Source organism: Variovorax flavidus (assembly GCF_030317145.1).
Lineage (GTDB): Bacteria > Pseudomonadota > Gammaproteobacteria > Burkholderiales > Burkholderiaceae_C > Variovorax > Variovorax flavidus.
In genome coordinates this window covers 1560495-1617081 of record NZ_JASZYE010000001.1, presented here as the reverse complement: position 1 = coordinate 1617081, position 56587 = coordinate 1560495, and the positions used below count along the sequence as shown (strand labels likewise).

Here is a 56587-nt window from a genome sequence, read left to right as displayed (position 1 = left end):
CCCGGGCTGGGGCTGTAGCGGCCGCCGAGGCGCTCCTCGATGGCCTTGATGAGTTCGTAGCCGTGACTGGGCTTGTCGGCGATCAGCTGCAGCAGCACGAAGCGCAGGCCGCCATGGCCGAACACGCGGCCGCCGCCGCGCCCGCCGCGTGGGCCTTCGTGGTGCTCGCGACCGCCGCCGCCCAGGCCATCGCCGTGTTCACCGCGCCGGGTGCCGTGTAAAAAGCGTTTGAAATCTCGCATGGATGTCTTTCTGTGATGCTATCTGATTTGATAAAGATATATCTAAATAGTGTCGAAGTCAAGCCTGGCCTTGGGCATCGGTGCGCGCGGAGCAGTGCGTGAGCAGTCCACGGCATGCCTACATCGCGCGCATCAACCGCGTGATCGACCACATCGATGGTCATCTGGCCGAGCCGCTGGATCTCGCGAGGCTGGCGGAGGTGGCGAACTTTTCGGCGTGGCATTTCCATCGCGTGTTCCAGGCCATGACCGGCGAAACGCTGGCTGATCGCGTCCGGCGGCGCCGGCTGGAAGTGGCTGCGGCTCGCTTGCTGTTCCTGCCGCCCGAGCCCGTCCTGGCCATCGCGCTCGATGTCGGCTTCGGATCGGCGGCAGTGTTCACGCGCTCGTTCAGCGCGCATTTCGGCGTCACGCCCACGGCTTGGCGGCGCGGTGCGTTCCGTGCGTGGGCGGAGAGCCGTCGCATCCAGCTTGGCAAGATTCATCAAGCGGACCGCAAACGGCATCAAGCCGTCGCGGAAGCCTTCCTGCACGATGAGGGCTCCTGGCCCAAGGGCCCTGTTCCTCACAGCGCAGATTCAGGAAATGGACAGATGAAGGTCGAACTCAAGACGGTCGCGCCGGCCCGCGTGGCCTACATGCGGCAGGTCGGGCCCTATGGCAGTCCCGAGATCACCCGAACCTGGCAGCGCTTCGCGGCGTGGTGCGACCAGAAGGGCCTGATGCAGCCCCGCCGCATGATGTACGGCATCAGCCATGACAACGCGGATGTCACGCCGCCCGAAAAATGCCGCTACGACGCGTGCATCGAGGTCGACGACGCTTTTCGCCCAGAAGGCGAAATCGGTGTCCAGACCCTGCGCGGCGGGCGTTTTGCCTGTGTCGCCTTTGCAGGCACGGCCTCGGAAATCCACGCGGCGTGGGTGCAACTCTGCGACTGGCTGCCCGACAGCGGCTATCAGGCCGACGAGGCGCCGCCCGTCGAGGTCTACGGCAAGGACTTTGCCGTCGACGAAAAGACGGGCGCCTTCACTTGTGAGCTGTGCATGCCTGTGCGGGCGCTGTAGCGGCAGCGTCCGCCGTGATGGATTGCTCGATTCGCCGCGGCCGCGTTGCGGGGCCGGCTTGAATTATTCAGGGTAAACCCTTACAATAGTACCTATGACCTCATCCAACTGGTACTTCCCTCGCAACCCCAAGTTCACGGACTCGTTCGAGCGTGAGCTGGCCAGCAATGACGCTCGCCACATCGGCCGAGACGAACCATCGATTGCCCGGCCCGCGCTGAAGGCCCTCGCCAACGGCTTCGACGCCGTGGTTCGCGCCGTGCATTTCCTGCGCGCATCGGCTCAGCAGCCGGCATTGGCGCTCAAGGCCAGCTGACCCCGGCCCGCCCCCAAGAAAAAAGCCCCTCGCGAGGGGCTTTTTGCTGGGCGGCTCATCTCTGCGGCATGTCCTTGACGGAGTAGCCCAGGCTCACGGTCGCGTCCTCGGGAATGGGCGGCATCGTCGTGTTCCATGCCAGCCAGGCATCGCGCATCGCGGCCAGGCGCTCCGGCTCCTTGTGCGCCTGGTTGGCGCGCTCGCGCTCATCGGCCGGGATGTTGAAAAGATATTCGTTGCCGTCGACCTGGAGGTATTTCCAGTCGCCGTCGCGCATCGCGCGCTGGCCCCGGTGGTTCATGCGCCAGTGCAGGGGGCGGGCAAAGGTCTGCGAGGCGTCGCGCAGGACCGGAAGAAGCGAAACCCCGTCGAGCGGGTACTGCGGATCCGCGGCCACGCCGGCCGCTTCGAGCATCGTTGCCGACCAGTCCATCGTCATGCAGTGCTGGGTGCTCTCGCCGCCCGCGCCGATGACCTTCGGCCAGTGCGCGATCCACGGCACGCGGATGCCGCCTTCGGTCAGGTCCATCTTGCCGCCGACCAGCGGCCAGTTGTCGGAGAAGCGTTCGCCGCCGTTGTCGCTGGTGAAGACGACGAGGGTGTTGTCGGCCATGCCATGCTTCTCGAGCGCGGCCATGATCCAGCCGATGCCTTCGTCCATGTGATGGATCATGCGGCGGTAGGTGTGGATGTTGCCGCCCGCGAGATCGAACAGGTTGTTCTTCACCGCCGGCGCCTTGGCTTCGTCCTCGCGCGTTTCCCACGGCCAGTGCGGGGCGGTGTAGTGCAGGCTCAGGAAGAAGGGGGCGTCCTGCTGCGCCATGCGCTCCACGTAGTCGACCGCGCGCCGCGAGAGCAGATCGGTGAGGTAGCCCTCCTGCTGGCAGTCTTCCTCGCCGAGCCACAGGTCATGCCTGCCGCTGGAATCGCAGTGCGTGAAGTAGTCGACGCCGCCCGACATGGGGCCGAAGAACTCCTCATAGCCCGAACGCAGCGGGCCGAAGGCTGGCGGATAGCCCAGATGCCACTTGCCGACCAGGGCGGTGCGGTAGCCGGCGCCGCGCAGCAGCGAAGGCAGGATGGGGTGCTCCGGCGGCAGTCCCAGCGACGTGCTGCCGCGGCTCTTGCTGTTGATGGGCTCCTCGGCCGCGCCCCGCAGGCGGTATTGGTAGCGCGCGGTGATCATCGCGAAGCGGGTGGGCGAGCACACGGGCGAGTTCGCGTAGCCCTGCGTGAACTTGATGCCTCTGGCAGCCAGTCCGTCGAGCACCGGCGACACAGGGCCGAAGGCGGCATCGCGGCCGCCGTAGCAGCCGAGGTCGGCATAGCCGAGGTCGTCCGCCACGATGAAGATGATGTTGGGTTTCTGCATGGATTTCAGGGTTGGTAGCCGGATTTCTGCACCACGGGCGCCCACTGGGCGCGGTAGGCCTTGAGCATCGCGGCCGTCTGGTCCTGCGTGCTCACGACCGGCGTCATCAGCGCGTCCTTGAACCGGCGCTGGGTGTCGGGATCCTGCATGACCTCGTGGATGGCCTTGGACAGCCGGACCGCCTTGTCGCGCGGCATCGTCGCCGGCGCGAAGAATGTGTTCCACCCGGTCGCCACCAGGTCGAGCCCGGATTCCTTGAAGGTCGGAATGTCCGGTGCAAAAGACGAACGTTTGGCACCGGAGACCGCGAGCACGCGGATCTTGCCGGCCTGGTGCTGCGGCAGGTCGACGTCGAAGGTGTCGAACGCGATCGGCACCTGGCCGCCCATGAGATCGGTCAGCAGCGGGCCGGAACCGCGATAGCCGATCACCTGCGCCGGCACCTTGGCCTTCTCGCCCATCATGAGTCCGAAGAAGTGCGGCAGGCTGCCGGTCGCGGGAACGCCGAAGTTGGCCTTCTCGGGATTGGCGCGCATCCACGCGAGCAGATGCGACAACTCGCGCACCGGCACGGCCGTCGACACGGCCAGCGCGAATTCGTAGTCGTTGACGTGCGACACGGGCACGAAGTCCCGCTCGGCGTCGTAGCCGTTGTCCTTGAACACGAGCGGCGCGACGACCATCACCGCCGGATTGGCGAGCATCAGCACGTTCTGTCCGGCCGGCGTGGCCTTGACCTGTTGTGCGGCGAGACGGCCTCCCGCGCCAGGCTTGTTGTCCACGATGACGGGCACGCCCAGCTTGGGCTGCAGCTTGTCGCCCACGATGCGCGCCACGCGATCGGTCGCACCGCCGGCCGCGTAGCCGACCACGATGTGCAGCGGGCCGCCTTCGAGCGCCTGCGCGTGCGCGCCGAGCGCCACGGCAGCAAGGGTCAAGGTCGCGGCGATGCGCGGGATGAGATGACTGGACATGGATTCTCCGGTTGAGGGGCTCGCTCAGTCGCTGGCCTGGAAATTGACGGCCTTCATGATGCCGCCCCATCGGGCGGTGTCCTCGCGCATTGTCTTCAGCAAGGCGTCGGCACCATCGCCGACCGGATACATGCCGTTCTGCAGCAACTGCTGCCGCACTTCGCGCGAATTGACTGCGCGGGTGAATTCGGCACGCAGCTTGTCGACGATGGGCTGCGGCGTCTTGAGTGGCGCGTAGTAGGCGAACCACGCGGTCGCGACGACATCCTTGAGACCCGCCTCGACAAAGGTCGGCAGGCTCGGCATCAGCGGCGATCGCTTGTCGCCGCTGGTCGCGAGCACCTTCACGCGGCCCGTGGGCAGCATCTGCATGGCGCCGCCGACGGTGTCGAAGTAGACGGGCACCGTGCCGCCCATGACGTCCTGTCGCGCAGGGGTCGAACCGCGGTACGGCACGTGGACCATCTTCAGGCCGGCCGAGCGATTGAGCATCTCGCCGAGAAAGTGCGAAGGCGTGCCGGCGCCGTAGGACGCGAAGCTGAGCTTGTCGCCCTGCGACTTCGCCCAGGCCAGGAACTCGGGCAGCGTGCTGGCCGGTACATCCTTGCCGACGACCAGCGCCAGCTCGAAGCGGGCCGCGTTGATGATGGGCACGAAGTCCTTGATCGGGTCGTACGAGAGATGGCGGTACGCGCTGGGGAACATGGTCATCATGCTGGCCGTGCCCAGCAACAAGGTGTGGCCGTCCGGCGCGGCGGTCTTCACCGCCTCGACCGCGATGCGGCCCGCGGCGCCGGAACGGTTGTCGATGATCAAAGGGCCGAGCGAGTCACGGACTTCCTGCGCGATGGCGCGCGTCAGCACGTCCTGCGTGCCGCCGGCCGGAACGCCGATGAGCACCTTGATCGGCTGGCCCGGCGTGAAGGCCTGGGCCTGCGCGAGCGGGGCCAGGGCGATGCCGCCCAGGGCGGCGAGAACGCGTCGGCGGTCGAATGTGTGGCGGGCCATGGGCGAATGTCTCCAGGAATATTCGATCTCGGGCGGGCGGCAATGCGCTCGCGCTTCGATGGACTTTAGAGTCCCGGCATTCAATTGATCTAATCAACCATTCCCCGGACTAACCCCGAGATGACCGCACCGCGCCGACCGTTGGACGACCTGTTGCTGTACCGGCTTTCGCGGCTGCTCGCCGTCGCGGGCAGCATGGTCATCAAGCTCTGCGAGGGCCGGTTCGGCATCACGCGGCGCGAATGGCGCCTGCTCGCCACGCTTGCCAGCCGCGGCGAACTGAGTTCATCGCAATTGGCCGACCATGCGCAACTCGATCGCGCCCGCACCTCGAAGGCCGTGGGATCGATGGTCGCCAAGGGATTGGTGTCGCGGGAGCATCCGGCGGGCGACCGAAGGCAGGTTCTGCTGCGTCTCACCGAGCGCGGCCACGGGCTGTACGACGAACTCTTCCCCCTGGTGACGCAGATCAACGCCGAACTGCTGGGCGCGTTGGACGCCGCTGCCGTCGAACGACTGGACGACTCCCTTCGCCTGCTTCAGTTGCGTGCCGAGCGCATGGCCGACGAGGCGGTTCTGCCCAAGGCCGATCGCGGGCGGCGAAGCACGGGCCCCGCCTGATCGACCGCGGGGTCGCGTCAGTCCGCGTGCATCCTGGCGGACTGCGGCGGCGTCTCGTTGTCGAAGCGCACCTTGGGGAGGAATTGCGGATATTCCCGCTGCATGAAATCGATCAGCCCTTCGCGCACCGTGCAGCGCAGGTCGAATGCCAGCGCCGAGGAGGCTGCCGTGCAGAGCACCCGGATCTGCATGGTCCGCTCCGTCGCGTCGGTCACCCGGAGGTTGAAGAAGCGGCCGTCCCACTCGGGCGCCGCCTTCACGATGCGCTCCACCTCGGCCCGCAGCGGCGCAAGCGGCATGCCGTAGTCGGCGAATACGAAGACCGAGCCGAGCAGTTGCGAGTCGTGGCGGGTCCAGTTCTGGAACGGGTGCTCGATGAAGTAGGTGAGCGGCAGGATGAGCCGGCGGTCGTCCCAGATCCGCAGCACGACGAAAGTGCCGGTGATTTCCTCCACGCGCCCCCATTCGCCTTCGACCACCAGCACGTCGTCCAGGCGGATCGGCTGCGCCAGCGCGATCTGCAGGCCCGCGATGAGATTGCTGAACACCGGCTTGGCGGCCAGGCCGGCGACGATACCGATCACCCCCGCCGACGCCAGCAGGCTGGCGCCGACCTGGCGCGCGCCCGGGAAGGTCATGAGCATCAGCGCACCGCCCGCGACCAGCAGCACGGAGTTCGCCGTGCGGGCCAGGACGCGCGCCTGCGTCAGCACGCGGCGGGCTTCCAGGTTGTCCCTGACGTCGGAAGGATGCTGCTTGACCATGCCTTCGGCGAACCCGCTCACCGCGCCGATCGCGAGCCACGTCGCGGCCGCGATCAGCAACAGCCCGTTCAGGTGCCGCACGTTGCCGATGAAACGCAAGTCTTCGGGCGCGGCCTGCCATATGAGCTGGAGAGCGACCAGCGGCAGCACGACCTTGGCGGGCAGCTTGATGCTGAGGAGCATCGTGTGCAGCGCCGGCACGGAGCGGGTGACGCGCTCGAGCACCATCCCGCCGAGGCGGTGAATCAGCAGTGCCAGCGGCACGGCGATCAGCGCCGCGACCAAGGGGCCGAACCACGGGTTGGCGAGCAGTTCTTTGAACATCAGGCTGTCTCGGGGGCATTCTCGGCGAGCGATTGCAGGATGCGTGCCGCATCGTCGCGCAACTGCGCCGCAATCACCGTCGCCAGGTCGAGCCGCCGCAGCATCCACGGCGTGATGTCGTTGTCGAAGGGGTCGGGCAACGTGATCGGGCCGGCAAGCGTAGTGGCGGGCGTGCTTTCGGGCATGGCGGGCCCACCCGTGGGCGGGGTTCCGATCATGGCCTCGATGCGTTGCGCCGTGCGGGCCAGTGGCCCTTCGATGTCGGCCGGGGTCAGGCGGTCGCGCCGCAGCACGAGCATCGACTTGACCGCGCTCAACTGCGCCAGCAACTGGTAGCTGTGGGCCTGCAGGTGCTCGAGTGGTTCGAGCGGCGGGCGAACGGCGCGCGGCTCCGACAGCGAGCGCTGCGTGGCCTGCACCAGTGCCGAGAGGCTGTCGTACGCCTCGCGGCGCGCGAGCCGCCATTCGAGTTCGGGGCTCGCGTCGACCGAGCGCAACTGGCCCAGCCCCAGGGCGAGCCTTGCGTGACGGGCCTGCGCGGTGAGCACGCGCGTGACGAGCGCCGGAATCTGGCCGCGCTCCCACGAGGGCAGCACATAGCAGAAGGCCCACGCCACCGCGACGCCGATGAGCGTGTCGGCCACCCGCTCGAAGAGCGCGAAGGTGGTGCTCATGCCGGTGTTCAGCATATGCGCCTGCACCAGGCCGAGCACGGTTGCCGCGACGGAGGTGATCAGGTAGCGCCGCACGGCGAAGCCATGTGCGATCGCCTGCGCCACGGTCATGCTGATCAGCAAGGCCAGCGGCGCAGGGTGCGCAGAAAGCAACGCGACCGCGAACACGCAGCCCAGCAGCGTGCCGGCGACGCGGCTGTTGCGCCGTTCCAGCGTCTGCGACAGGCTGCCGCGCAGCACGACCACGATGGTCAGCAGGATCCAGTAGTCGTGCGAACCCCAGGGCATCGCCAGCGCGATGCCGTAGCCGGCCGCGATCGCGAGCGCAGCGCGGATGGCATGGCGCAGCGGCGGCGCGTCCCAGCTCCAGAGGGTGAGGAACGGGCGCCACGACCACTCGGTGGGGCTCACGAACATCTGCCAGCTGGCGCGCACGACGGCCAGGTCCGGCTCGATGTCGCCGCGGGCCAGGGCCGACAGGCGCAGCACTTCGTCGTTGATGTGGCCGATGCGGCTCGCCAGCCCGCGGGCGAGCACGGCGGGCGTAGGGCCGGTGTAGCCGCCCTTGGGCACTGTGTCTTCGACAAGGCGGATCGCCGCGAGCTGGGGGCGGCGATTGATCATCTCGGGCGGCTGGCGGCCGAGCAGCAGCGCATCGGCCAGCGCCATCGTGTCGTCGGCCAGCTCTTCGAGGATGCGCCGCATCTCGACCAGCGCCGCGGCGTGGCCGGGATGCGCCTTGAGCGCGTCGAGATCGAGCTCGCTCGCCAGCAGCAGGTCGCGCAACTCGAGCACCGTCATCAGCATGCCGGCAAGCTGCTGCCGGCGCGGGGTGCGCGGGGATTCGAGCACGATGTCGCGCGCCGCCTGCAACTGGTCGGCCAGCGCAGCCTGTTCGCGAAGCAGCCGGCCGAGCAGCGAGGCGGGCACTTCGCGCACATCGCCGGATTCGTCCATGGGCCTGAACTGGCAGGCCTCGGTGCGCATCAGCGCGGCCAGCGACAGCAGCAGGTCTGCCATCGTCTGCACGCGGTAGCGGGCATTGAGTGCGAGGTTCGCGAGCGTCGCGTAGATCACGTAGAGCCCGGCGCCGAGCCCGAAATACAGCGTGCGCTCCACGGCTTCCGCCATCCCGGTGGGCGTGGGCGTCGCCATCGAGAAAACCATCGAGAACATGACCGCGATCGCGATCGGTATGCCCCGCTTGCCCCAGGCCATGGCCAGGAACGCCATGAAGGTGGCGGGCACCAGCAGCAGGCCGAGGCGCAAGGGCGCGGCGTGCAGCAGCTGGACGCAGAAGAACAGCGGCAGCCCGATCAGCGGCGCCGGCAGCATCTGGAGGAACTTGCCGCGGCGCGGGGCGGCGAGGTCGGGCGGTGCGGTGACGATCACGCCCACCGAGGCGGCGGACGCGGCGAGCGTGCCCAGCAGCAGGTGCACGCCGCCCGAGATCAGCAGCAGCCCCAGCGCGACCGACACGCCGTTCGCGATGTACTGGCTCAACGCCACGCGCATCGCGGCGCGGCTTCGGTCTGCGGCCGCGCGATGCGCGTGCATCACTTGGCGGGAGCGTCGCCCTCGGCGGGCGTGGCGGGGGCCTCGCGGCGGATGCGCGTCAGCTTGCGTTGCACCGGTGCCTTGTCGGCAGGGGCTTCGGCCGCCTCTTCCGTGTCGGAGGCCATGTCGACGGTGCTGCGTGCGTAGGTGTCGGCTGCCGAAGCCGCCGGGTCGACGGAGCGCACGCGATCGCTGGCGCGCAGCTTGTCGTCGAGGCTGGCGAACTTCGAGTACTTAGCCAGAAGCGGCACCAGCTGTCCGTAGATGCGCGGGGCGCCGGCCAGGCACTCGCGCTGCTCGAGGAAGTCGGGCTCGCCGGTGAAGTTGCCGATCAGGCCGCCCGCTTCGGTCACGATCAGCGAGCCCGCCGCCACGTCCCAGATGTTGAGGCCGGTCTCGAAGAAGGCGTCGGTGAAGCCGGCCGCCACGTAGGCCAGGTCGAGCGCCGCCGCGCCGGGGCGGCGCAGGCCGGCCGCACGGGGCATCAGGTCGGCCATGATGGCGAGGTACTGCTTGAAGTTGTCGCCCGTGCGGAATGGAAATCCCGTCGAGATCAGGCATTCGTGCAGGCGCGTGCGCTTGCTGACGCGCAGCCGGCGGTCGTTCATGTAGGCGCCGCGACCCTTGGTGGCCGTGAAGAGGTCGTTGCGGGTCGGGTCGTAGATGACGGCCTGTTCGATCTTGCCGCGGACGGAGAGCGCGATCGAGACGCAATAGACCGGGAAGCCGTGGATGAAGTTGGTGGTGCCGTCCAGCGGATCGATGATCCACACGTAGTCCGAGTCCTTGGCCCCGTGCTGGGTGCCCGATTCCTCGGCCAGGATGCCGTGCCCCGGATAGGCGGTGAGCAGCGTCTCGATGATCGCGTGCTCGCTCGCATGATCGACTTCGGTCACGAAGTCATTGACCTGCTTCTGCGAAATGCGCACGGCCTCGACGTCAAGGGCGGCGCGATTGATGATGGCGCCGGCGGCGCGTGCGGCCTTGACGGCCACGTTGAGCATGGGGTGCAGGTTGGGGGACGACATGAATTGTGTGAAGAACGATGAAGGGCGGTATGTGAATGCGGCCCCCTGAAAAGCGGCCCGGCGATGCGGGCAGCGAGAATCAGGGGATTTTACCGGCTCCGCGCCGCCGGCTGCTCCGGCCTCTTTTTTCGAGCTTTCATGCGTACCCGATTCATCCTGATCCAGACCAGTCACGCCGGCAACGTCGGCGCCGCCGCCCGCGCCATGAAGACGATGGGCTTCGGCGACCTGGTGCTGGTCGCGCCCCGCTGGGCCAACGTGCTTCGGCGCGAGGAAACCATCCAGCGTGCGAGCGGTGCGCTGGACGTCCTGGCCAACGCCCGCATCGTCGAGACGCTGGACGAGGCGCTGGACGGCGTCACCCACCTGTGCGCCACCGCGATGGTGCCGCGCGACTTCGGCCCGCCGACGCGCACGCCGCGCGAGCACCTGGAGCCGCTTGCCAGCGGGGAGGAGCAGCACGTGGCCTTCCTGTTCGGTTCGGAGCGCTTCGGCATGCGCAACGAGGACGTGTACCGCTGCAACGTGGCGCTCAGCATTCCGACCGACCCCAAGTTCGGCTCGTTGAATCTCGGCGCCGCGATCCAGGTCGTCGCCTACGAATGGCGGCTGGCGCTCGGCGGCTACGAGGTGCGCGACGCCACGGCGCCGGTGCGCGCGGCCGACGCGCAGGCGGTCGCGGGCATGCTCGACCACTGGGAGCGCTCGCTCGTGGACATCGGCTTCCTGGACCCGGAGGCGCCGAAGAAGCTGATGCCGCGGCTGCAGCAACTCTTCAATCGGGCCCAGCCGACGCAGGAGGAGATCCACATCCTGCGCGGCATCGCCAAGGCGATGGCCGATGCGGCGCGAGGCGGCCCGAAAACCCCATCTCCTGTACGCGAAGACCCGGGGCTATAGACTGCCCGCCCCATATTCATATAACAACAAGCAAGCATGTTTTCGCGGCTGCGTTCCGATATCCAGTGCATCCTCGACCGTGATCCGGCGGCCCGCACGCGCTGGGAAGTCCTGACCCTCTATCCGGGCCTGCATGCCGTCGTGCTGCATCGGCTGGCGCATTGGTGCTGGACCCACGGCCTCAAGTGGTTCGGCCGCCTGATCTCGCAGATTTCGCGCTGGTTGACCGGCATCGAGATCCATCCCGGTGCAATCGTCGGCGAGCGTGTGTTCTTCGATCACGCCATGGGCGTCGTGGTGGGGGAAACGGCGGAAATCGGCGACGGATGCACCATCTACCAGGGTGTGACGCTGGGCGGCACCTCGCTCTACAAGGGGGCGAAGCGCCATCCGACGCTGGGCCGCAACGTGGTGGTCAGTGCCGGTGCCAAGGTGCTGGGCGGCTTCCTGGTCGGCGACGGCGCCAAGATCGGCAGCAATGCGGTGGTCATCAAGCCGGTGCCTGCCGGCGCGACGGCCGTGGGCATACCGGCCCGGATCATTCCTTCCAAGACCGGCGAAAGCGCCGACGTGGCCCAGCCGGCGGCCAAGTTTTCAGCCTACGGCGTCACGCTGGAGGACGACCCCGTCAGCCAGGCGATGAAGGGGTTGATCAACATCGCCTCGGGGCAGGATCACCAGATCGCGCTGCTCTGGCAGGCGATCGAGAGCTTGTCGGCGCAGCCCGGCAAGAAGGACTGCGTGCCGTGCGATGCCGCGAAGGACGAATCCTTCGAGGCCGATCGTCTGACCCAGTTGATCGGCAAGTAAGCCGGCCGGATCACATCCCCACGTAGTTGGGACCGCCGCCGCCTTCGGGCGTGACCCACACGATGTTCTGCGTCGGGTCCTTGATGTCGCAGGTCTTGCAGTGCACGCAGTTCTGCGCGTTGATCTGCAGGCGCTCCTTGCCCGTGTTGGTGTCGGCCACGAACTCGTAGACGCCGGCGGGGCAGTAGCGGCTCTCGGGGCCGGCGTACTCGGGCAGGTTGATCTCGGTCGGCACGGCGGCGTTCTTCAACGTCAGGTGCGCCGGCTGGTTCTCTTCATGGTTGGTGTTGCTGATGAACACGGAAGAGAGCCGGTCGAAGGTCAGCTTGCCATCGGGCTTCGGGTAGTTGATCTTCTTGGATGCCGACGCGCGCTTGAGCCGCTCGTTGTCGGCCTGGTGCCGATGGTGGGTCCATGGAATGTGCCCGCGCAGTACGAACTGCTCGATGCCGGTCATGATCGTGCCGACCGTCAGGCCCTTCTTGAACCACTGCTTGAAGTTGCGCGCCTTCTTGAGTTCGGTGTGCAGCCAGCTGCGCTCGAAGGCGGCAGGGTAGGCGTTGAGTTCATCGTGCTGACGACCCATCGTCACGGCGTCGTAAGCGGCCTCGGCCGCGAGCATGCCGGTCTTGATCGCGGCATGGCTGCCCTTGATGCGGCTCGCGTTCAGGTAGCCGGCCTCGCAGCCCACGAGCATGCCGCCCGGGAACACGGTCTTGGGCAGCGACAGCAGGCCGCCCGCGGTGATCGCGCGCGCGCCGTAGCTCAGGCGCTTGGGGGCCTTCAGGCCCTTGTCCTGGCCTTCGAAGTACCAGCGGATGTTCGGGTGCGTCTTGAAGCGCTGGAATTCCTCGAAGGGGCTCAGATAGGGGTTCTGATAGTCCAGGCCGACCACGTAGCCGATGATGAGCTGGTTGTTCTCTGCGTGGTAGAGGAACGAGCCGCCATAGGTATCCGAAGGCAGGGGCCATCCCGCGGTGTGCACGGCCAGGCCGGGCTCGTGGCGTGCGGGGTCGATCTCCCACAGTTCCTTGATGCCGATGCCGTAGCTTTGCGGATCCTTGCCCTCGTCGAGCTTGTACTTGGCGATCAGCTGCCGGCCCAGATGGCCGCGCGCGCCTTCGGCGAAGACGGTGTACTTGCCGAGCAGTTCCATGCCGAGCTGGAAGTTCTCGGTGGGTTCGCCGTCCTTGCCGATGCCGAGGTTGCCGGTGGCAACGCCGCGCACCTTGCCGTCTTCGGTGTAGAGCACTTCCGCTGCGGGGAACCCCGGGAAGATCTCGACGCCGAGGTTCTCCGCCTGCGTTGCCAGCCAGCGCACCACGTTGCCAAGGCTCACGATGTAGTTGCCTTCGTTGTGGAAGTTCGGGGGCAACATGAAGTTCGGCACGCGCGTGGCGCCGGTCTCCGTCATCAGCAGGAAGGTGTCCTGCGTGACGGGCTGGTTGAGCGGCGCGCCGAGTTCTTCCCAGTCGGGCAGCAGTTCGTACAGCGCACGCGGGTCCATGATCGCGCCCGAGAGGATGTGCGCGCCGGGCTCGGAGCCTTTCTCGAGCACGACGACCGAGATGTCCTTGCCATGCGATGCAGCCAGCTGCTTCAGCCGGATCGCGGTCGAGAGGCCGGCCGGTCCGGCACCGACCACGACCACGTCGTATTCCATGGCTTCGCGGGGTCCGAACTGGGCGAGTATTTCGTCGTGCGTCATGTGGGTCTCGTCGATAATGATTTGAGGGTGCGAAGCACCGCGGTGGGCCGGGTCATTTTATGCGTCGGTTGCATGCGTTCCGGGTCGTCGCATAGGCGACTCCAACAGGACTTCTCCATGGCTTACAGCATCGATCTTTCAGGCCGGGTGGCGTTCGTCACCGGCGCATCGAGCGGCCTCGGCGCCCAGTTCGCCAAGACCCTGGCCCGTGCCGGCGCCGCGGTGGTGCTGGCCAGCCGCAGCACCGACAAGCTCAAGGAACTGCGCGCACGCATCGAGGGCGAGGGCGGCGATGCCCACGTGGTGGAACTCGATGTGACCGACATCGACAGCATCAACGCCGCAGTGGCGCGCGCCGAGACCGAGGTCGGTCCGATCGACATCCTGGTCAACAACTCGGGCGTGAGCACCACGCAGCGCCTGCAGGAGGTGTCCGGCGAGGACTACGACTTCATCTTCGACACCAACGTCAAGGGCACCTTCTTCGTCGCGCAGGCGGTGGGCAAGCGCATGCTGGCGCGTGCCAAGGGTGCGGCGCCGGGCACCTACATCGGCGGTCGCATCATCAACATCGCATCGGTGGCGGCGCTCAAGGTGCTGCCGCAGATCGGCGTCTATTGCATGAGCAAGGCGGCGGTGGTGCAGATGACCAAGGCGATGGCACTGGAGTGGGGACGCTTCGGCATCAACGTCAACGCCCTGTGCCCGGGCTACATCGCGACCGAACTCAACGAGGAACACTGGGTCACCGACGGCGGCCAGAAGCTGGTGGGCATGCTGCCGCGCAAGCGGGTCGGCAAGCCCGAAGACCTCGATGGGCTGATCGTGCTGCTCGCGAGCGGGCAGAGCCATTTCGTCAACGGCGCGGTCATCGCCGCCGACGACGGCTTCGCACTTTGAAAACCTGTCTCTTCGTGCGTCGGCTCAGCGCGGACGCGCGACAGGCGCTGTGCTGTCGACAGCCGGCCGGCCGTCGAGCGCCAGCGTGGCATTGAGCGCGGCCAGGGCGTCGGCCGTCAGCGTGCCGTTCGCCTGGCGCAGGCGCAAGTCGCCCAGCAGCACGTTGTAGCGCGCCAGCGCCAGGTCGCGCTTGGTCTGGAACAACTGGCTCTGCGAATTGAGGACGTCGATGTTGATGCGCACGCCGACCTGGTAGCCCAGGCGGTTGGCGTCCAGCGCCACCTGGCTCGACGCTTCCGCGGCTTCGAGCGCCTTCACCTGGCTGGCGCCCGACACGAGCCCGAGGTAGGCGGCGCGAGTCGAGACCGAGACGCTGCGGCGCGTGTTCTCGAGCGAGGAGCGCGACTGGTCTTCGAGCGCCAGCGTTTCCCTCACGCGGTTCTCGGTCGCGAAACCGGCGAACAACGGCAGGTTGAAGACCACGCCGATGCTGGCGGCGGCCACCCGCACCTTGCCGGTGGAGATGCTGGTGGTGGTGCCCTGCGGGTTGTTCGTGACGTTGTAGCCCAGCTGCGCATCGAGCGTGGGCTTGTGCCCGGCCTCGGCCTTGCGCACCTCGAGCGCCGCGACCTCCACCCCGAGGGCGGCCTGCACGATGGCAGGATGAGCGGCCTCCGCCTGCGCGAGCCAGGTATCCATGTCGCGCGGCGCCAGCACCGGCAGCACGACCGGGGCCGCGAGCGGCGTCGGCACGCTGCCGGCCTGTCCGACGAGTTGGTCGAGGATGATCTTCTTGACCTGCAGGTCGTTCTCGGCGGCGATCTCCTGCGCCACCACGAGGTCGAAGCGCGCCTGCGCCTCGCGCGTGTCGGTGATGGTCGAGGTGCCGACTTCGAAGTTGCGCTTGGCAGAAGCGAGCTGCTCGGCGACGCCGATCTTCTGCGCCCGCACCAGCGCCAGGCTGTCCTGGCTCGCGAGCACATCGAAGTAGGCCTGGCTCACGCGCACGACGAGGTCCTGCTCGGCCAGCGTCAGCTGCGCGCGGGCGATCTCTTCCTGTCGCATGCCCTGCTGGTAGGCGGCCCAGTTGGCGGGCCGATACAAGGGCTGGGTCGCATTGATGCCGGCGTTCTGCGCATTGAAGCCGCGCGTGAGGCTGTTGTTGTCGGTCGACAGGTCCTGCTCCGTGAAGGAGGCGCCTGCCGTCAGACCGACGGCCGGCAGCACACCCGCGCGCGCCTGCGCCGCCCTCGCCACGCTGGCCGCGTACTGGGCGCGTGCACCTTGGTAGACGGCGTCATGGGCCTGCGCCGACTGGTAGAGCTCGACCAGGCTCTGTCCCTCGGCCGGCGCCGCGGCGAACGCCAGCAGCAGCGCCAACGGCGCAGTTGTCGATGCGGGGTGGCAGCGAGACAGGGACTGGCGCATGACGACGTTCTCCGTGGAATTGTGAAAACGCTGCGAGCCGTTTGTCTGGATGTAACACCTATGGCTTAAGGAGATCTTAAGAGTGCGAGCTAAGACTCCCTGTGGCGGAAGTAACGCTTTCGAACCATCGGAAACAACCACTGAGGAGACGCGCCATGCCAGTTACCGTCAATCAAGCGGACCTAGAGTTCATCCTCGCGCAGATCAAGATCTCGGAGGCCCATGCTGCGGGGCAGCCGTTGTTCGGGGCCGGGGGCCTCGTGCCCGCGTACAACGTCAGCTGGGGCCTGCGGACTGTGGATGGCACGTACAACAACCTGCTTCACGAGACGTGGGGCGCGGCCGATCAACAGTTCCCGTCGCTGATGGATCCGGTGTACCGGCCCGCCGAGGGCACGCCCCTGGACTTCGACGGACCCGGCCCGGCGCCAGCCATGCCGACGGCGCCGAACTACAACCCGACCAACAACCCGGGCTCGTTCGTCGTCGACCCGAGCGTTCGCACCATCTCCAACCTGCTCGTCGACCAGACCCTGGGCAACCCGGCCGCGATCCTGACCGCGCTGGATCGTGCGGGCTCGGCCAACGCCATGGCCGATCTCGCGGCCGTCACCGCGATCTACCAGGCTTTCAAGCCGGCTTCCGATACCGAGTACCAGGCTCGCGTCGTCGCGCAGAACGCCCGCGCCGCGGCCGAGGAACTCGGTGACGGCGATCCCAATACGCCTCCGAGCGTGGAAGAGCAGGCCGCACTCGATGCCGCGACCGCGGCGGATGCAGCCCACGCGTTGACGGTCACTGCCTTGGAAGAGGCCCGCGCGATTCGCGACACCGCCGTGGAACCCTTCGGCATCGTGATGGAAGGAGACAACGTCAGCCTGCCCAACGTGTCGCCGGACGTCGGCCTCTCGGCATCGTTCAACTCGTGGTTCACGCTGTTCGGCCAGTTCTTCGACCATGGGCTCGATCTCGTCAACAAGGGCGGCAGCGGCACGGTCTTCATTCCGCTGCAGCCGGACGACCCGCTCTACGTTCCCGGCAGCGCGACCAACTTCATGGTGCTGACGCGCGCCACCGTTTCCGCCGGAGCGGACGGTGTCATGGGCACGGCCGACGACGTCGGTCCGGTGAACACCACCACCTCCTTCGTCGACCAGAACCAGACCTATACCTCGCATTCCTCGCATCAGGTGTTCCTGCGCCAGTACACGCTCAATGCGGACGGCCAGCCGGTCGCCACCGGCAAGCTGATCGAAGGCGGCAACGGCGGCATGGCGACCTGGGGCGAGGTCAAGACGCAAGCGCTGCTCCTGGGCGTCCAGCTGACCGACTTCGACGTGGGCAGCGTGCCCTTGCTCCGGACGGACCAGTACGGCAACTTCATTCCCGACCCCGTGACCGGGTTCGCGCAGGTCATCACGGGCATCGGCGCCGACGGCATTCCGAACACGGCGGACGACACCGTCGTCTCCGGCACGCCCCTCAACCCCGTCAATCCGACGACGGCGCTCGCGCTGCGCACCGGCCATGCCTTCCTGGCGGACATCGCGCACGAAGCCGTCCCGATCGGCAAGATCGCCGACGGCGACATCACCATCGGCCTGGGCAACCCGGGCAACGGCGACACCGAGTACGACAACGAACTGCTCGACGCCCACTTCATCGCCGGCGACGGCCGCGTGAACGAGAACATCGGCCTGACCGCCGTCCACCATGTCTTCCATGCCGAGCACAACCGCATGGTGGATCACAACAAGGAAGTCATCCTCTCCACCGCGGCCGGCGGGGATCTGGCTTTCCTCAACGAATGGCTGCTCGAAGACGTTGGGGCACTGCCGGCGGACCTCGGCTCACTGGTCTGGGATGGCGAGCGCCTGTTCCAGTCCGCCAAGTTCACCACCGAGATGCAGTACCAGCATCTGGTGTTCGAGGAGTTCGCGCGCAAGATCCAGCCGCAGATCAATCCCTTCGTCGTTCCGGACGGTTTCGACGTCACGATCGATCCGTCGATCGTCGCGGAGTTTGCGCATGTGGTGTACCGCTTCGGCCACTCGATGCTGACCGAGTCGATCGATCGCTTCGATCCGAACTTCAACCCGCAGGACATCGGGCTGATCCAGGGCTTCCTCAACCCGGTCGCGTTCGATGCCGAGCACGCGATCACTGACGACGTCGCCGCTGGCGCGATCATCCGCGGCATGACGCGGCAGGTCGGCAACGAGATCGACGAGTTCGTGACCAGCGCGCTGCGCAACAACCTGCTCGGACTGCCGCTGGACCTGGCGACCATCAACCTGGCACGGGGCCGCGACACGGGGGTGCCATCGCTCAACGCCGCCCGGCGCGAGTTCTACGACGCGACCAACAACGCCGCCGAACTGAGGCCCTACGACAGCTGGGTCGACTTTGCCGGCAACCTCAAGCACGAGGCGTCGATCATCAACTTCATCGCGGCCTACGGCACGCATCAACTGATCACCGGACAGACCACGATCGAGGGCAAGCGCGACGCGGCGCTGACGATCATCACCGGCGCCTCGGTCGGCGGACTGCTGGTGCCGGAGGATGCCGTCGACTTCCTCAACGGAACCGGCACCTGGACCAGCAGCCCCAACGGCGTGACCACCACCGGCCTCGACAACGTGGACCTGTGGATCGGCGGCCTCGCCGAGAAGATCCTTCCGTTCGGCGGCATGCTCGGCTCGACCTTCAATTTCGTGTTCGAGCAGCAGATGGAGAACCTGCAGAACGGTGACCGCTTCTACTACCTGCAGCGCCTGGACGGCCTGCACCTGTTCGGCGAAATGGAGAACAACTCGTTCGCCGAGATGATCATGACCAACACGAACGCGACGCACCTGCCGTCGGACGTGTTCTCCACCCCTGGGCTGGCGCTCGAGGTCAATCCGCTGCTGCAATACAACGACCTCGACGGCGACGGCGATCTGGAGCAAGCTGACCCGACCGGCGGCGGCATCCTGACGCCGCTGGTGGTCCGCAACAATCCGCTGACGGTCGGAGCGGACACCAACTACCTGCGCTACACGGGCGACCAGCACGTCGTGCTCGGCGGCACCGAGGGCAACGACATCATCATCGCGAGCGAAGGCGATGACGCGATCCACGGCGACGGCGGCAACGACACGCTCGAAGGCGGAGCCGGCAACGACATCATCAATGCCGGAGCGGGCGACGACATCGTCCGGGACCTCGGCGGCGACGACAACATCAAGGCGGGCGACGGCAACGACGTCGTTCATGGTGGCCCGGGGCTGGACCTGATCATGGGCGGCAAGGGGCAGGACTTCATCGTCCTGGGCACCGACGCGGGCTCGGAAGTCTTCGCCGGCGAAGGCAATGACTTCATCCTCGGCAGCAAGAATGCCGAGCGCATTCTCGGCAACGAGGGCGACGACTGGATCGAGACCGGCACCTTCGACGGCGCGCCCGGCGACAGCTTCGACGAGATCTTTGCGCGCGACGGCATCGTGGGTCACGACGTGTTCCTCGGCGACGGCGGGTTCGACGAGTTCATCGCCGAGGGCGGCGACGACATCATGGTCGGCAGCCCCGGTCGCGGCAAGCTGGCCGGCATGTCCGGCTGGGACTGGGTGACCTACAAGGACAACACCTTTGGCGTCGATGCCGACCTGACCCGCGCCATCGTGTTCGACGAGAACCCGAATCCGCCGCAGAACGGCACGCTCGACGGCTATGAATCGGTCGAAGGCCTGTCCGGCACGCGATTCAACGACGTCCTGACCGGGGCCGACACGATCGCCGAAGAGCGCCTTCCGTTTGCCCAGGGCGGCACGGAGGGCTACGCGGGCAGCGCACTGGACGCGGCCGGCATCGCCCGCATCGCCGGCCTGCAGGCCGTGCTGGGCGCCGGCGTCACCAGCTACATCGCCGGCGACATCATCCTCGGCGGCGACGGCAGCGACCTGATCATGGGCCGCGGGGGCGACGACATCATCGACGGCGACAAGTGGCTCGACGTGCAGATCGGCGTCTTCGCCGCCAACGACCCCGGACACACCGGCACCCCGATCGCGCTCCACAACAGCATGAAGACGCTGGTCAACAGCATGTTCGCGGGGCAGATCAATCCCGGGCAGCTGGCGATCGTCCGAACGATCAGGACGGATGACACGGCGGGCGACATCGACACGGTCGCCTACCTGGGCCCGCTGGCCAACTATGCGTTCGGCACCGACAGCAACGGGCGGCTCACGGTGACGGACATCGGCGTGGACCCGATCGAGGGAACCGACACGCTGAGCAACGTCGAGCGGCTGCAATTCGCCGACGCCACGCTCGGCATCGTCACCGGCACCAACGGCAACGACACGCTCACCGGCACGGGCGGCAACGACCTGCTGCTGGGGCTGGGCGGCAACGACATCCTGAACGGCCTCGCCGGCGATGATGTGCTGGTCGGCGGCACCGGCAACGACACGCTCAACGGCGGCCTCGGCAACGACACCTATGTGTTCGGCCTGGCGGATGGCAACGACACGATCAACGAACCGGTCAACGCGACGAGCGGCGGCACCGCCGACCGGATCGTGATCCAGGCGGCCGGCACGGCGTTCACGAGCCTCAATGCGCAGGACAACAACACCGGCACCGCCAACGGCAGCCTGATCGTGAGCTTCAACGGGCAGTCGGTCACCGTCAACGGCCACTACACCGGTGCGAACGCGCAGACCGGCGTGGAGCGCATCAACTTCAACGACGGCAGCTATGCAGGCTATCTGCTCGGCGTGGACGACTATCTGGTCAGCAGGGTGGACGCGGCAGGCGGCAGGGATCTGTCCGCGTCGACGGTCAACAACTTCATCGCCGGCGAGCAGGGCGTGAACGACGTGATCACCGGCGGGATCGGCAATGACCTGATCTTCGGCGGCACCGGCGACAACAACCTCAACGGCGGGGCCGGCGACGACCTGCTGGTGGGCGGGTCCGGCGCCGGAGACAGCGACGTGCTCGACGGCGGCCTCGATGCCGACACGATGGTCGGCCTGGGAGGCAACGACACCTACATCGTCGACGATGTGGCCGACGTCGTCGTCGAGGCGGCAGCTGCCGGCACGGACGAGGTCCAGACCGAGCTGGCTGCCTATTCGCTCGAACTCGTCGCCAACGTGGAGAACCTGACGTACACCGGCATCGACGCCGACCAGTTCGTCGGCACCGGCAACACGCTCAACAACGTCATCAGTGGCGGCGACCTCGCCGACACGCTGAGCGGGTTGGGCGGCAACGACACGCTCAATGGCGGCCTGGGTGCGGATGCGCTGGATGGTGGTGACGGCAACGACCAGCTCAACGGCGGCGACGACAACGACACGCTCGTCGGCGGCATCGGCAACGATGCGCTGAACGGGGGCGACGGAAACGACACGCTGGACGGCGGCCTCGGCAACGATGCGATGAACGGCGGCGCGGGCGACGACACCTTCCTCGTGGACAGCGCGACCGACACCGTCGCGGAGGGCGCGGGCGGCGGCATCGACACCGTGCAATCGACCATCACGTACACGATCACCGATGCGGACGTCGAGAACCTGACCCTGCTGGGCACCGGCAACATCAACGGCACCGGCAACGCGGCGGCCAACGTCATCGCCGGCAATGCCGGGAACAACGTACTCACGGGCGGCGGTGGAAGCGACACGGCGAGCTATGCCACGGCGACGGCGGGTGTCACGGTGTCCCTGGCCATTGCCGGAGCGCAGGCGACCGTCGGGGCCGGTAGCGATACGCTCGCGAGCATCGAGAACCTCCTGGGCAGCGCCTTCGGCGACACGCTCACGGCCAGCGGAACCGCCGCCGCCGGCATCGTCAACCTCCTGAGTGGCGGGGCGGGCAGCGACACATTGAACGCAACGGTCGACAACGTGCGCGACACGCTCGACGGCGGCGGCGATGCGGACACCGCCAACTACTCGGCCTACACGGCAGCGCTCACGGTGAACCTGGGGGGCGCGGCGCCGATCATCGTCGGCGGCTCGGGCAACAACGGGGCCAATTCCGACGTTCTGGTCGCCATCGAGAACTTCACCGGCGGTGCCGGCGGTGACACGATCACCGGCAGCGCCGCGGCGAATGTCCTGAACGGTGGCGGCGGTACGGACACCTTCAACTACGCGATCGGGGGCGGTGCCGACACCATCATCGGTGGCGCCGGAAACGACACGCTGAACATCACGGGCACGGCGAACAACGATGTCCTGGATGTCGTCTACAACGGCGCCATCACGTCCTTCGAAGGCGGCACTGTCACTGGCGTCGAGTCCATCACCGCCAACCTCGGCGGCAATGCCGACACGCTCTCGTACGGCGTCTCCGCGACGGCAGTCAATGTCAACCTGCTGGCAGGCACCGCATCGGGCTTCACATCGATCGCCAACATCCTGAACGTGACCGGCGGCGCGGGCGCCGACACGCTGACGGGCAACGCCGGCGCCAACACGCTCATCGGCGGGGACGGCAACGACACCATCAACGGCGGGGCCGGAGGCGACCTCATCATCGGCGGGGTCGGCGCCGACAACCTCAACTCGGGAGCAGCGAACGACAACGTCCAGGACATCTTCAGGTTCAGCGCGGCCAACGAGTTCGGCGACGTCGTCACCAACTTCGATGCCAACGGGCCGACCGCGGCGGGCGACGACCGGATCGAGTTCGCGGGCGCACTCAACACGGCATGGGACGACGGCAACAGCAACGACAACTTCCTGTTCGCGACCGGGAACGGTGCCGCCGGCACGGTGACGATCACGGTCGGGCAGGGCAACGGCGACGCCGAGGCCTTGCTCCTCACCGGTGCCAACAACGAAGGCGTCACCACGGCGAACCTCGGCAACGCGGCGCTGGTGTCGGCGGCATTCAACGCCGAGTTCGGAATCACCGCCGCCAACGGCGAAGACGCATTGCTGGTGGTCAACGACACCAACGGCAACAGCTTCTCGCTCTGGCAGTGGGTCCAGGCGGGAGGCGGGGAGACCGCGGCGGGAGAGCTGACGCTGATCGGCGTCTTCACTGCGAACGCGTCGGTGGTGGCGGCCAACTTCGACTTCGCCTGATCGGCAAGGCAAGGGACGGGGCAGGGCGTGCGAGCGCCTTGCCCCGCGCACTGGAGGAGACAAAAAATGAAGCCGATCTGGGCCCAGCTGAAGCCATTGTTGTTCCACCTGGCGCTGTTCTCGTTCGTCATCAACCTGCTGTATCTGGTGCCTGCGCTGTTCATGCTGCAGGTGTTCGATCGCGTGCTTCCCACCAACAGCCGGGAGACGCTGTGGGTATTGCTGGCAGGCGTCGGGGCTGCGCTGGCCATCCTGTTCGTGCTCGACTACGTGCGGCTGCGTCTGCAGCACCTCGTCGGCAACGTCGTCGATGAGCGGCTGTCGCCGCCGGTGGTGCACGCGGTCGTCACCGCTGCCGCCCGGTCGCCGTTGAACGCGCGGCCCGATGCAATGCGCGACATCGCCACGCTGCGCAGCCTGTTTTCTGCCAACGGCTTGACGGCGCTGATGGATGCGCCTTGGATCGTCGTCTATGTGGCCGTCATCGCCATCTTCCACCCCGCGCTGGGCTGGGGCGCCGCCGGAGCCGCCGCCCTGATGATCGGACTGGCCTGGCTCAACGACCGCATGAACCGCAAGGCACTGGATGCGGTGCAGAAGGAAGCGCGTCAGGCGTCGCGCTACGTGGAAGGATCGTTGCGCAATGCCGAGGTGCTGCAGGCCATGGGCATGACCGAGCGCTTGCTGGGTCGCTGGCGCAAGCAGCAGGACGAGGCGCTGGCCCTTCAGGGCAGCACCAGCCACGCGAGCGTCAGCTTCAGCGCGGCATCCCGCTTCCTGCGCCAGGCCGTGCAGGTCATGATGATGTCGATCGGCGCCTACCTGGTGCTCACGCAAGCGGCTTCGGCGGGCGTGATGATCGCCACCACCGTGCTGCTCGGCCGCGCCTTGCAGCCGGTGGAGCAGATCGTCGGCAGCTGGCGCGTCCTGAACGACGCGCGCTCGGCCTACCGCCGGCTGCGCGACCTGTGTGCGCATTTCGGCAAGGACGAGCCGCGCATGTCGCTGCCTCGGCCGGTGGGCAAGTTGCGGGTCGATGGCGTGTCGTTCCGTCCGCCAGGCACGGAAAAGCTGGCACTGTCAGGCGTGTCGCTGAGCCTCGCGGCCGGCGAAGCGCTGGCCATCATCGGGCCGAGCGCTGCCGGCAAATCCACCTTGGCGCGCCTCCTGACGGGCATCTGGCAGCCGACCATCGGAACGATCCGGCTGGACGGGACCGACCTGTCGACCTGGTCGCGGCGCGAACTCGGGCCCTGGATCGGTTACGTGCCGCAGGACGTCGAGCTGTTCGACGGCACGGTGGCCGACAACATCGGCCGACTCTCGGAACCGGATTCCGAAGCGGTCATTGCCGCGGCGAAGCGGGCCAATGCCCACGACATGATCGTGCAGTTGCCGATGGGCTACGACACGCCCATCGGTGACGGCGGAGCGCGCCTGTCGCCCGGGCAGCGCCAACGCATCGCGCTGGCCCGCGCGATGTACGGCGATGTGCGCCTGCTGGTGCTCGACGAGCCGAACGCGAGTCTCGACGCCGAGGGCGAGATCGCGCTGGCGCACGCGCTCAGCAGCCTTCGCGCCGAAGGCGTGACGTCGATCGTGGTGACTCACCGGCCGTCGCTTGTCGCGCACGTGGACAAGATCCTCATCCTCGAGGCGGGACACGTGAAGCAGTTCGGACCGGCCGGCGAGGTGATGAAGTCCATGCAGAAGCAATCGCAGGCAGCGCTCAACGAGCGCGCTGCATGAAGGCTGGAGGCAAAAGCAGATGACGCACGCACAGGCCCTACCACTTCGCGATGCGACGCCGCGGCGTCGCACCAGCGAGCAGCAGATCCAGCGCCTCGTGCGCTGGGGTCTGTGCACGGTGCTCGGCATCGTCATTCCACTGGCCGCGTGGGTCGGGCTTGCACCGCTTGCCATGGCGGTGGTGGCTCCGGCGCATGTCAAGGTGGATCTGAACCGGCGGCCCGTGCAGCATCTGGAAGGCGGCATCGTGCGCCAGGTGCTTGTTCGCGACGGGCAACTGGTCAAGGAAGGCGAGCCATTGGTCATCATGGGCGACGTGGGTGTCGACGCCGATCGCAACCGGCTGACCTATCGCCTGGCGGTGGAGCGCACCACACTGGAGCGGCTCGACGCGGAGCAGCGTCGCGCGGCCCGACTCGTGTTCTCCGATGGCTTGCAAGCCGAGGCCCGCCGCGACCCGCGACTGCAGGACGCCATGGCCAAGGAGGCCGCCCTGTTCTCCGCGCGTCAGCATTCATTGCAAAGCGAGCTGGCGCTGATGAAGCTGCTGCGCCAGAAGGTCCAGCAGGAGATCGGGGCGCTGGAGGCGCAAGGCGTCAAGGCGCAGGAATCCCTTGCGCTCCAGCATCGGGACCTCGAGGCCAATCGCGACTTGGTTCGCGAGGGCTTCGTCTCGACGGCGCGCATCAACCAGATGGAAGCTTCGGTGGCCGACTACACGGCAAAGCTGGAGGAGCGACGCTCCGAGCTCGCACGCGGGCACGGGCGATTGATCGACGCCGACATCAAGAGCAACTCGATCGTCAATGAATACCTCCGCTCGGCGAGCGATCAGCTCAAGACGACCGTGGCCCGGGTCAGCGAGATCGAACAGGAGCTGCGCAAGTCCGACGATGCGACGACGCGTCAGGTCGTCCTGGCGCCGGCGGCTGGCGAGATCATCGACCTGAAGTTCACCTCGCCGGGTGCCGTCGTGCGGCCCGGCGAAGCCATCGCGGAGATCGTGCCGAGCAACACCGCGCTGATGATCGAGGCGCAGATCCGCCCGGAAGAAGTCAACAATGTCCTGGTAGGGCAGGGCGCGCGCATCAAGTTCACGGCCTTCAAGTACCGGAATGCCACCATGGTGACGGGCAGGGTGACCTATGTATCGGGTGACCGGTTCACCGACAAGGCGACGCAGATGCCCTACTACAGCGTCTCCATCCTCGCCGACCCCGAGTCGGTGAAGGCAGTGGGCGACCTGAAGATGCAGGCCGGCATGCCCGCCGAGGTCTATATCGACGGTGGTTTCCAGACAGCGCTTCAGTATCTGCTGGACCCGGTCACTTCCACGTTGCGCAGGGCAGCCCGGCAGATGTGAAGCCCCGCCGGAAACCGGACCTCGGCCCGCAGGCCGCCCAGCGGCGATTCGAGCAGCCGTACCACCGCGTGGTGTGCCTGCGCCACGGCCTGCACGATCGACAGCCCGAGCCCGACGCCATGTGTATCGACGCGGCCCAGGCGGTTGAAGCGCTGGAATGCTTCGGCATGCCGGTGGGCGGGGATGCCCGGCCCGGAGTCATCGACGGTGAGAAGGATGGCCTGGGTATTCAGTTCACTGCAGACCTCGATGCGGCCGCCGGTGGGCGTGAAACGGATGGCATTGACGAGCAGGTTGTGCATCAGCATGTGCAGGCCGAGCTCGACGGCCATCAGCTCATCCACCTCGAAGCGCGCTTTCAGCGTGACCTCGCGTTCGGCCGCCGCGGGGCCGAGTTCGGACATCACGTTCCGGTAGACCTTCTCCAGCTTCACTGTGCGCAGCGCGTGTCCCCCGGCCACTGCAAGGCTGTCGATGCGGGCGAGATCGAGCAACCGGTCCAGGAGATAGCTGGCCTGGTCGATGCCCGACATCAAGCCGCGCAGGGACGCTGACAGCTCCTGCGGCGATCCGGCCAGCGTGGCGGCCAACTGGGCCTGCGCGCGCAGGCCGGCCAGCGGCGTGCGCATCTCGTGCGCGGCGATGGCGGTGAATTCCCGTTCGACAGACAAGGCCTGCCTGAAGCGGCCGAACAGGGCGTTGATCGAATCCACCATCGGCTTGAGTTCAGCAGGCGGGTTCGTGGCATTCAGCTCCGTGAGATCGAGCGCATGGCGCGTCCGAAGCTCGGAAGCGTAGCCGTCGACGGAGTGAAGGGCGCGGTTGAGAAACCACCAGGTGCTCACGAAGATCAGCAAAAGCGGAATGGCAAGGAAGGCAAGGAAGTAGCCGGTGGTGATGCCGACTGCAGCCTCCCGATCACGCATGCGTTCGGCGATCTGGATGACCATGCCGGCCTTCCTGGCTTCCTCCGCGTAGGTTCGAACGTCCTCGCCGTCCACCTTGGCTTCGCCGAAGCCGCGCTCGGCAATGGGCCGCATCGGACCGCTCGGGGGCGCCTTGTGGCTTTGATGCAGCAGCCGTCCGTCGAGTGACCAGATCTGGTAGTGATAGCGCGTACCGAGCGAGCTTTCGGTCTCCCTGACAGCGTCGCCGAGTCCCTCGGTGAAGCCTTCCTCCTCGATCTCGTGCTCTGCGAATGCGAGCACCGTGTGCGCCAGCGTGACGAGCCGCGCATCCAGCACATTCCTGTCGGAAATCTGGTCGGCCCGGTGCATGGCGGCGCCGCCCGCCAGCAGGGTTGCCGTGCACACGAAGAGCGCGATCGCCACCACGCGACGGCGCAAGGACCACGACGAAACAACGGGCCTACGCCTGTTCATTCCGGACTCGGGGCTCGGGCCCGAGTTGATAGCCGACGCCTCGCACCGTCTGGATCAGGTCCGGCGAGAACTTGCGCCGCAGGTAATGGATGTGGACCTCGACTGCGTTGCTCTCGACCTCGACATCGAAGGTGTAGAGCGCCTCCTCGATCTGGGATCGCGAGAGCACCTGGTTCTTGCGGCGCACCAGAATTTCCAGGAGCCAGAACTCCTTGTTGGTCAACGGCACGACCTCTCCGTGCCAGGTCGCCATGCGGTGGGAGGGGTACAGCTTCAGCGGGCCATGCTCCGGCTCTGCCGAGCCAGGTGCCTTGCCGTGCACCCGCCGCAACACCGCCCTGACTCGCGAGGCCACTTCGTCCAGGTCCAGGGGCTTGACCATGTAGTCGTCAGCTCCCATGTCGAGCAGGCGCACTCGATCCTCGATGCCGCACCGTGCGGTGATCACGATCACCGACACAGGAATCCCGCGCGTGCGGATGCTCTTGAGCAGCGTGTCTCCGCTGACATCGGGCAAGCCGAGGTCCAGAAGGACGCAGTCGTAGTTGCAGGACGCGAGGGACGAGAGAACGTCCTTGCCCAGACGGCTCCAGTCCACGGCGTAGCCAGATCGCACGAGGCCTTTGTGCACGGCGGTTCCAAGCAGTTCGCTGTCCTCGACCAAGAGCAGGCGCATGGATTCTCCTGACTGCGCGAAAACTTTCGACTTTCGAATGCGCATTCGGCCATCGGCCCCAGGCGATGGCCGCGTGCGCCCCCAGCCGCGAGGGCGAGTGCTTACTCGGGCGGGGGTTGAGTTACGAATACTTGCCGTCTTGTGGTGAGTGCGACTGGACAGCCTTTGCGAAAAGGCGTAGCCGCTCGAAGACGCTATGGACGGAGCTTGTGCCGTCGCCCATGCAGATAGCGCAGGGCCGCAGCGCGCAGGGGACGGGCGCATGCGCGCGACCCTGGCGGAACTGCCGGGTCTGCACCGGGGGGGCACCGGCCAAACCCTGATCGAAAGAAGACTTTCGACGTTTGCATTGTCATCTCCTCCAGACATTGATCTTCACTGGACCGATGTCGGCTCGCCGGCGGCCGCCTGCTGGCGCAGGCGACCAGCGGTGGTCGAGTGCCGCATTGCTTTACGCAACCAGCGGTATCAAATGTATGGACGGTTATGCGAAATAGCAAACCTTTTTTCTTACCTTGATGCGGCTGACTGAAAGCTGACTTCGTTGCAGGCTGTTCAGCCTACGCAGCACGCAACACGATGCGTGCTTCGAAGCCCGTGGCCGCGCCGTGAGGGGGGGACGTCAATTCGAGCCGCGCGCTCAGCTTCTCGACGATGGTGCCGACGATCGACAGTCCGAGCCCGTAGCCGGCGCGATCGGAACCGTGGCGCACGTGGCGCTGCTGCAACGTGCGCAACTGGTCCGCGCTGACGCCGGGGCCGTAGTCGCGCACCGACAGCGTGCAGGGCGCCATCACCTCGACCACGACCCGGCCTTGGCCGCCGTAGCGCAGCGCGTTCTCGATCAGGTTGCGTAGTGCGATCGCCAGTGCGTCGACATCGCCCAGGGCCATCGGCAGTTCGTCCTCGGGCACTTTCAGTTTCAGGCGTTCGTTTGCGCGCGGGTCCTGCCAGAACTCCTGCGCGACCGTGCCGGCGAGCTGGACCAGATCGATCCTCGCGCGCGTCAGCGAGGCGCCGGATTCGGCCCTCGACAGCTGCAGCAGCTTTTCGGTGCGATGCCCGAGTACCTGCAGGGCTTCGAGCGCCGCCAGGACTTCATCGCGCTTCAGGTCATGCTCGAGCGCGGTCTGCAGGCGCAGTCGCGCGGCCGCGAGGGGCGTGCGGAGTTCATGCGCGGCGTTCGCTGCCAGTGCCCGCTCGACGTCCAGCGATTGCGCGAGGCGCTCGAGCAACTGATTGACGTGGTCGCCGACCGAACGCAGTTCCTTGGGCAGCCCCGGGAGCCGAATAGGGCGCAGGTCGCTGCCGCTGCGCTGCTCGATCTCGCCGGCCAGTTGCTGCAGCACACGCAGTTCGTTGCGCGCCACGTTGCGCAGCACGAGCGCCAGCAAGGGCAGCACTGCGCCCAGCGGAATGATCAGGCCCAGCAGCGTGCGGTTGAGCGCAGTGCGGCGCTCATCCAGCGGATCGGCCACCTGGAAGAACAGATCGCGCGAGGGATGGCGCACGGTGTAGATCCGCCAGGGTTCGGTGTTGGCAAAGCCGGGCGCGAGCGGCACGTCGAAGGCGTTGACGGGCGCCTCGGCCGAACGCAGCAGCACGCGCTCGTGCGTGTCGACCACCTGGTAGATCACGGCGTCGGTCGAGAAGAGCTGCGGCGGTGCGATGAGCGGGGCGCGCGCGCTCGGGTTCTCGTGCCGGAGCTTTTCGAGCTCCTGCACGGCCATGTCGAACATGCGGTGCGAGACTTCCACCAGCTCGTTGTCGAAGTTGTGGTTGATCTCCCGGTCCACATACCAGACCACGCCGAGCACGCACAGGAGCCAGACCCCGCCCACCCAGACGATGAGCGTGCGCGTGAGCTGACCCGCAAGCGAATCACGCCTGCCCAGCGGATCGAGGCTGGCCTGTTGGAGGAACTTGAAATTCATTCGTCTTCTTCTTCCGGTGCGAACGACAGTCGGTAGCCCAGCCCGCGCAGGGTCTGGATGTGGTTGCGGCCGAGCTTGCGTCGCAGGCGGCTGATGAAGACTTCGAGCGTGTTGCTGTCGGCTTCGTCGCCGAAGCCGTAGAGCGCGTCCGCCAGGTTCTCGCGCGTGTGGATGCGGTCGGGGCGCGTGGCCATCACGCGCAGCAGCGCCCATTCCTTCTGCGTGAGCGTGACCGGCATTCCCTCCTTGCGAACCAGGTCGCGTCCCAGGTCGATCTCCAGCGTACCGAGATGCAGCACCGGCGAGCTGCTGGCGCTGCGCCGGCGTTCGACGGCACGCAGGCGTGCCAGCAGCTCGGCGGGGTCGTAGGGCTTGATCAGGTAGTCGTCGGCTCCGGCGTCCAGGCCGCGGATGCGGTCCGTGACCTGGTCGCGTGCGGTCAACACGATCACGATGGGGCGATCTCGCAGGGCGCGAACGGTGGGCAGCAACGACAGGCCGTCGCCATCGCCCAGGTGCAGGTCCAGCAGCACCGCGGCGTATTGCACCGCCGAGAGCGCGGCGCGCGCTTCCGCCAGACCCGGTGCCACATCGACCACGAAGGCCTTGGCCTCCAGGTAGCTGCAGACTGCGCTTGCGAGCGCGGTGTCGTCTTCGACCAGCAATATGCGCACGGCGCCCGTCCTTTCGAAAATGAGGAGTCTAGTGCGGCTTCAGGCTAGGTTCAGCCGGTGAAACTAAGCTGGCGCCCCTCATGATCCGCTCTGCCGCCTCCCGTTCCAGCCCTCTTGTTCTCACGCTTCTGACTCTGGTCCTGCTGCTCGTCTGGGATGCGGCCGGCCTCGACGTCGCGCTGGCGTCCTGGGCAGGCACGCCGATGGGCTTTCCCTGGCGCGATCACTGGTTCCTGGTCAAGGTGATGCATGAGGGCGCCCGTTCCCTGAGCTGGGTGCTCGTCATTGGGCTCTTCATCAGCATTCGATGGCCGGTCTGGATTCTTCGGCGCCTGAGCGCGGGCGAACGGGCGCAGCTTGCCTTGACGACGCTGGCGTCGGTGATGGTTGTTTCCCTCATCAAGTACACGAGCACCACCAGTTGCCCGTGGGACCTGCAGACCTTCGGCGGCGCAGCGCACTACGTCTCGCATTGGGCCTGGGGCGCACGCGACGGCGGCGGTGGCAACTGCTTTCCGGCAGGCCACGCATCGGCTGGATTTGCCTACATCGGCGGCTATTTCGTTTTCCGTCGCGTGTCGCCCGGCATCGCACGCACCTGGCTGGCATGCGCGCTGGCGGCAGGCCTGGTGCTGGGACTGTCGCAGCAGCTTCGCGGCGCCCACTACATGAGCCACACGCTGTGGACCGCCTGGGTTTGCTGGGCGACAGCCTTCGCCATCGACGCGCTGGTGCTGCGGGCTTCGAACTTCCGCGCCCGTCGCAGGTCGATGCAGTTGCCGGCCCGCGGCCCGGTCTGACGGGCGAGTTGCGGTTGAAGCTGAACAAAACCTGACCAACTCGTTCAGCGATTTTTCAGTCCCGCTTTCTAACCTCGTGGGATGTCTGGTTCCCACGTGCAATCCACGCCCCTTCCCCAAGATCGCGTCTCCACAGGCGCTTCAGTCCAAACCTCCTCGACGACATCTGCCGCCGGACTCTGGCAGTCCATCGACAGTTGGTTCGCGCGCTCGCGCTCTCCTCGCACGATCGTCATCTGGCTGACCCTCTATCTCGCCGTCGCTGCCAACTGGCCGCTGTGGAGCGAGTTGGCGCGCATTGGCGGCGCGCCGAGCGTGTACTTGCCGTCGATCGCGCTCATGGCCTTGCTGACCTTGTGCGGCACCGTCGCGATCCTGTCGTTCACGGCGTGGACACGCTGGATGAAGCCGCTCTGGTTCGGCGTCGTGGTGCTTGCCGCCGTGGTGCAGCACTACATGCTGAGCTATCGCGTCGTGATGGATCCCAGCATGCTGGCCAATGCCGTGCAGACCGACCCCAACGAAGTCCGCGACCTGCTGAGCTGGCGCATGGTGGTCAACGTGCTGCTGGTCAGTGCGCTGCCCGCATGGGCGCTCTGGCGCGTGCGCGTCGAGCCGCAGCCCTTCGTCGCGCAGGCCTGGCGCAATGCAGTGCTGCTGCTGGCTGCCGCAGCCGTGGCAGCAGGCGGTGCGCTGGCGATGAACCGGCAGCTGGCGCCCCTGATGCGCAACAACGTTCATTTGCGCTACATGATGAATCCGATGGCGAGCATCTACTCCGGCGCGACGGTGGCGATCCGCCCGATGTTCAAGCACAGCCGGAAGCTCGTCCCCGTGGCCGGCGGCGCTGCACTGGGCACCAGCTACGCGGGCCAGGTGAAGCCGCCCTTGTTCGTGCTCGTGGTAGGTGAGACGGCCCGTGCCGATCACTTCGGACTCAACGGCTACGCACGCAACACGACCCCTGAACTCGCTGCACGTCACGTGCTCAGCTACGGTGACGTGCATTCCTGCGGCACCAACACCCTGGCCTCCGTGCCTTGCATGTTCTCCCCGCTGGGCAAGCAGGATTTCGAGGCGCGCAAGAACGATTACGAAAACCTCATGGACGTGCTGCAGGCTTCCGGCCTCGCCGTGTTCTGGCTGGACAACCAGGCCGGCGGCTGCAAGGGCGTCTGCGACCGCGTGCCCCATGCGTCCGCTTTCCAGAACCTCGAGCCGAGCGTGCAAGCCGCGCTCTGCGATGGCGACGAATGCCTCGACGACGTGATGCTCCGGGGTCTGGACGAACGCCTGGCCGCATTGCCCGCCGAGCGCCGCAACAAGGGCGTGGTGCTGGTGATGCACCAGATGGGAAGCCACGGCCCGTCCTATTTCAAGCGATCGTCGCCGGACGTGAAGCGCTTCTTGCCCGAGTGCACGACGAACGCGCTTGCCGAATGCAGCCATGCCGAGTTGGTCAACGGCTACGACAACTCCATCGCCTACACCGACCGCTTCCTCGGCAAGACCATTGATTGGCTCCAGGGCCAGAGCCGGCGCTTCGACCCGGCGCTCATCTACCTGAGCGACCATGGCGAATCGCTGGGCGAGTACGGGCTGTTCCTGCACGGCGTGCCCTACGGCTTCGCGCCCGAGGTGCAGAAGCACGTGCCGATGGTGACCTGGTTCAGCGACGGCATGAAGGCGCGGCGCAAGCTGTCCAGCACCTGCATGGAAGCAGGCTCCGATGCAGCGCTGAGCCACGACAACCTCTATCACACCGTCCTGGGCGTGATGGACGTGACCACGCCCACCTACAAGCCCTCGCTCGACGCGCTGGCGTCCTGTCGCGGAGACAACGTCGCGAGCAACTGAACGCGACGGCGGCGCCGAAGCGGCTACTTCTTCTCGCGCGGCAGCCGACCCATCAGGAAGAACTCGGGGTTCGGCTGCATGCCGCTGAAGCTCGCCATGCGGTTGGAAAGACCGAAGAACGCAGTGATGGCTGCGATGTCCCAGATGTCTTCGTCGCTGAATCCGTGCGCATGCAGCGGCGGAAAATCGGTCTCGTCGATTTCGTGCGAGCGCTCGCAGACCTTCATGGCGAATTCGAGCATCGCACGCTGCCGTGGCGTGATGTCGGCCTTTCGCCAGTTGACCGCGACCTGATCGGCCACCAGCGGTTTCTTCTCGTAGATGCGCAGCAGCGCGCCGTGCGCGACGACGCAGTAGAGGCATTGATTGGCCGCGCTGGTGGCGGTGACGATCATTTCGCGGTCGCCCTTGGTGAGCGAGCCTTCTTCCTTGAGCATCAGTGCGTCGTGGTACGCGAAGAAGGCGCGCCATTCGGCAGGCCGGCGCGCGAGCGCGAGGAACACGTTGGGTACGAAGCCCGCCTTTTCCTGGACTTCGAGCACCGCGACGCGGATGTCGTCGGGCAGGTCCTTGAGTTCGGCCAGGGGGTAGCGTTCGGTCATGAATGTCTCCTGACGTGCGGGCACGAGGCCCATCATAGGAGCGCGGGGCCGCTGTCCGATGCCAGCACCGCGAGGTCGCTTTCGTCCTTCAGGTCGATGCCGGTCAGGCCCCGGCGCAAGGCTTCGCGGACCAGCCAGGCGAGCTTGAACGCGGCCATCGGATAGGTGAGTCCCTCGGGCCGCACGTTCGAGATGCAGTTGCGCTCGGCATCGTGCCGGCCGCGTTTCGGCGCGTGCGTGATGTAGATCCCGAGGCTGTCAGGCGAACTGAGGCCCGGCCTCTCGCCGATCAGCATGATCGACAGCCGTGAGCCGAAGGCCTCCGCAATCTCGTCCGCAAGGGCGACGCGAGCCTGCGACGCGATCACGACCGGCGTCAACGAAAGCCCCGTTGGAAGGTGCTGCCGCAGCGCGGCCAGCAGCGGGACGGCATGGCGGCTCACGGCCAGCGAGGAAAGCCCGTCGCCGACGACGATGCAGACATCGCGCGGTTGCCCGGCCATTGCGACCAGGCGCGATGCGTCCTCGGCGTCCAGCTGGCGGCCCAGGTCGGGACGACGCAGGTAGTCCGCCCGGTCCTGCACGCGGCTGCGCACCTGAGCAACCTCCCAGCCATCCGCATCCAGCGAAGCCGCTAGCGCCTTGACGTCGAGTGCCGCGTGGATCGCATCGCGCGCCATCGCATGCGCCCATCCGAAGCGCAGCACTTCGTCCGTCGGCATGCCGGCCCCTGCGCGGCCGAGCGCCACGCGGGCCGGTGTCGCTTGCCGCCAATCGGCCCAGGGGCTGTGCGTGACCGCGTCGTCCTTCATGAGCTCAGTGCCTTCAAGTCGCGCATGCCCGCGAGAAGCCGGTTGAAGGAGGGCGGCTGCAGACGGCCCGCGGCATCCGTGATCTGCATGCGCTGCAGCCAGGCCTCGAACTCGGGCGCGCGTTTCAACCCCATCGTTTCGCGCAGGAAGAGCGCGTCGTGGAAGGAGGTGCTCTGGTAGTTGAGCATCACGTCGTCCGCGCCCGGGACGCCCATGATGAAGTTGATGCCGGCCGTGCCCAGCAGCACGAGCAGCGTGTCCATGTCGTCCTGATCGGCTTCCGCATGGTTGGTGTAGCAGACGTCGCAGCCCAGCGGCAGGCCGAGGAGCTTGCCGCAGAAGTGGTCTTCCAGGCCCGCGCGGATGATCTGCTTGCCGTCATACAGGTACTCGGGTCCGATGAAGCCGACCACGGTATTGACGAGCAGCGGCTTGTAGCGCCGCGCGAGCGCGTAGGCGCGGGCCTCGCAGGTCTGCTGGTCGACGCCGAAGTTGGCGTTGGCCGAGAGCGCGCTGCCTTGCCCCGTCTCGAAGTACATGAGGTTCTCGCCGACCGTGCCGCGCTGCAGGGAGAGCGCGGCCGCGTAGGCCTCGTCGAGCAGTTCGGGGGTGACGCCGAAGGAGCGGTTGGTCTTCTCGGTGCCGCCGATCGACTGGAACACGAGGTCGATCGGTGCGCCCGACTCTGCCAGCTTCAAGGTGTTCGTGACATGGGTCAGCAGGCAGCTTTGCGTCGGGATCTGGAAGCGCTGGATCACTTCGTCGAGCATGTGCAGCAGGTTGGCCAGCACCGGCATGCTGTCCGAGGCCGGGTTGATGCCGATGACCGCGTCGCCCGCGCCCATCAGCAGGCCGTCGAGCGTCGACGCCGCCACGCCGCGCAGGTCGTCGGTGGGATGGTTGGGTTGCAGGCGCACCGACAGATGCCCCGGCAGTCCGATGGTGTCGCGAAAGCGGGTGACGACGCTGCACTTGCGCGCGACCGCGATCAGGTCCTGGTTGCGCATCAGCTTCGACGCCGCGGCAACCATCTCGGGCGTGAGCCCCGGCGCCAGGGCGGCAAGCGCCGCGGCATCGGCCTTTTCGGACAGCAGCCAGTTGCGAAAGTCGCCGACATTCAGGTGCGACACGGGCGCGAAGGCCTGTGCGTCGTGCCCGTCGATGATGAGCCGCGTGATGTTGTCGTCTTCGTAGGGGACCAGCGCTTCGGTGAGGAACTGCTTCAGCGGCGTGTCTGCCAGCACGTGACGCGCCGCCATGCGCTGCTGTGCGGTGGCGGCGCCGATTTCCGCGAGGTAGTCCCCCGTGCGGGCAGGGCTCGCGAAAGCCATGACCTGCTTCAGGTCGTCGAACTCGAAGACTTGCGATTCGATCGTGGTGCGATAGCGCATCGGTGGAACCAGTGTGTCGGGAAACTGCGCCCTTGTGCGACGCAAGGCGAATTCGCAACGGCGTGCAAGAGCGGTGCCAGTGTGCCTTGGCGCGCGGCAATAATGAACCGTTCATCCATTCAACCAAGGTTTCTACCGTGCGATCAGCTCTTTGCGCCGCCCTCGTTTCGATGTTCGTCCTGCCGACCGCCTTCGCCCAGTCTGCGCCCGTCACCAAGCCGAGCGGCCTGGTGTTCCAGTCCATCACCGAAGGCAAGGGTCCGTCGCCCGCGGCGACCGATGTGGTCAAGGTGCACTACCGTGGAACCTTCCAGGACGGCAAGGAGTTCGACAGCTCCTACAAGCGCGGCGAGCCCACCGAATTCCCGCTCAACGGCGTGATCCCCTGCTGGACGGAAGGCGTCCAGTTGATGAAGGTCGGCGGCAAGGCCAAGCTGACATGCCCGCCCGCCATCGCCTACGGGACGCGTGGTGCAGGCGGCGTGATTCCGCCGAACGCGACGCTCAACTTCGAGATCGAGCTCATCTCGATCAAGAGCCGCTGAAGCCCTAGAACGGCTGGAACTGGTAGAGCCAGGTTTCGGACAGCGTCTGGTCGCCGTTCTTCAGGTACAGCCGCATATCGACCGGCTCCGTACCTTCGGCCGTGAAATCGAACTGCGCACGCCAGTGACCCGGCACGCCGTTCGGCACGGCCTCGGCAAAGATGTACGAGAACTTGCCGCGTGAAGCCGTCAGCACCAGTTCGGGCTTGACGCCGAAGGGCAGCGATTCGAGCGGCTTGCCGATGAACTCCACCATGAACTTGCGCACGCCCTGCGGCCGCGGCTGTCCCGGCTGGCCGCCGCGCCCGATGCGCGTGGCCACGGTGCGCGCCAACGGCGAGGGGAAGGGCTCTTCCGCGCTCCAGTGCAGCCTGTACTTCAGGTTGTAGCTCGACCCCGCCGTGGCCGGCGCCTTGGGCACCCAGCAGGCGAGGATGTTGTCGTGGATCTCGTCGTCGGTCGGGATCTCGATGAGCTGCACCGAGCCTTCGCCCCAGTTTCCCTGCGGTTCGACCCATAGGCTGGGGCGCTTCTCGTAGTAGACGCCGTCCTGGAAGTGGTCGAAGGCGCGGTCACGCTGCAGCAGGCCGAAGCCGCGCGGGTTGGTGTCGGCGAAGGCCGAGGCGCGGGTCTGGGTCGGGTTGTTCAGCGGCCGCCAGATGCGCTCGCCGGCGCCGTTCCAGATCGCCAGGCCGTCGGAGTCATGCACCTCGGGGCGCCAGTCGATGCCGGTGGGTTTCACCGATTCGGAATACCAGTACATCGAGGTAAGCGGGGTGAGGCCGAACCGGCCCACGTCGCGGCGCAGGAAGAGGCGCGCGTCGATGTCCATCAGCACGGCCTTGTCGCGCTGCAGGACGAACTTGTAGGCGCCCGTGATGCTGGGGCCTTCGAGCAGCGCGTAGATCGTCATCGAATTGGACGTGTCCGATGCGGGCGGCTCGAAGTAGAAGCGGGTGAAGGTCGGAAACTCCTCCGCACGGTCGGGCATGGCCGCGTCGAGGGCAATGCCGCGCGCCGACAACCCATACTGGAAGAGCTCGCCGATGGCGCGAAAGTAGGAGGCGCCAAGAAAGGCGGCCCAATCGTTGTTCTGCCAGGGGAGCTTCTTCTGGTCGCCCAGCCGGCTCTCCTGCAGCCGGAATCCGGCGAAACCGGCGCCGTCCTTCAGTTGCCGCGCGGGGCTGTCCTCGGGCATGGCGAAATACGAGGCGTCGTAGACGATCTCGCGTGCGAAGCCGTCGCCGCCAGCGCTTTCCAGGACGAACATGTGCACCGGCGTCTGGAAGTAGCGCCCGAGGTGGAAGAAGGTCACCGGAAACTGGCCGGGTCCGTCCTTGAACAGGGCGTTGTCGGTGTTGAACTTGATCTTGCCGTGCGCGTCGTAGTCGATGCGCTCGAGCACGCTGGCCGGTAGCGAAGTGTCGGCAACGTAGGGCTTGGCGCCCAGCGACTTCGCCAATGCAACAAGACGTTCGAAGGAGAAGGGCCGGGGTTGGCTGAGGGTGAGCCCACCGGCCGCGAGGGCGTCGGCGGGCAGTCCGAGAGCGGCAAGCGCCAATGAGGCGCCGCCGGCGGCGAGGAAGGAACGGCGATCGGTCATGTGGACCAAATGGTAACGAGCCCGGGCACCCGGATCCGTAGGCCAAGGGCTGAAGAAAAATCGGGCTTGCCGGCGCTGTCCTACGATCGAATTCGAAAGCAAGAGCCGGAGTGCGCATCCGGCCGCCGCTCCCTACAGTGAACGCATCGGTCAAACGAACACAAGGATGCATATGAACATGAGCAATCCCAACGAGATGCGGGCCCTCGCCACGGTGACCGATCCGCGCTGGGCCTCCGTGCTCGCCCGCGACCCGGCGGCGGACGGACGCTTCTTCTACTCGGTCAGGACCACAGGCGTGTATTGCCGGCCCTCCTGCGGCGCGCGCTCCGCCCGGCCCGAGAACGTGGAGTTCCACGCGACGGGCGCGGACGCCGAACGCGCGGGCTTTCGCCCGTGCAGGCGCTGCAAGCCCGACCAGCCGGCGCGGGCCGAACAGCATGCAGCCGCGGTTGCAGACCTCTGCCGCTATATCGAGCGTTCGGAACAGGCACCGACGCTGGAAGAGCTCGCCGAGCGCGCCGGGTGGAGCACCTGGCACCTGCACCGGCTCTTCAAGGAGATCACCGGCGTCACGCCCAAGGCCTATGCGGCGGCGCACCGCGCGAGCCGGGTGCGGCAGGAACTGTCGCGCAGCGATACGGTGACGGATGCCATCTACGACGCCGGCTACAACTCCAACGGCCGCTTCTACGAGCGCTCGAACGAGATGCTGGGCATGACGCCCACGGCATGGCGCGCCGGCGGCGCCAACACCGACATCCGCTTTGCGATCGGCGAGTGCGCGCTGGGCGCCATCCTGGTTGCCCAGAGCGAACGCGGTGTCTGCGCGATCGCGCTCGGGGACGACCCCGATGCGCTGGCGCGCGATCTGCAGGACCAGTTTCCGCAGGCGCGGCTGATCGGCGGCGATGCGGGCTTCGAGGAACTGGTCGCGAAGGTGGTCGGCTTCGTCGAGGCGCCGGGGCTGGGCCTGGACCTTCCGCTCGACGTGCGCGGCACCGCCTTCCAGCAGCGTGTGTGGCAGGCCCTGCGCGAGATTCCGTCCGGCACGACCGCCAGCTACAGCGACATCGCGAAGCGCATCGGCGCACCGAAATCGATGCGTGCCGTGGCCCAGGCCTGCGGCGCCAATACGCTCGCGGTGGCGATCCCGTGCCATCGCGTGGTGCGCAGCGACGGCAGCCTGTCGGGCTATCGCTGGGGGGTGGAGCGCAAGAGCGCGCTGCTGCAACGGGAGGCGAAGCGGGCATGAATGCACGGGACATGAATGCACCGGTCGCGCGGGTGGGTGCGATCGACTGGGCGCAGGCGAGCAACGATCTCGATGAGCAGGGAAGTGCCGTGATCCCCGGCCTGCTGACGCGGGCCGAGTGCGACATGCTCGCCGCGATGTACGCGTCGGAGGCTTCTTTTCGCAGCCGCGTCGTGATGGAGCGGCATGGCTTCGGCCGCGGGGAGTACAAGTATTTCGCGTACCCGTTGCCCGATCTCGTCGCGGGCTTGCGCGAGGCGGTGTATCCCCATCTCGCGCCGATCGCGAATCGCTGGAACGAGGTCATGGGCATCGATGTGCGCTTTCCTGCCCGGCATGCCGACTTCATCTCACGATGCCATGCGGCAGGGCAGACGAAGCCGACGCCCTTGCTGCTGCAGTACCGGGCCGAAGACTACAACTGCCTGCATCAGGACCTGTACGGCGAGCACATCTTTCCGCTGCAGGTCGTGATCCTCTTGTCCGAGCCGGGCCGCGACTTCACGGGCGGCGAGTTCGTGATGACCGAGCAGCGGCCGCGCATGCAGTCTCGGCCGATGGTGCTGCCGCTGCGGCAGGGCGATGCGGCGGTGATCGCGGTGCATCACCGACCGGTGCAGGGCACACGCGGCGTGTACCGGGTCAATCTGCGGCACGGGGTGAGCAGGGTGCTGTCCGGTCACCGGCACACGGCCGGCATCATTTTTCACGACGCGGCATGACGCCAGATCTGTTCGACACCGTTACAGAGCCGGGAACCCCTTGGGTCGAGCCGCTCGAACCGGGCGCGATGGTGCTGCGCCAGTTCGCCCGGTCGTACGAAGCGGCGTTGCTGGATGCAGTGCGGCGGGTGATCGACCAATCGCCACTTCGCCACATGGTCACGCCCGGCGGCTTTCGCATGTCGGTCGCGATGACCAATTGCGGCGATCTGGGCTGGGTCTCGGACCGCACGGGCTACCGCTACGACGCGATCGATCCCGAGGCGGGCCGTCCCTGGCCGCGCATGCCCGCCGAGTTCTCCCGTCTTGCGACCGAGGCCGCTGCGCAGGCGGGCTTCGATGGCTTCGTGCCGGACGCCTGTCTCATCAATCGCTATGAAGCGGGCACGCGTCTGTCGCTGCATCAGGATCGCGACGAGCGCGACCACAGCCAGCCGATCGTTTCGGTGTCGTTGGGCCTACCTGCCGTGTTCCTCTTCGGCGGGCCTAAGCGGACGGACAAGACCCGGCGCATACCGCTCGCTCATGGCGATGTCGTCGTCTGGGGTGGCCCGGCGCGTCTGCATCACCATGGTGTGCTGCCCTTGAAGGAGGGCTTGCATCCGTTCATCGGCGATTGCCGCGTCAATCTCACTTTCCGTAAGGCGGCTTGAGCGTGCCCGTGAACCGTGCGTGGGCCGCTTGGTTGGTGGTCGTTACTGGGCTGACGCCACTGAAGTCTCGCCACCGGTCAGCCAAGCCAGCGCTTCAGGACTCGCGCTCAATGACGTGGCCGCCTCGGCGAGGCGCAGCTCGCCCTTCGCGGCCTCACCGCTGACGATTCCCGCCGCGGACGCCAGGGTCACCGCGCCGGCCAAGATGAAGTTCCATGTCGTGTTCATTTGCTGCCTCTGTGAGACGTGAGTCTGAGGCCAATCGCACGTGCAGGATCGGGGCAAAACGAACTGCAGTGTTCGCTTCGCAGAAACAATGGGGGCGGTTGGGTCAGGCGCCGGGCGATGCAATGACGCGGGGCGTGAGCTTTCGCGTTTCGCCAACCGCGGTCACGAAGAATTCGTCCTCCGGCATGCCCCGGGCGTCGCGAAGTTCCGCGAGCTTTCTCGGCGGTTCGTCCAGGGCCTCGTCGCTCAGCGTGAAGACGCCCCAGTGGATGCCGAGCGAGCGCTTGGCGCCCACGTCACCGTGGACTTTCAGCGCTTCCTCCACGTCGACGTGCTGCTTGCTCATGAACCAGCGTGGTGCGTAGGCCCCGATGGGGATCAGCGCGATGTCGAATCCGCCGCCAAGCTCGGGCGTCTGGCGACTCTGGAAGTGCTGGCGGATATCGGTGAAGTCGCGCGAGTAGCCCGTGTCGCCGGTAAAGAGCAGGTGGCAATCCGGTGCGAGGACGGCGAAACCGCCCCAAAGGGTTGCCATGGCGTCGCCCGGGCTGCGCGACGACCAGTGCTGTGCCGGGACCAATGTCACTTCGATATCGCCTCGTGCCGACGGCACGCGTTGGCTGTCCCACCAGTCGAGTTCGACCACATGACGGATGCCGCGCGAAGCCAGCCACGGCTTGAGGCCCAGCGGCACGACGAACAGCGGCGGTCCGCCCGCCTGCCGATCGAGGCCCAGCACCGAGGCCGCATCCAGATGGTCGTAGTGGTTGTGCGACACCAGCACCAGATCCACGTGCGGCAGGTCCGCCAGGGCGATGCCGGGTGGGGTGTGCCGCTTCGGGCCCACGAGCCGCACGGGCGAGGCGCGCTCGGAGAACATCGGATCGGTCAGCAACGTGAGTCCGCCCATCTGGGCCATGACCGTGGCATGGCCGACGTAGGTGATGGCCGGCGCCATCCGTGCGCCTGCGAGTGCGTTGGCGTGCAGCCAGCCCAGATCGGGCGTCACCCTCGGCGTGGGTGCCAGTGGCGGGGGCGGCAGATGGTTGCGGATGGCATCCCTGCGCCACCGCAGGAGCTCCGACAGGCTCTTCGGCTGGTACTCCGTGTAATTGTTCTGGAAGCCGCGCGGGCGGTGGTGCGGCTTCCCGGGGTCGTGATATGGGTTCATGCTTCGCCGCAATTTATCCGGCGATCAGTTTTTGCACCAGTTCGGCGGTGGTCGCTGCCGCGTACTTGCGCATCAGCCGCGCGCGGTGGATCTCCACGGTGCGGTGGCTGATGGCGAGCGCCTTGCCGATCTCCTTGGAGGTGCGCCCCTGCATGACCTGCGCCGCCACCTCGCGCTCGCGGGGCGTGAGTTCGGCCTTGACGGAGCGGCGCGAGCCGAGATCCTCGAAGGTCCAGATGCCCGCCTCGTGGGGGGCGGCGCGGTTGAGAGCCTGCCCGCTCACGTGGCACCAGAAGGTTTCGCCCGCGAAGGCGCCGTGCAGATTGCCCAGCCTTTTCATCATGCGGTTGTCGGCATAGCGGCCGCTGGCGTTCAGGATCGGCTCCATGCGCTTGCCGATGCGCTCGAATTCGGCGACGCTCGGGTACAGCACCTGGAACGACTGGCCGACCAGCGCACTGCGCGTGGCACCGAACATCTCGCACAGCCTCGCGTTGCAATCCACGATGATGCGATGGCGAGACAGCACCATGCCCACCGGCGACTGTTCGAAAGCCAGCCGGTAGTCGATGGCGGTCAGATCGGTGTCGGGTGTCTCCATTACGAAATACTACGTATGCCTGTACGTAGTATCGTCTCAGGCTCTGAATCAACCATCACCCAGCGAGGAATCATGGCGAACAAGATCTACCCCTCCGCCGACGCGGCGCTCAAGGGTGTCGTGGCCGATGGCCAGACGCTCGCCGTCGGCGGCTTCGGCCTGTGCGGCATCCCCGAGGCGCTGATCGACGCGCTGCACGATTCGGGCGTCAAGAACCTGACCTGCATTTCCAACAATGCGGGTGTCGACGGCTTCGGCCTCGGCAAGCTGCTCGAAACCCGCCAGATCAAGAAGATGATCGCGAGCTACGTGGGCGAGAACAAGGAGTTCGAGCGCCAATACCTCGCGGGCGAACTCCAGCTCGAATTCACGCCGCAGGGCACGCTGGCCGAAAAGCTGCGCGCCGGTGGCGCCGGCATCCCGGCCTTCTTCACCAAGACCGGCGTGGGCACGCAGGTCGCCGAAGGCAAGGAACTGCGCGAATTCGACGGCGAGACCTACGTGATGGAGCGCTCGCTCGTGCCTGACGTCGCGCTGGTCAAGGCCGACGTGGCCGACAAGTCCGGCAACCTGCGCTTCCGCTTGACGGCGCGCAACTTCAATCCGGCTGCGGCGATGGCCGGCAAGATCTGCATCGTCGAGGTCGAGAAGATCGTCGAGGTCGGCGAACTGGCGCCGGACGACATCCACCTGCCAGGCATCTACGTGCACCGCATCGTGCTCAACAGCAATCCCGAGAAGCGCATCGAGAAGCGGACGGTGAGCGCTGCGGCACCTGTCGACGCAGTGGCCGCGAAGGTCGAGGCGCAGGCTGCCATCGCGCAAGCCGCTGCCGGCAGCGAAGTCCCGGCCCCCATCAAGAACAGCAGCAAAGGAGCCTGAGATGCCCTGGACCCAAGACCAGATGGCCGCACGCGCGGCGCAAGAACTCGAAGACGGCTTCTACGTCAACCTGGGCATCGGCATCCCGACGCTTGTCGCCAACTTCGTCGGCGACAAGGAAGTCTGGCTGCAGAGCGAGAACGGCATGCTCGGCATCGGCCCGTTCCCGACGGAAGACCAGGTCGACGCCGACCTGATCAACGCCGGCAAGCAGACCGTGACGACCTTGCCCGGCAGTGCCATCTTCGGCAGCCACGACAGCTTCGCGATGATCCGCGGCGGCAAGATCAACCTGTCGATCCTCGGCGCCATGCAGGTGAGCGAAAAGGGTGATCTCGCCAACTGGATGATTCCCGGCAAGATGGTCAAGGGCATGGGCGGCGCAATGGACCTCGTCGCGGGCGTCAAGCGCGTGATCGTGCTGATGGAACACGTCGCGAAGAAAAAGGACGGCACCGAGGATCTCAAGATCCTCGAGAAATGCACGCTGCCGCTGACCGGCGTGGGCGTGGTCGATCGCATCATCACCGACCTGGCTGTGCTGGACGTGGTGCCGCAGGGCCTGAAGATCGTCGAGATGGCGCCCGGCGTGAGCTTCGAGACGCTGCAGGCCAAGACCGGCACCAAGTTGATCCAGTGAGGGACCGCGCCGGATAGCGCAAAGGGCAGGGCCGTGTGAACGCGCCCTGCCTTTTTTTGTTTGGAGCAGCACATGAACGCAACCGAGGAATTGGGCCGGATCTGGCGGCTGGCGGGCCTGCCGCCCGAAGCGTTGGATTTCGCGAGACTTGGCGGTACGGACCCCGTACTGCCATCGTCGTTCGCCGTGGGGACCGCGGCACAGAGCACCATCGCCGCTGCGGCGCTCGCAGCCTGCGAGCTGGGTCATGCACGCGGCACGCCGCGCCAGGAGGTCAGCGTCGAGATGCTGCATGCGGCGCTCGAATGCACGGGCTGGTTCAGCGTGGATGGAAAGGTGCCGGAGTTGTGGGACGCGTTCTCCGGCGTGTATCAGGCTTCCGACGGTTGGGTACGGATTCATGCGAACTTCGCTCACCACCGGGACGGCGCACTGAGGCTGCTGGGCCTGAATCCGCAAACCGCGCAGCGGGCGGACGCCGAAGCGGCGATGCAGTCGTGGAAGGCGCTGGAGTTCGAGTCGGTGGCGGCGGCCAAGGGGCTGGTGGCGACTGCCTTGCGGCGCTTTGACGAATGGGACGTCACGCCGCAGGGTGCGGCGTTGGTGTCGCAGCCGCTGTTCACCATCGAGCGCATCGGCGACGCACCGGTGCTCGGTCTGCCGCCGCTTTCTGCAGAAGCGAGACCGTTGTCGGGCGTGCGGGTGCTGGATCTGACGCGCATCCTCGCCGGTCCTGTGGGTGGTCGCGCGCTCGCGGCGTATGGCGCCGACGTGATGCTGATCAACTCGCCGAACCTGCCCAACATCGAAGCGATCGCGGACACCAGCCGCGGCAAGCTGTCGGCGCATGTCGATTTGCGAGCGGAGGCGGGTCGCGACGCGTTGACGGCCTTGCTGCGAGATGCACATGTCCTGATCCAGGGCTACCGGCCGGGCGGCATCGCGGCGCTGGGTTTTGGTGCGCATCAGGCGGCAGAGGCGCGGCCGGGCATCGTCTATGTCTCGCTCTCGGCCTACGGAACCCTAGGCCCCTGGGCAGAGCGCCGCGGCTTCGATTCGCTTGTGCAGACCGCGATGGGTTTCAACCATGCGGAAGGCGAGGCGGCAGGTGATGGAAAGCCAAGGCCGTTGCCGATGCAGATCCTCGACGAGGCGACGGGCTACCTCATCGCGATGGGCGCGTCTGCAGCGCTGTGGCGCCAGCAGCGCGAGGGCGGTAGCTGGCACGTGCAGGTGTCACTGGCTCAGACGGGTCATTGGCTTCGAGGACTGGGCAGGGTGGCCGGGGGGCTGCGCATTGAAAGGCCCGACAAATCGCCGTATCTGGAAACTTCGGCGTCGGGGTTTGGGGAACTCTGCGGCTTGCGTCACAGCGCGCAGCTTTCGCGTACGCCTGCCGTGTGGTCACGGCCTTCCATGCCGCCTGGGAGTCATTTGCCGGTTTGGATATAGGAGCTGCAGCACCCGGCGGGCGCCGTCCCAATGCGCAAGAGAAGGCTCACGCCTTCCCCAGCATCTCGATCAGCCGGGCAAGCGCCACCGAAGGGGTTCCTTGCCACACGAGGTGCGTCCGATTGGCACGCATGCGTTCCGGCAAGGCATGCTGGTGAACGTCCGCAGTGGCACGCAGCGCCTTGAGGACCGACACGGGCACGATCGCAAAGCCGGTACCCGCGGCAACGCATGCAATCATGGCCTGGTAGGAGGAAAACTCCAGTGAGCGCGACGGCGCGACACCACCCTTGCCGAGCCACTGCTCGAGCAGTCTTCGGTACGAGCACCCTTGGGCAAAGGCGATGAGCGTGGTGTTGGCCAGATCGTCCGGCTTGGTGACCGAGGCGACGCTGCGCGCCGTGATCAACACCAGCTCTTCTTCGAAGACCGCCATCGTTTCGAGGCCCGATGCGTTGAAGGGCTCGGACACAAATGCAGCCTCGACCTCGAACGCACCCACCCGCTTCAACAGCGCGCCGGTAGTGCCTGTCACCAACTCGACGGTCACGCCCGGATAGAGCTTGTGAAATCGCGACAGCACAGGCGCCAGACGACTGCCGGCCGTGCTCTCGAGCGAACCGAGCCTGAAAGTGCCGAGCGGAAGATCGCTGCGCAATTCGCTTTCGGCTTCGTCCGCCAAACGCAGCAGGCGGTCGGCGTAGGGCAGCAGCTTGTGCCCGGCGGGCGCCAGCGCCAGACTCCGGCCTTGCCGATGAAAGAGCTTCTGGCCCAGCCGCTCCTCCAACTGCTGGATGCGCGTCGTCACATTCGACTGCACTCGATTGAGCTTGTCCGCCGCACGGATCACTCCACCCTCGGCCACGACGGTGCGGAAGATCTCGAGGGAATCCAGATCGATAGTTCTCATAAAGCGAATGATTGTTCTGAATAATTCATTTGTGGCGCATTGGCATTTTGCGTCTAATGACTGCCCATGTCGAACCCTTCCATTGCCGTAGCGCGCCCCTCCTTCTTCGCCGTCTGCGCCGCAGGCTTGCTGGCGCTGGCCATCGCGATGGGCATCGGGCGCTTTGCCTTTACGCCGATGCTGCCGCTGATGATCCGTGCGGGCAGTGCCGATGTGGCCGCGGGTGGTTGGCTCGCGGCGGCCAACTACGCGGGCTACCTGCTGGGTGCGATCACGGCGGCACGCATTCCGCTGACGCCTCAGCGCATCGGACTGGTGTCGCTTCTCGCGATCGTGGTGTCGACGGCAGCGATGGGCTGGACCGGGTCGGTGGCCATCTGGCTGGTGCTGCGCTTTGTCGCGGGCGTGGCAAGTGCATGGGCGCTCGTGAGCACCAGTGTCTGGTGCCTTGGCTGGCTCGCGCGCCTGGAGCGGCCGGCCGGCGCCGGCATCCTGTATGCGGGCGTCGGGGTTGGCATCGCGCTGGCCGGGCTCTACTGCTGGCGCGCGGGCGCGGCGGGCATGGAGCCCGACAGGCTGTGGTTGCAACTCGGCGCGCTCGCGCTCGCGGGTCTGATCGCTGTCGCAGCGCTGATGCCGCGCGATGCGGGCGCTGCACATGCCACCGTTCGCGAATCCGCAGCGACCCGGCCTGCTTCGTCCCGCGCCGTACCCTGGAGCCTCGTGTTCTGCTACGGCATCCTCGGCTTCGGCTACATCCTGCCTGCGACCTTTCTCCCCGTGCTGGCCCGCGCGGTGGTCGACGATCCCTCCGTCTTCGGCGCCGCATGGCCCGTGTTCGGTGCAGCGGCCGCCGCGTCCACGCTGCTTGCAGGCGCAGTGCTGGGTCATGTCTCCCGGCGCCGGGTGCTGGCCGGAAGCCATGTGCTGATGGCGGTCGGCTGCCTGCTGCCGGTACTGCACCTGTCCGCCTTGACCGTGCTCGCGGCGGCGCTGCTGGTGGGCGGAACCTTCATGGTCGCGACCATGGCCGGCATGCAGGAGGCCAAGGCGACTGCCGTCGGAGATCCGACGCGGGCGCTCGGCCGCATGACCGCTGCCTTCGCCATCGGACAGATGGCCGGCCCCGTGCTGTCCTCCGCATTGAGCGGCAGGGCGCAGGGCTTTGGCGGACTCTTTGCCGCGCTGGTCATCGGTGCCGTGGCATTGCTGGCCAGTGCCGTGTGGCTGGTCCGCGAGCCGTCCCGAACCTGAATCAACGAAAGGAATCCATCATGTTTCAACAAGGCCATACCGCCCCGTGGTCCGAGCGCCTGCCGATGCCGGCTGCCGAGTCGATGTCGGATGCGCAGCGCGCAGCGGCGCAAGCCCTGATCGACGGCCCGCGCAAGGCTGTCTTCGGCCCCTTCGTCCCGCTGCTGCAAAGTCCGGTGCTGATGGAGCGCATCGGCAGCCTGGGCGAATACCTGCGCTTCGACAGCAAGCTCGATGCGCCCGTGCGCGAACTCGTGACGTGCGCGGTTGCGCGCCATGTCGGCAATCAGTTCGAATGGGTTTTGCATGCGGCGGCGGCGGTGAAGGCCGGCGTCAGCGCCGAGGCGATTGAAGCCTTGCGGCTCGGTCGCCGCGCCGCGCCGCTGGCTGAAGACGAGCAGCTTGCGCTCGACTTCGCGCTCGAACTCCTGCAGCACCACGGCGTGAGCGAACCGACCTACGCCGCTGCGGTGGCGCGCTTCGGGGCCAGCACGGTGGTGGAGCTGAGCGCCCTTGTCGGCTACTTCACGATGGTCTGCTGGGTCATGAACGTGGCGCACACGCCGGTACAAGGGGCAGAGGGACAGCGGGGGCTCGAAGCGTTTCCGTTGTAGGGCGCGCCGCCCGGAGGCGGCAGCAGGTCAGGCAGACGTCGGTTGGCGCAGGCAGAATGGCGCCCGCCGCGGACAGGGGTCCGTGAATCGACCCTTTGCTTCCGCCCATGCTCGACAAACGCTTCTTCCCGCGCCTGGCCGTTGCGTCCGGCGGCAATCGCTGGGATTGGGCCTTGCTGCCGCTGGTGCTGGCGACACTGTTTGCGCTGGCCTACGGCGGCGCGCAGATGGCGCGGCCGTACGAGCTCGGCCAGCAGATGCCGATCAGCCTCGACCCGTGGATGCTGCCGTACTACCTGCTGCGCACCACGCTTCGAATGTTTCTCGCGCTGGGTGCGTCGCTGGTCTTCAGTTGCATCTTTGCGGTGCTGGCAACACGCTACCGTGCTGCCGAGAAGGTGCTGGTGCCGATGCTCGACATCCTGCAGTCGATTCCGATCCTGGGTTTCCTGTCGATCACGGTCACCGGCTTCATCGCCTTGTTTCCGGGCAACCTGCTCGGCGTCGAGTGCGCCGCGATCTTCGCGATCTTCACCTCGCAGGCCTGGAACATGGCGTTCAGCCTGTACCAGTCGCTGCGCACCGTTCCATCGGAACTGCGCGAGGCGGCGTCGGTGTTCCAGCTCTCGGCGTGGCATCGGTTCTGGCGGCTGGAGCTGCCCTTCGCCATGCCCGGGCTGCTGTGGAACATGATGATGTCGATGTCCGGCGGCTGGTTCTTCGTGGTCGCCTCCGAGGCGATCTCGGTGTCCAACCAGAACATCAAGCTGCCCGGCGTCGGCTCCTACATTGCGATGGCGATCGCGGCGCGCGACCTTGGCGCCATCGGCTGGGCCATCGGCGGGATGCTCATCGGCATCACGCTCTACGACCAGTTGTTCTTCAGGCCGCTGATCGCGTGGGCCGACAAATTCCGCTTCGAGGAGGGCAGCAGCGAGGATGCCCCGCGCTCATGGCTGCTCACCTGGCTGCGCCGCACCGATCGGCTCAAGCGCCTCATGATCGGCGCCGCCAGGCTGCTGGAACGATCGCTGGTGATGTTTCGCCGCGAGCACGACGGTACGTCGATCAAGGCACGGCCGCGCCAGTCCAATCCGGCGGTGGCGCGCGTGTGGGATGCGGTCCTCGCGGCGGCCGTGCTCCTGGCCGTTGCATGGCTGGCGCGCTTCATCCACACGGAAGTCGGATGGAGGGAGGTGGGCCATGTCTTCGTCCTGGGCTTCTACACCTTGCTGCGCGTGCTGGTCTTGATCGCGCTGGCCGCACTGGTCTGGGTGCCGGTCGGCGTGTGGATCGGCATGAATCCGCGCTGGGCCGGGAGACTGCAGGGCGTGGCGCAGTTCATGGCGGCGTTCCCTGCGAACCTGATGTTTCCCGTGGCGGTGCTGTTCATCGTCCGCTGGCATCTCAATCCCGACATCTGGCTGGCGCCGCTCATGGTGCTGGGGACACAGTGGTATCTGCTTTTCAACGTGATTGCCGGCGCATCCAGCGTGCCGACCGAACTGCGTTACGCGGCGCGGAATCTCGGCCTCACCGGTTGGCTGCGTTGGCGGCGCTACCTGCTGCCGGCCGTGTTCCCGAGCTTTGTCACGGGTGCGATCACGGCCAGCGGCGGCTCGTGGAACGCGAGCATCGTCGCCGAATACGTGACCTGGGGCGACACCACATTGCAGGCCACGGGGCTGGGCAGCTACATCGCCCACATGACAACCATCGGCGACTTCCCGCGCATCGCGCTGGGCATCGCCGTGATGTGCGTGTTCGTGATGGCCATGAACCATTTCGTATGGCGCAAGCTCTATGAGCTGGCAGAGCAGCGGATGCATTTCTGATGAACGCGCGAAGGAGAGTCCATGGCCGAAGCCATCGTTGAACTCAGGGGCGTGGGCAAGTCCTTCCGCTCCGCTGATGGCACCGCACGCTCGGTTCTGGAAGGTGTGGACTTCCGCCTTGCCGAAGGCGAGATCGTGGCGTTGCTCGGGCAGTCTGGCTCAGGCAAGTCCACGCTGCTGCGCATTCTCGCGGGCCTGGTCAGCGCCGACACCGGAAGCGTGGGCTATCGCGGCCAGCCGCTCTATGGGCCGGCGCGCGGCATTGCGATGGTGTTCCAGTCCTTCGCGCTGTTTCCGTGGCTCACGGTCCAGCAGAACGTCGAGCTCGGCCTGGAGGCGCGCGGCATGGCACCGGCCGAGCGTATGCGGCGTGCCGGCGCTGCCATCGAGCTCATCGGACTTGCGGGCTTCGAGGGCGCCTTGCCGCGGGAGCTGTCGGGCGGCATGCGGCAACGCGTGGGCATCGCGCGTGCGCTGGTGGTCGAGCCGGAAGTGCTGTTGATGGACGAAGCCTTCTCGGCGCTCGACGTGCTCACCGGCGAACGGTTGCGTGACGACATCCTGCGGTTGTGGGGCGGTGGGGCGATGCCGACCAAGGCGATGCTCATCGTCTCGCACAACATCGAGGAGGCTGTGCTCATGGCCGATCGCGTGCTGATCTTCGCTGCCGACCCGGGTCGCGTGCGTGCCGAGTTGCCGATCCGCCTGCCGCGTCCGCGGGACGTCGACAGCCTGGAGGTGCGGGCGTTGATCGACGAAGCCTATGCACTCATGACTGCCGGTACGGCGGCGACCGGCCGCGCGCCCGAGGAGCCGGTGCGCATGCACCTGGGCGACCGTCTGCCGGACGCCGACATCGGCCGCATGGAAGCCCTGCTGGAGATGCTGGTCGAGGACGGACGCGAAGGACGCGCGGACCTGCCCCGGCTTGCGGAAGAGGCCGAGTTGACCGACCACGACCTGTTGCCGCTGGCGCAGGCGCTGGCGCTGCTCGGCCTTGCGCAACTGGCGGACGCCGACCTGCATCTCACCGAACTGGGTCGTCACTATGTCGCGGGTGCACACACCTTGCGCCAGCAGTTGCTCGGCCAGCAGTTGCTGGCGCGTGTGCCGCTCGCCGCGCACATACGCCACAGCCTGGAACAGGCGCCGGCGGGCGAACTGCCTCAGGAGCCCTTCCTGGACCTGCTGAAGGAAAGCCTGGACGAACCGACGGCCGAGCGGGTGCTGCGCACCGCGATCGAATGGGGCCGCTATGGAGAGGTGTTCGAGTACGACCTGCGCACCGGCCTCATTCATCTACCGGCGGGCGATGACGAGAGCCAGGAGCCGCGGGGCCGCGAGTAAGCGCGCCGGTATCGGCATCCAGCGCAAGCACTGCATCGGCCAAGGCTTCAATGCCTTGCTCCGTCAGGTCGCTCGCGTCGACGCGGGAGCGATCGGACCAGGCCATGAAGTGCCGTGCCTGTGAGCGCGCGTAGTGCGGGTCGTAGTGCTGCGTCATCAACTCGGCGAACAGCGGCGCGAGTTCTCGCGCACGTGCCCAGGCCTGCCAACGCTGCACCGTCTCCTTGCCCTGCAGTTCCTTGAGCAGGCCCAGTTGCGTGGCGAGCACCTCACCGTCGTCGCCCAGGTAGGCATAGTCGCGCAGCAGATAGTCCAGTCGCGCTTGCCGCGTTGCAATGATCTCGATACAGGGGCTCGCACGCATTCTTGACACCAGCGATACAGGCAGGGCGATACGTCCGATGCGGGGGCTTTCGCCTTCGACGTACAAGGGCCGGTGCAGGTCGATGGCTTCGAGCACCTGCGCGATGCGCGTCTCGAAGTGCTTCTGCGATGGTTGCGACACGCCCGGCAGCGCACCGAGCAATGAGCCTTTGTGCTTGGCGCAGTCTTCAAGGTCCAGCACCTGGGCGCCGCGCAGAGCCAGCGACTGCAGCACCCGGGTCTTCGCACTGCCCGTGGCGCCGCAGAGGATGCGCAATGACAGCTGGGGACACAGCGCTTCGATCCGCTCGATGACGTGGTGGCGAAAGCTCTTGTAGCCGCCGGCCAGTTGCTGGGCGTCCCAGCCGACCAGCCGCAGCCAGGTCACCATCGATCCGCTGCGCAAACCGCCGCGCCAGCAATAGACGAGCGGCTTCCAGCTGGAAGGCCGATCGGCGAATCGTTCCCTCAAGTGCTTCGCGAGATTGGCGGCTACCATCGCGCCGCCGACGCGCCTGGCCTCGAACGCACCGCGCTGCTTGTAGAGCGTGCCGACGATGCGGCGCTCATCGTCGTCGAGCACCGGGCAGTTGATGGCGCCGGGGATATGGTCGAGCGCGAATTCGGAAGGAGAGCGAGCGTCGATCAGGGTATCGAAGGCGTGCAGGTCGGACACGCGAATGGGGGGGCGTTGCACGGTCGACTCAGGCGTGCTTCAACGCACTCGTGGCTGGCACAATGCCTGTCGGTCTGGCAGATTCGATGTCATCATCATGGAATCGATTGCGCTCACACGGTTTTCACACGGCGGCGGTTGCGGCTGCAAGATTGCCCCCGGCCTGCTGACGGAGATTCTGGCACGCGCGCCGCAGGGCATCGTGCCGCCCGAGTTGCTGGTCGGCATCGAAACCAGCGACGATGCCGCGGTCTACCGCCTCAACGCCACGCAGGCCCTGGTCGCGACCACGGATTTCTTCACGCCGATCGTGGACGACCCGTACGACTTTGGCCGCATCGCCGCGACGAATGCGCTGTCGGACATCTACGCGATGGGCGGAACGCCGATCATGGCGCTGGCGCTCGTCGGCATGCCCATCGACAAGCTGCCACCCGAGGTGATAGGCCGCGTGCTGGAAGGCGGGGCGAGCATCTGCCGCGAGGCCGGCATCCCGATCGCGGGCGGCCACAGCATCGATGTGCTCGAGCCGATCTACGGCCTGGTGGGATTGGGACTGGTCCATCCCGATCGCGTGCGTCGCAATTCGGATGCGCTGCCGGATGACGTGCTCGTGCTCGGCAAGCCGCTGGGCGTGGGCATCCTGTCGGCAGCGCTCAAGAGAGGGCTGCTCGACGAAGCCGGGTACGCGCAGATGCTGTGTCACACGACGCAACTCAATCGCGTGGGCATCGAACTCGCTGCGCTCGATGGTGTGCACGCGATGACGGATGTCACGGGCTTCGGCCTCGCGGGCCACCTGCTTGAAATCTGCCGGGGCGCGAAGTTGCGGGCACGCATCCGGTTCGACGCATTGCCGACCATCGATGCCGCGGTCACGTTCGCGAAGAACGGCGTCGTGACGGGCGCCTCCGCGCGCAATTGGAGCGGCTATGGATCGCACGTCGACTGGCCATCGCATGCCGAGCCATGGCAGCGTGCACTGGTCGCCGATCCGCAGACCAGCGGCGGGCTGCTCGTGAGTTGCCGCGCCGATGCCGTCGATGCCGTGCTTGCGAGCTTCGGCGCGGCCGGGTTCGAGCAGGCGGCGCGCATTGGAACCCTTCATGCGCTGGACGGCAGAGCGCCACCGGGTATCGAGTTCGATACGTGAGGTCGCAGGTCGAATGGAGGAACGCTGATGAACCATTACACGCGTGCCTTGCTGACCAGTGTCGCGATGACCGTGCCATTGCTGTCTGCGTTTGCCGAGCAGTCCGGGATGCCGCAGGGGCCGGATGTGTCCGACAAAAGCTACTGGGAACTTCTCGTCGGTCCGTATGCAGTGCACTGGAGCAGTGACGACGAGCACAAGCACGTCTACCTTCTGGGGGTGGAGCGCGGTCTGCCGGACGGGACGCTGTGGGGTTTCTCGGCCTTCCAGAACTCGTTCGGCCAGGCCTCGGCTTACGCCTACTACGGGTACCGGTGGGATGACGTGTTCGGATATGCGGGGCTCTACGTCAAGATCTCCGGTGGCATCCTCTATGGCTACAAGGAACCGTACGAGGACAAGATTCCGATCAATCACAACGGCTGGGGCCTCGCCATCATTCCGGCGGTCGGTTATCGCCTCACGCCCAAGGATGCACTCGAAGTCGGCATGCTCGGAACGGCGGGCCTCATGTTCATGTACACCCGCCGGTTCTGATGCTTCGCGTTCGATGAAGCGAGAAATCTTTCGGCCTCGGCCGAAGAGGGCCTCGCAAGCCTCTATAATTCGAAGCTCGAAAAATGCGGGAATAGCTCAGTTGGTAGAGCGCAACCTTGCCAAGGTTGAGGTCGAGAGTTCGAGACTCTTTTCCCGCTCCAGTTTTCGCCCTTGCGGATCCATCGCCGTCACAGGGCATCCGTACCGGCAACTCCTTTGCCGGTACGTTGCGCGGGTTCCTCGCGCAGATCTTCAGGGCGACACATCTCCAGTCAAGTGCCCATGGACATCGTCGTCAACGAAGAACTCAAAGCTTATATCGATCCCCTGACCGCGGAAGAAGACGAAGCGCTCGAACGCAGCATCCTGGCCGAAGGTTGTCGCGACGCACTCGTCCTGTGGGGCGACGTACTCGTCGATGGCCACAACCGCTATCGCATCTGCCAGAAGCACGGGCTGCCGTTCCAGACGGTGCAGAACCCGCGCTTCCGTTCGATGGAGGACGTGCACCTGTGGATGATCGACCAGCACCTGGGTCGCCGCAGCATCTCTGACTTCCAGCGCGGCGTGCTGGCACTGCGCAAGAGAGAGATCGTTGCCGAGCGCCGCACGCGCGCGGCCACTGCGCCCGACGCTGCAATGGTTGCCGATGCGCCGGCAGATGCCACGCCCGTCCAGACCGTTGGCGACTTGCCCACGGACGCTCCGCTCAACAGCCGCGAGGCCATTGCGAAGGCGGCGCGCCTGAGCAGCAGCCAGGTGGTGATGATCGAAAAAATCCAGAAGCAGGCGGCGCCCGAACTCGTCGCGGCGGTCAAGTCCGGAACGATCTCGCTCAATGCGGCGGCGGCCGTGGCGACCTTGCCCGCCGAGGAGCAGATCGCAGCCGCCAATGCCGGCAAGGATGAACTGAAGCAGGCAGCCAAGCGGGTTCGCGAGTCGAAGCGCAAGCCTCGGGATGACCGCGAGGATGGGGATGCCCTGGCTGCGTCGGCTTCATCCGATGATGTCGCCGGGACTGATGAATTGCAGACGCTGCGTCGACGCGTGGCCGAACTGACGGCGGAGAACGAGGCACTGCGCAGGCAGCTTTCCGAGCTGCAGTTGCAGTAGGGAGATCAGGGCAGTGGCGCGCCGCGAATCGTGTCTGCCGACTTCTTGAGCTGGTTGGCCATGTCGCGTTGAAACCGCGATGTGCCGCGTTGATGGAGTACGTCGATCAACCAGCCACCCGCGACCAGCAGCGCCAGCGCAACCATCGTGAAAATCTCGGAATCCATGACGATCTCCCGGACCTTTGACACCTTGAACTTTGATGCGCCCGAACACGTTTGGGAATCGGCCAAATAGCATGTGTTGCTATCCGCGCCAGCCGTGAAATTGTTCCTTTTTTCGGCGCGTCGGCAGCCTCATGCCGAGAAGCGCATCACCCCATCGTCCACCGCGCCGTATCGCAAGGTCATCAGATCGGCGAGGTAGTTCTGATTGAGCTTCCAGGGCTTCCTGAAGCCCTGCTTGGGCAACCGGTCCATCGCGCGCTGGAAGTAGCCGGAGGAAAAATCAACCCAGGGCTGGAGCGCCATCGATTCGTCCTCCACCTGCGGCACGCATCGGCGCACGCTGGCTTCCTGCATGTGGTTGAGCAGACGGCAGACGAAGAGGCTGGCGAGATCGGCCTTCAACGTCCATGACGCATTCGTGTAGCCGAAGACCGAAGCGAAGTTCGGCACGCCGCAGAACATGACGCCCTTGTAGTTGACGAGTTCCGACGACTGAAGGGCGCGGCCGTCCACGCAGAGTTCGAGGCCGCCGATGAGCTGCAACTGCAGCCCGGTGGCGGTGACCACGAGATCCGCCGGCAACTCCGCGCCGCTGGCGAGCCTCAGCCCGGTCTCGGTGAAGGATTCGATCTGGTCGGTCGCCACGCTCACGCGCTTCTCGCGGATGGCCTTGAACAGATCGCCATCGGGCACAAAGCAGAGGCGTTGCTCCCACGGGTTGTACCTGGGCGTGAAATGGGTGTCGACGTCGAAGTCCGGCCCGACCTGCCGGCGGACGAGCTTGAGCATCGTGTCTCTCGCGAACTTGGGCTTGCGCCGGCACAGCGCGAAGACGCCCATGC

General features: G+C 66.5%; 50 protein-coding genes and 1 tRNA gene (2 of these 51 only partly in view). 27 read left to right on the top strand and 24 right to left on the bottom strand.

The window, feature by feature from the left end:
* Window positions 1-242 carry the beginning of a PadR family transcriptional regulator gene (locus QTH90_RS07840; RefSeq protein WP_286663906.1) on the bottom strand. The gene continues 337 nt to the left of window position 1, outside the view, so only the first 242 of its 579 coding nucleotides appear in the window; its start codon is at window positions 240-242; its stop codon lies off the left edge, out of view.
* A 98-nt stretch (window positions 243-340) separates the two neighbouring features.
* On the opposite strand from QTH90_RS07840, the gene QTH90_RS07835 reads away from it, so the two are divergent.
* The gene (locus QTH90_RS07835; protein WP_286663905.1) at window positions 341-1309 is read left to right on the top strand and encodes an AraC family transcriptional regulator; all 969 of its coding nucleotides are present in this window, start codon (window positions 341-343) and stop codon (window positions 1307-1309) included.
* A gap of 94 nt (window positions 1310-1403) precedes the next feature.
* Window positions 1404-1625 carry a hypothetical protein gene (locus tag QTH90_RS07830; protein ID WP_286663904.1) on the top strand — a complete coding sequence of 74 codons (222 nt, stop codon included), beginning with the start codon at window positions 1404-1406 and terminating at the stop codon, window positions 1623-1625.
* A 55-nt stretch (window positions 1626-1680) separates the two neighbouring features.
* Here QTH90_RS07830 and QTH90_RS07825 read toward each other — a convergent pair whose 3' ends face one another.
* From QTH90_RS07825 to QTH90_RS07815, 3 genes are read right to left on the bottom strand one after another with little or no spacing between them, the layout of a single operon-like run.
* On the bottom strand, window positions 1681-2997 hold the full coding sequence (locus tag QTH90_RS07825) for a sulfatase family protein (protein WP_286663903.1): 1317 nt from the start codon (window positions 2995-2997) through the stop codon (window positions 1681-1683).
* 5 nt (window positions 2998-3002) lie between these two features.
* On the bottom strand, window positions 3003-3971 hold the full coding sequence (locus QTH90_RS07820; protein ID WP_286663902.1) for a Bug family tripartite tricarboxylate transporter substrate binding protein: 969 nt from the start codon (window positions 3969-3971) through the stop codon (window positions 3003-3005).
* A gap of 24 nt (window positions 3972-3995) precedes the next feature.
* Window positions 3996-4979: a Bug family tripartite tricarboxylate transporter substrate binding protein gene (locus tag QTH90_RS07815; protein ID WP_286663901.1), complete on the bottom strand. Its 984-nt coding sequence runs from the start codon at window positions 4977-4979 to the stop codon at window positions 3996-3998.
* Between the two features lie 120 nt (window positions 4980-5099).
* On the opposite strand from QTH90_RS07815, the gene QTH90_RS07810 reads away from it, so the two are divergent.
* A complete protein-coding gene (locus QTH90_RS07810; RefSeq protein WP_286663900.1) occupies window positions 5100-5600 on the top strand; it encodes a MarR family winged helix-turn-helix transcriptional regulator in 501 nt (166 codons plus the stop codon).
* 17 nt (window positions 5601-5617) lie between these two features.
* Here the strand turns inward: QTH90_RS07810 and QTH90_RS07805 are convergent, their stop codons facing one another.
* Genes QTH90_RS07805 through QTH90_RS07795 form a run of 3 tightly spaced genes read right to left on the bottom strand, consistent with a single transcriptional unit; the run spans window position 5618 to window position 9947 of the window.
* Window positions 5618-6688 carry a mechanosensitive ion channel family protein gene (locus QTH90_RS07805; protein ID WP_286663899.1) on the bottom strand — a complete coding sequence of 357 codons (1071 nt, stop codon included), beginning with the start codon at window positions 6686-6688 and terminating at the stop codon, window positions 5618-5620.
* Window positions 6688-8919 (bottom strand): FUSC family protein, encoded by a 2232-nt coding sequence (locus tag QTH90_RS07800; RefSeq protein ID WP_286663898.1) that lies wholly within the window; start codon window positions 8917-8919, stop codon window positions 6688-6690. Before QTH90_RS07800 ends, QTH90_RS07805 begins: the two co-directional genes overlap by 1 nt.
* On the bottom strand, window positions 8919-9947 hold the full coding sequence (locus QTH90_RS07795; RefSeq protein WP_286663897.1) for an inositol monophosphatase family protein: 1029 nt from the start codon (window positions 9945-9947) through the stop codon (window positions 8919-8921). The genes QTH90_RS07800 and QTH90_RS07795 overlap by 1 nt, the downstream gene beginning before the upstream one ends.
* 138 nt (window positions 9948-10085) lie before the next feature.
* On the opposite strand from QTH90_RS07795, the gene QTH90_RS07790 reads away from it, so the two are divergent.
* Together QTH90_RS07790 and cysE are read left to right on the top strand one after the other, a co-directional pair.
* Window positions 10086-10847 (top strand): RNA methyltransferase, encoded by a 762-nt coding sequence (locus QTH90_RS07790; RefSeq protein WP_286663896.1) that lies wholly within the window; start codon window positions 10086-10088, stop codon window positions 10845-10847.
* A 36-nt stretch (window positions 10848-10883) separates the two neighbouring features.
* Window positions 10884-11657 (top strand): serine O-acetyltransferase, encoded by a 774-nt coding sequence (gene cysE, locus QTH90_RS07785; RefSeq protein WP_286663895.1) that lies wholly within the window; start codon window positions 10884-10886, stop codon window positions 11655-11657.
* 10 nt (window positions 11658-11667) lie between these two features.
* Here the strand turns inward: cysE and QTH90_RS07780 are convergent, their stop codons facing one another.
* The gene (locus tag QTH90_RS07780) at window positions 11668-13365 is read right to left on the bottom strand and encodes an electron transfer flavoprotein-ubiquinone oxidoreductase (RefSeq protein ID WP_286663894.1); all 1698 of its coding nucleotides are present in this window, start codon (window positions 13363-13365) and stop codon (window positions 11668-11670) included.
* Window positions 13366-13482: 117 nt separating this feature from the next.
* On the opposite strand from QTH90_RS07780, the gene QTH90_RS07775 reads away from it, so the two are divergent.
* The gene (locus tag QTH90_RS07775; RefSeq protein ID WP_286663893.1) at window positions 13483-14265 is read left to right on the top strand and encodes an SDR family oxidoreductase; all 783 of its coding nucleotides are present in this window, start codon (window positions 13483-13485) and stop codon (window positions 14263-14265) included.
* Window positions 14266-14289: 24 nt separating this feature from the next.
* Here QTH90_RS07775 and QTH90_RS07770 read toward each other — a convergent pair whose 3' ends face one another.
* A complete protein-coding gene (locus QTH90_RS07770; protein ID WP_286663892.1) occupies window positions 14290-15693 on the bottom strand; it encodes a TolC family outer membrane protein in 1404 nt (467 codons plus the stop codon).
* A gap of 155 nt (window positions 15694-15848) precedes the next feature.
* Between QTH90_RS07770 and QTH90_RS07765 the strand changes: the two genes are divergently transcribed.
* The 3 genes from QTH90_RS07765 to QTH90_RS07755 all read left to right on the top strand — a co-directional run bounded on the left by QTH90_RS07765 (window position 15849) and on the right by QTH90_RS07755 (window position 25896).
* Window positions 15849-22784 carry a peroxidase family protein gene (locus QTH90_RS07765; protein WP_286663891.1) on the top strand — a complete coding sequence of 2312 codons (6936 nt, stop codon included), beginning with the start codon at window positions 15849-15851 and terminating at the stop codon, window positions 22782-22784.
* A gap of 66 nt (window positions 22785-22850) precedes the next feature.
* On the top strand, window positions 22851-24533 hold the full coding sequence (locus tag QTH90_RS07760; RefSeq protein WP_286663890.1) for a type I secretion system permease/ATPase: 1683 nt from the start codon (window positions 22851-22853) through the stop codon (window positions 24531-24533).
* A gap of 19 nt (window positions 24534-24552) precedes the next feature.
* Entirely contained in the window at window positions 24553-25896 is a 1344-nt protein-coding gene (locus QTH90_RS07755; RefSeq protein WP_286663889.1) for an HlyD family type I secretion periplasmic adaptor subunit, read from the top strand.
* On the opposite strand, the gene QTH90_RS07750 is transcribed toward QTH90_RS07755, so the two are convergent.
* Both QTH90_RS07750 and QTH90_RS07745 read right to left on the bottom strand, forming a co-directional pair.
* Complete coding sequence (locus QTH90_RS07750; protein WP_286663888.1) at window positions 25839-27278, bottom strand: ATP-binding protein; 1440 nt, start codon at window positions 27276-27278, stop codon at window positions 25839-25841. The two genes, QTH90_RS07755 and QTH90_RS07750, sit on opposite strands and share 58 nt — an antisense overlap.
* Window positions 27265-27954 (bottom strand): response regulator transcription factor, encoded by a 690-nt coding sequence (locus tag QTH90_RS07745; RefSeq protein WP_286663887.1) that lies wholly within the window; start codon window positions 27952-27954, stop codon window positions 27265-27267. Before QTH90_RS07745 ends, QTH90_RS07750 begins: the two co-directional genes overlap by 14 nt.
* Before the next feature lie 262 nt (window positions 27955-28216).
* Between QTH90_RS07745 and QTH90_RS07740 the strand changes: the two genes are divergently transcribed.
* The gene (locus QTH90_RS07740) at window positions 28217-28486 is read left to right on the top strand and encodes a hypothetical protein (protein ID WP_286663886.1); all 270 of its coding nucleotides are present in this window, start codon (window positions 28217-28219) and stop codon (window positions 28484-28486) included.
* A gap of 28 nt (window positions 28487-28514) precedes the next feature.
* Here QTH90_RS07740 and QTH90_RS07735 read toward each other — a convergent pair whose 3' ends face one another.
* Window positions 28515-29888 (bottom strand): sensor histidine kinase, encoded by a 1374-nt coding sequence (locus tag QTH90_RS07735; protein ID WP_286663885.1) that lies wholly within the window; start codon window positions 29886-29888, stop codon window positions 28515-28517.
* Window positions 29885-30562 carry a response regulator gene (locus QTH90_RS07730; RefSeq protein WP_286663884.1) on the bottom strand — a complete coding sequence of 226 codons (678 nt, stop codon included), beginning with the start codon at window positions 30560-30562 and terminating at the stop codon, window positions 29885-29887. The genes QTH90_RS07735 and QTH90_RS07730 overlap by 4 nt, the downstream gene beginning before the upstream one ends.
* Before the next feature lie 80 nt (window positions 30563-30642).
* On the opposite strand from QTH90_RS07730, the gene QTH90_RS07725 reads away from it, so the two are divergent.
* Together QTH90_RS07725 and QTH90_RS07720 are read left to right on the top strand one after the other, a co-directional pair.
* On the top strand, window positions 30643-31362 hold the full coding sequence (locus QTH90_RS07725) for a phosphatase PAP2 family protein (protein WP_286663883.1): 720 nt from the start codon (window positions 30643-30645) through the stop codon (window positions 31360-31362).
* A gap of 189 nt (window positions 31363-31551) precedes the next feature.
* Window positions 31552-33219, top strand: coding sequence for a phosphoethanolamine transferase (locus QTH90_RS07720; RefSeq protein WP_444814711.1), 1668 nt, complete (start codon window positions 31552-31554; stop codon window positions 33217-33219).
* Window positions 33220-33242: 23 nt separating this feature from the next.
* On the opposite strand, the gene QTH90_RS07715 is transcribed toward QTH90_RS07720, so the two are convergent.
* The 3 genes from QTH90_RS07715 to QTH90_RS07705 are packed head-to-tail and all read right to left on the bottom strand — an operon-like array spanning window position 33243 to window position 36024.
* Window positions 33243-33821, bottom strand: a complete 579-nt coding sequence (locus tag QTH90_RS07715) for a peroxidase-related enzyme (protein ID WP_286663881.1) — start codon at window positions 33819-33821, stop codon at window positions 33243-33245.
* A gap of 32 nt (window positions 33822-33853) precedes the next feature.
* Window positions 33854-34633: an ethanolamine ammonia-lyase subunit EutC gene (gene eutC, locus QTH90_RS07710; protein ID WP_286663880.1), complete on the bottom strand. Its 780-nt coding sequence runs from the start codon at window positions 34631-34633 to the stop codon at window positions 33854-33856.
* A complete protein-coding gene (locus QTH90_RS07705; RefSeq protein WP_286663879.1) occupies window positions 34630-36024 on the bottom strand; it encodes an ethanolamine ammonia-lyase subunit EutB in 1395 nt (464 codons plus the stop codon). Before QTH90_RS07705 ends, eutC begins: the two co-directional genes overlap by 4 nt.
* A gap of 170 nt (window positions 36025-36194) precedes the next feature.
* On the opposite strand from QTH90_RS07705, the gene QTH90_RS07700 reads away from it, so the two are divergent.
* On the top strand, window positions 36195-36569 hold the full coding sequence (locus tag QTH90_RS07700; RefSeq protein WP_286664496.1) for an FKBP-type peptidyl-prolyl cis-trans isomerase: 375 nt from the start codon (window positions 36195-36197) through the stop codon (window positions 36567-36569).
* 4 nt (window positions 36570-36573) lie between these two features.
* Here the strand turns inward: QTH90_RS07700 and QTH90_RS07695 are convergent, their stop codons facing one another.
* The gene (locus QTH90_RS07695) at window positions 36574-38172 is read right to left on the bottom strand and encodes an OpgD/OpgG family glucan biosynthesis protein (RefSeq protein ID WP_286663878.1); all 1599 of its coding nucleotides are present in this window, start codon (window positions 38170-38172) and stop codon (window positions 36574-36576) included.
* Window positions 38173-38344: 172 nt separating this feature from the next.
* On the opposite strand from QTH90_RS07695, the gene ada reads away from it, so the two are divergent.
* Genes ada through alkB form a run of 3 tightly spaced genes read left to right on the top strand, consistent with a single transcriptional unit; the run spans window position 38345 to window position 40802 of the window.
* The gene (gene ada, locus QTH90_RS07690; protein WP_286663877.1) at window positions 38345-39427 is read left to right on the top strand and encodes a bifunctional DNA-binding transcriptional regulator/O6-methylguanine-DNA methyltransferase Ada; all 1083 of its coding nucleotides are present in this window, start codon (window positions 38345-38347) and stop codon (window positions 39425-39427) included.
* The gene (locus QTH90_RS07685) at window positions 39424-40149 is read left to right on the top strand and encodes a 2OG-Fe(II) oxygenase (RefSeq protein ID WP_444814687.1); all 726 of its coding nucleotides are present in this window, start codon (window positions 39424-39426) and stop codon (window positions 40147-40149) included. The genes ada and QTH90_RS07685 overlap by 4 nt, the downstream gene beginning before the upstream one ends.
* Entirely contained in the window at window positions 40146-40802 is a 657-nt protein-coding gene (gene alkB, locus QTH90_RS07680) for a DNA oxidative demethylase AlkB (protein WP_286663876.1), read from the top strand. The genes QTH90_RS07685 and alkB overlap by 4 nt, the downstream gene beginning before the upstream one ends.
* A 42-nt stretch (window positions 40803-40844) precedes the next feature.
* On the opposite strand, the gene QTH90_RS07675 is transcribed toward alkB, so the two are convergent.
* The 3 genes from QTH90_RS07675 to QTH90_RS07665 form a co-directional block, all read right to left on the bottom strand.
* On the bottom strand, window positions 40845-41030 hold the full coding sequence (locus QTH90_RS07675; RefSeq protein ID WP_286663875.1) for a hypothetical protein: 186 nt from the start codon (window positions 41028-41030) through the stop codon (window positions 40845-40847).
* A gap of 103 nt (window positions 41031-41133) precedes the next feature.
* Complete coding sequence (locus QTH90_RS07670) at window positions 41134-42201, bottom strand: MBL fold metallo-hydrolase (RefSeq protein WP_286663874.1); 1068 nt, start codon at window positions 42199-42201, stop codon at window positions 41134-41136.
* Window positions 42202-42214: 13 nt separating this feature from the next.
* Entirely contained in the window at window positions 42215-42781 is a 567-nt protein-coding gene (locus tag QTH90_RS07665; RefSeq protein WP_286664494.1) for a LuxR C-terminal-related transcriptional regulator, read from the bottom strand.
* A 93-nt stretch (window positions 42782-42874) separates the two neighbouring features.
* On the opposite strand from QTH90_RS07665, the gene QTH90_RS07660 reads away from it, so the two are divergent.
* From QTH90_RS07660 to QTH90_RS07650, 3 genes are all read left to right on the top strand, one after another.
* Complete coding sequence (locus tag QTH90_RS07660) at window positions 42875-43684, top strand: CoA transferase subunit A (RefSeq protein WP_286663873.1); 810 nt, start codon at window positions 42875-42877, stop codon at window positions 43682-43684.
* Between the two features lies 1 nt (window position 43685).
* The gene (locus tag QTH90_RS07655) at window positions 43686-44324 is read left to right on the top strand and encodes a 3-oxoacid CoA-transferase subunit B (RefSeq protein ID WP_286663872.1); all 639 of its coding nucleotides are present in this window, start codon (window positions 43686-43688) and stop codon (window positions 44322-44324) included.
* A gap of 72 nt (window positions 44325-44396) precedes the next feature.
* Window positions 44397-45776, top strand: coding sequence for a CoA transferase (locus QTH90_RS07650; protein ID WP_286663871.1), 1380 nt, complete (start codon window positions 44397-44399; stop codon window positions 45774-45776).
* Between the two features lie 46 nt (window positions 45777-45822).
* On the opposite strand, the gene QTH90_RS07645 is transcribed toward QTH90_RS07650, so the two are convergent.
* Window positions 45823-46686, bottom strand: coding sequence for a LysR family transcriptional regulator (locus tag QTH90_RS07645; RefSeq protein ID WP_286663870.1), 864 nt, complete (start codon window positions 46684-46686; stop codon window positions 45823-45825).
* 66 nt (window positions 46687-46752) lie between these two features.
* Between QTH90_RS07645 and QTH90_RS07640 the strand changes: the two genes are divergently transcribed.
* The 4 genes from QTH90_RS07640 to QTH90_RS07625 all read left to right on the top strand — a co-directional run bounded on the left by QTH90_RS07640 (window position 46753) and on the right by QTH90_RS07625 (window position 51736).
* On the top strand, window positions 46753-47940 hold the full coding sequence (locus QTH90_RS07640; protein ID WP_286663869.1) for a YbfB/YjiJ family MFS transporter: 1188 nt from the start codon (window positions 46753-46755) through the stop codon (window positions 47938-47940).
* A 20-nt stretch (window positions 47941-47960) separates the two neighbouring features.
* The gene (locus QTH90_RS07635; protein WP_286663868.1) at window positions 47961-48554 is read left to right on the top strand and encodes a carboxymuconolactone decarboxylase family protein; all 594 of its coding nucleotides are present in this window, start codon (window positions 47961-47963) and stop codon (window positions 48552-48554) included.
* 107 nt (window positions 48555-48661) lie between these two features.
* Complete coding sequence (locus tag QTH90_RS07630; protein WP_286663867.1) at window positions 48662-50389, top strand: ABC transporter permease; 1728 nt, start codon at window positions 48662-48664, stop codon at window positions 50387-50389.
* A gap of 21 nt (window positions 50390-50410) precedes the next feature.
* Window positions 50411-51736: an ABC transporter ATP-binding protein gene (locus QTH90_RS07625; RefSeq protein WP_286663866.1), complete on the top strand. Its 1326-nt coding sequence runs from the start codon at window positions 50411-50413 to the stop codon at window positions 51734-51736.
* Here QTH90_RS07625 and mnmH read toward each other — a convergent pair.
* Window positions 51681-52796, bottom strand: coding sequence for a tRNA 2-selenouridine(34) synthase MnmH (gene mnmH, locus QTH90_RS07620; protein ID WP_286663865.1), 1116 nt, complete (start codon window positions 52794-52796; stop codon window positions 51681-51683). The two genes, QTH90_RS07625 and mnmH, sit on opposite strands and share 56 nt — an antisense overlap.
* 76 nt (window positions 52797-52872) lie before the next feature.
* On the opposite strand from mnmH, the gene selD reads away from it, so the two are divergent.
* The 4 genes from selD (at window position 52873) to QTH90_RS07600 (ending at window position 55578) form a co-directional block, all read left to right on the top strand.
* The gene (gene selD, locus QTH90_RS07615) at window positions 52873-53928 is read left to right on the top strand and encodes a selenide, water dikinase SelD (RefSeq protein ID WP_286663864.1); all 1056 of its coding nucleotides are present in this window, start codon (window positions 52873-52875) and stop codon (window positions 53926-53928) included.
* A gap of 27 nt (window positions 53929-53955) precedes the next feature.
* A complete protein-coding gene (locus QTH90_RS07610; RefSeq protein WP_286663863.1) occupies window positions 53956-54465 on the top strand; it encodes an ABC transporter ATP-binding protein in 510 nt (169 codons plus the stop codon).
* An 85-nt stretch (window positions 54466-54550) separates the two neighbouring features.
* Window positions 54551-54626: transfer RNA gene (locus tag QTH90_RS07605), tRNA-Gly, on the top strand.
* 121 nt (window positions 54627-54747) lie between these two features.
* Window positions 54748-55578 (top strand): ParB N-terminal domain-containing protein, encoded by an 831-nt coding sequence (locus tag QTH90_RS07600; protein ID WP_286663862.1) that lies wholly within the window; start codon window positions 54748-54750, stop codon window positions 55576-55578.
* Between the two features lie 5 nt (window positions 55579-55583).
* Here the strand turns inward: QTH90_RS07600 and QTH90_RS07595 are convergent, their stop codons facing one another.
* Window positions 55584-55745 (bottom strand): hypothetical protein, encoded by a 162-nt coding sequence (locus tag QTH90_RS07595; RefSeq protein WP_286663861.1) that lies wholly within the window; start codon window positions 55743-55745, stop codon window positions 55584-55586.
* Window positions 55746-55874: 129 nt separating this feature from the next.
* Window positions 55875-56587, bottom strand: the end of a protein-coding gene (locus QTH90_RS07590; protein ID WP_286663860.1) for a flavin-containing monooxygenase. 739 nt of this gene lie beyond the right edge of the window; only the last 713 of its 1452 coding nucleotides appear in the window; its start codon lies off the right edge, out of view — the gene reads right to left on this strand; it ends in the stop codon at window positions 55875-55877.

Coding starts and splice junctions, on each gene's coding strand:
- QTH90_RS07830 (WP_286663904.1), top strand. CDS start 1,404: ATGACCTCATCCAACTGGTACTTCCCTCGCAACCCCAAGTTCACGGAC.
- QTH90_RS07825 (WP_286663903.1), bottom strand. CDS start 2,997: ATGCAGAAACCCAACATCATCTTCATCGTGGCGGACGACCTCGGCTAT.
- QTH90_RS07820 (WP_286663902.1), bottom strand. CDS start 3,971: ATGTCCAGTCATCTCATCCCGCGCATCGCCGCGACCTTGACCCTTGCT.
- QTH90_RS07815 (WP_286663901.1), bottom strand. CDS start 4,979: ATGGCCCGCCACACATTCGACCGCCGACGCGTTCTCGCCGCCCTGGGC.
- QTH90_RS07810 (WP_286663900.1), top strand. CDS start 5,100: ATGACCGCACCGCGCCGACCGTTGGACGACCTGTTGCTGTACCGGCTT.
- QTH90_RS07805 (WP_286663899.1), bottom strand. CDS start 6,688: ATGTTCAAAGAACTGCTCGCCAACCCGTGGTTCGGCCCCTTGGTCGCG.
- QTH90_RS07800 (WP_286663898.1), bottom strand. CDS start 8,919: ATGCACGCGCATCGCGCGGCCGCAGACCGAAGCCGCGCCGCGATGCGC.
- QTH90_RS07795 (WP_286663897.1), bottom strand. CDS start 9,947: ATGTCGTCCCCCAACCTGCACCCCATGCTCAACGTGGCCGTCAAGGCC.
- QTH90_RS07790 (WP_286663896.1), top strand. CDS start 10,086: ATGCGTACCCGATTCATCCTGATCCAGACCAGTCACGCCGGCAACGTC.
- cysE (WP_286663895.1), top strand. CDS start 10,884: ATGTTTTCGCGGCTGCGTTCCGATATCCAGTGCATCCTCGACCGTGAT.
- QTH90_RS07780 (WP_286663894.1), bottom strand. CDS start 13,365: ATGACGCACGACGAAATACTCGCCCAGTTCGGACCCCGCGAAGCCATG.
- QTH90_RS07775 (WP_286663893.1), top strand. CDS start 13,483: ATGGCTTACAGCATCGATCTTTCAGGCCGGGTGGCGTTCGTCACCGGC.
- QTH90_RS07770 (WP_286663892.1), bottom strand. CDS start 15,693: ATGCGCCAGTCCCTGTCTCGCTGCCACCCCGCATCGACAACTGCGCCG.
- QTH90_RS07765 (WP_286663891.1), top strand. CDS start 15,849: ATGCCAGTTACCGTCAATCAAGCGGACCTAGAGTTCATCCTCGCGCAG.
- QTH90_RS07760 (WP_286663890.1), top strand. CDS start 22,851: ATGAAGCCGATCTGGGCCCAGCTGAAGCCATTGTTGTTCCACCTGGCG.
- QTH90_RS07755 (WP_286663889.1), top strand. CDS start 24,553: ATGACGCACGCACAGGCCCTACCACTTCGCGATGCGACGCCGCGGCGT.
- QTH90_RS07750 (WP_286663888.1), bottom strand. CDS start 27,278: ATGAACAGGCGTAGGCCCGTTGTTTCGTCGTGGTCCTTGCGCCGTCGC.
- QTH90_RS07745 (WP_286663887.1), bottom strand. CDS start 27,954: ATGCGCCTGCTCTTGGTCGAGGACAGCGAACTGCTTGGAACCGCCGTG.
- QTH90_RS07740 (WP_286663886.1), top strand. CDS start 28,217: ATGCGCGCGACCCTGGCGGAACTGCCGGGTCTGCACCGGGGGGGCACC.
- QTH90_RS07735 (WP_286663885.1), bottom strand. CDS start 29,888: ATGAATTTCAAGTTCCTCCAACAGGCCAGCCTCGATCCGCTGGGCAGG.
- QTH90_RS07725 (WP_286663883.1), top strand. CDS start 30,643: ATGATCCGCTCTGCCGCCTCCCGTTCCAGCCCTCTTGTTCTCACGCTT.
- QTH90_RS07715 (WP_286663881.1), bottom strand. CDS start 33,821: ATGACCGAACGCTACCCCCTGGCCGAACTCAAGGACCTGCCCGACGAC.
- eutC (WP_286663880.1), bottom strand. CDS start 34,633: ATGAAGGACGACGCGGTCACGCACAGCCCCTGGGCCGATTGGCGGCAA.
- QTH90_RS07705 (WP_286663879.1), bottom strand. CDS start 36,024: ATGCGCTATCGCACCACGATCGAATCGCAAGTCTTCGAGTTCGACGAC.
- QTH90_RS07700 (WP_286664496.1), top strand. CDS start 36,195: ATGTTCGTCCTGCCGACCGCCTTCGCCCAGTCTGCGCCCGTCACCAAG.
- QTH90_RS07695 (WP_286663878.1), bottom strand. CDS start 38,172: ATGACCGATCGCCGTTCCTTCCTCGCCGCCGGCGGCGCCTCATTGGCG.
- ada (WP_286663877.1), top strand. CDS start 38,345: ATGAACATGAGCAATCCCAACGAGATGCGGGCCCTCGCCACGGTGACC.
- QTH90_RS07685 (WP_444814687.1), top strand. CDS start 39,424: ATGAATGCACGGGACATGAATGCACCGGTCGCGCGGGTGGGTGCGATC.
- alkB (WP_286663876.1), top strand. CDS start 40,146: ATGACGCCAGATCTGTTCGACACCGTTACAGAGCCGGGAACCCCTTGG.
- QTH90_RS07675 (WP_286663875.1), bottom strand. CDS start 41,030: ATGAACACGACATGGAACTTCATCTTGGCCGGCGCGGTGACCCTGGCG.
- QTH90_RS07670 (WP_286663874.1), bottom strand. CDS start 42,201: ATGAACCCATATCACGACCCCGGGAAGCCGCACCACCGCCCGCGCGGC.
- QTH90_RS07660 (WP_286663873.1), top strand. CDS start 42,875: ATGGCGAACAAGATCTACCCCTCCGCCGACGCGGCGCTCAAGGGTGTC.
- QTH90_RS07655 (WP_286663872.1), top strand. CDS start 43,686: ATGCCCTGGACCCAAGACCAGATGGCCGCACGCGCGGCGCAAGAACTC.
- QTH90_RS07650 (WP_286663871.1), top strand. CDS start 44,397: ATGAACGCAACCGAGGAATTGGGCCGGATCTGGCGGCTGGCGGGCCTG.
- QTH90_RS07645 (WP_286663870.1), bottom strand. CDS start 46,686: ATGAGAACTATCGATCTGGATTCCCTCGAGATCTTCCGCACCGTCGTG.
- QTH90_RS07640 (WP_286663869.1), top strand. CDS start 46,753: ATGTCGAACCCTTCCATTGCCGTAGCGCGCCCCTCCTTCTTCGCCGTC.
- QTH90_RS07635 (WP_286663868.1), top strand. CDS start 47,961: ATGTTTCAACAAGGCCATACCGCCCCGTGGTCCGAGCGCCTGCCGATG.
- QTH90_RS07630 (WP_286663867.1), top strand. CDS start 48,662: ATGCTCGACAAACGCTTCTTCCCGCGCCTGGCCGTTGCGTCCGGCGGC.
- QTH90_RS07625 (WP_286663866.1), top strand. CDS start 50,411: ATGGCCGAAGCCATCGTTGAACTCAGGGGCGTGGGCAAGTCCTTCCGC.
- selD (WP_286663864.1), top strand. CDS start 52,873: ATGGAATCGATTGCGCTCACACGGTTTTCACACGGCGGCGGTTGCGGC.
- QTH90_RS07610 (WP_286663863.1), top strand. CDS start 53,956: ATGAACCATTACACGCGTGCCTTGCTGACCAGTGTCGCGATGACCGTG.
- QTH90_RS07600 (WP_286663862.1), top strand. CDS start 54,748: ATGGACATCGTCGTCAACGAAGAACTCAAAGCTTATATCGATCCCCTG.
- QTH90_RS07595 (WP_286663861.1), bottom strand. CDS start 55,745: ATGGATTCCGAGATTTTCACGATGGTTGCGCTGGCGCTGCTGGTCGCG.